46 protein-coding genes and 1 pseudogene (2 of these 47 running past the window's edge) are annotated in these 57,382 nt (G+C 73.1%); 25 read left to right on the top strand and 22 right to left on the bottom strand.

The features are described 5' to 3' along the window. A protein-coding gene (locus ACZ4MU_RS28665) for a phenylacetate--CoA ligase family protein (protein WP_467882029.1) crosses the window boundary here: on the bottom strand, nucleotides 1–1,047 show its 5' portion. It extends 225 nt beyond the left edge of the window; the window shows 1,047 of its 1,272 coding nt (coding positions 1–1,047); it begins with the start codon at nucleotides 1,045–1,047; the stop codon falls past the left edge of the window. A gap of 304 nt (nucleotides 1,048–1,351) precedes the next feature. Here ACZ4MU_RS28665 and ACZ4MU_RS28660 point away from each other — a divergent pair, with 304 nt between their 5' ends. Then, nucleotides 1,352–2,380 (top strand): GlxA family transcriptional regulator, encoded by a 1,029-nt coding sequence (locus tag ACZ4MU_RS28660; RefSeq protein WP_467882027.1) that lies wholly within the window; start codon nucleotides 1,352–1,354, stop codon nucleotides 2,378–2,380. Here the strand turns inward: ACZ4MU_RS28660 and ACZ4MU_RS28655 are convergent. From ACZ4MU_RS28655 to ACZ4MU_RS28645, 3 genes are all read right to left on the bottom strand, one after another. Then, entirely contained in the window at nucleotides 2,371–2,766 is a 396-nt protein-coding gene (locus tag ACZ4MU_RS28655) for a hypothetical protein (protein WP_467882025.1), read from the bottom strand. The genes ACZ4MU_RS28660 and ACZ4MU_RS28655 overlap by 10 nt on opposite strands. 217 nt (nucleotides 2,767–2,983) lie before the next feature. Next, nucleotides 2,984–6,793: an nSTAND1 domain-containing NTPase gene (locus tag ACZ4MU_RS28650; protein ID WP_467882023.1), complete on the bottom strand. Its 3,810-nt coding sequence runs from the start codon at nucleotides 6,791–6,793 to the stop codon at nucleotides 2,984–2,986. Nucleotides 6,794–6,901: 108 nt separating this feature from the next. Beyond that, on the bottom strand, nucleotides 6,902–7,738 hold the full coding sequence (locus tag ACZ4MU_RS28645; RefSeq protein ID WP_467882022.1) for a MurR/RpiR family transcriptional regulator: 837 nt from the start codon (nucleotides 7,736–7,738) through the stop codon (nucleotides 6,902–6,904). Nucleotides 7,739–7,822: 84 nt separating this feature from the next. Here ACZ4MU_RS28645 and thrC point away from each other — a divergent pair, with 84 nt between their 5' ends. From thrC to ACZ4MU_RS28630, 3 genes are all read left to right on the top strand, one after another. Beyond that, entirely contained in the window at nucleotides 7,823–8,917 is a 1,095-nt protein-coding gene (gene thrC / locus ACZ4MU_RS28640; protein ID WP_467882118.1) for a threonine synthase, read from the top strand. A gap of 91 nt (nucleotides 8,918–9,008) precedes the next feature. After that, complete coding sequence (locus ACZ4MU_RS28635) at nucleotides 9,009–9,908, top strand: arginase family protein (protein ID WP_467882020.1); 900 nt, start codon at nucleotides 9,009–9,011, stop codon at nucleotides 9,906–9,908. 129 nt (nucleotides 9,909–10,037) lie between these two features. Further along, the gene (locus ACZ4MU_RS28630) at nucleotides 10,038–10,658 is read left to right on the top strand and encodes an L-threonylcarbamoyladenylate synthase (protein WP_467882018.1); all 621 of its coding nucleotides are present in this window, start codon (nucleotides 10,038–10,040) and stop codon (nucleotides 10,656–10,658) included. 6 nt (nucleotides 10,659–10,664) lie between these two features. Here ACZ4MU_RS28630 and ACZ4MU_RS28625 read toward each other — a convergent pair whose 3' ends face one another. Genes ACZ4MU_RS28625 through ACZ4MU_RS28615 form a run of 3 tightly spaced genes read right to left on the bottom strand, consistent with a single transcriptional unit; the run spans nucleotide 10,665 to nucleotide 13,272 of the window. Further along, the gene (locus ACZ4MU_RS28625) at nucleotides 10,665–10,916 is read right to left on the bottom strand and encodes a DUF6225 family protein (RefSeq protein ID WP_467882016.1); all 252 of its coding nucleotides are present in this window, start codon (nucleotides 10,914–10,916) and stop codon (nucleotides 10,665–10,667) included. After that, nucleotides 10,909–11,568, bottom strand: a complete 660-nt coding sequence (locus ACZ4MU_RS28620; RefSeq protein ID WP_467882014.1) for a superoxide dismutase family protein — start codon at nucleotides 11,566–11,568, stop codon at nucleotides 10,909–10,911. The genes ACZ4MU_RS28625 and ACZ4MU_RS28620 overlap by 8 nt, the downstream gene beginning before the upstream one ends. Nucleotides 11,569–11,580: 12 nt before the next feature. Next, nucleotides 11,581–13,272, bottom strand: coding sequence for a reprolysin-like metallopeptidase (locus ACZ4MU_RS28615; RefSeq protein ID WP_467882012.1), 1,692 nt, complete (start codon nucleotides 13,270–13,272; stop codon nucleotides 11,581–11,583). A gap of 441 nt (nucleotides 13,273–13,713) precedes the next feature. Between ACZ4MU_RS28615 and ACZ4MU_RS28610 the strand changes: the two genes are divergently transcribed. The 6 genes from ACZ4MU_RS28610 (at nucleotide 13,714) to ACZ4MU_RS28585 (ending at nucleotide 21,613) form a co-directional block, all read left to right on the top strand. Continuing rightward, a complete protein-coding gene (locus ACZ4MU_RS28610) occupies nucleotides 13,714–15,705 on the top strand; it encodes an outer membrane protein assembly factor BamB family protein (protein ID WP_467882010.1) in 1,992 nt (663 codons plus the stop codon). Between the two features lie 124 nt (nucleotides 15,706–15,829). After that, entirely contained in the window at nucleotides 15,830–17,578 is a 1,749-nt protein-coding gene (locus tag ACZ4MU_RS28605; RefSeq protein ID WP_467882009.1) for a glycosyltransferase family 2 protein, read from the top strand. Then, entirely contained in the window at nucleotides 17,575–18,681 is a 1,107-nt protein-coding gene (locus tag ACZ4MU_RS28600; RefSeq protein ID WP_467882008.1) for a glycoside hydrolase family 26 protein, read from the top strand. The genes ACZ4MU_RS28605 and ACZ4MU_RS28600 overlap by 4 nt, the downstream gene beginning before the upstream one ends. 161 nt (nucleotides 18,682–18,842) lie before the next feature. After that, entirely contained in the window at nucleotides 18,843–19,766 is a 924-nt protein-coding gene (locus ACZ4MU_RS28595) for an NADP-dependent oxidoreductase (protein WP_467882006.1), read from the top strand. Between the two features lie 30 nt (nucleotides 19,767–19,796). Further along, on the top strand, nucleotides 19,797–20,735 hold the full coding sequence (locus tag ACZ4MU_RS28590) for an AraC family transcriptional regulator (RefSeq protein ID WP_467882004.1): 939 nt from the start codon (nucleotides 19,797–19,799) through the stop codon (nucleotides 20,733–20,735). A 167-nt stretch (nucleotides 20,736–20,902) separates the two neighbouring features. Beyond that, entirely contained in the window at nucleotides 20,903–21,613 is a 711-nt protein-coding gene (locus tag ACZ4MU_RS28585; protein ID WP_467882117.1) for a peptidylprolyl isomerase, read from the top strand. A gap of 69 nt (nucleotides 21,614–21,682) precedes the next feature. Here ACZ4MU_RS28585 and fusA read toward each other — a convergent pair. Further along, nucleotides 21,683–23,776, bottom strand: a pseudogene (gene fusA, locus ACZ4MU_RS28580) (elongation factor G); the annotation flags it as partial. A 385-nt stretch (nucleotides 23,777–24,161) separates the two neighbouring features. Then, entirely contained in the window at nucleotides 24,162–25,388 is a 1,227-nt protein-coding gene (locus ACZ4MU_RS28575) for an FUSC family protein (protein ID WP_467882002.1), read from the bottom strand. A 322-nt stretch (nucleotides 25,389–25,710) separates the two neighbouring features. Between ACZ4MU_RS28575 and ACZ4MU_RS28570 the strand changes: the two genes are divergently transcribed. Together ACZ4MU_RS28570 and ACZ4MU_RS28565 are read left to right on the top strand one after the other, a co-directional pair. After that, nucleotides 25,711–26,217 (top strand): GNAT family N-acetyltransferase, encoded by a 507-nt coding sequence (locus ACZ4MU_RS28570; protein WP_467882000.1) that lies wholly within the window; start codon nucleotides 25,711–25,713, stop codon nucleotides 26,215–26,217. Next, nucleotides 26,214–26,876: a histone deacetylase gene (locus ACZ4MU_RS28565; RefSeq protein ID WP_467881998.1), complete on the top strand. Its 663-nt coding sequence runs from the start codon at nucleotides 26,214–26,216 to the stop codon at nucleotides 26,874–26,876. Before ACZ4MU_RS28570 ends, ACZ4MU_RS28565 begins: the two co-directional genes overlap by 4 nt. 28 nt (nucleotides 26,877–26,904) lie before the next feature. On the opposite strand, the gene ACZ4MU_RS28560 is transcribed toward ACZ4MU_RS28565, so the two are convergent. After that, nucleotides 26,905–27,681 (bottom strand): LysR family transcriptional regulator substrate-binding protein, encoded by a 777-nt coding sequence (locus ACZ4MU_RS28560; RefSeq protein ID WP_467881996.1) that lies wholly within the window; start codon nucleotides 27,679–27,681, stop codon nucleotides 26,905–26,907. A gap of 58 nt (nucleotides 27,682–27,739) precedes the next feature. Between ACZ4MU_RS28560 and ACZ4MU_RS28555 the strand changes: the two genes are divergently transcribed. Further along, nucleotides 27,740–28,144, top strand: coding sequence for a DUF5997 family protein (locus tag ACZ4MU_RS28555; RefSeq protein WP_467881994.1), 405 nt, complete (start codon nucleotides 27,740–27,742; stop codon nucleotides 28,142–28,144). 156 nt (nucleotides 28,145–28,300) lie between these two features. On the opposite strand, the gene ACZ4MU_RS28550 is transcribed toward ACZ4MU_RS28555, so the two are convergent. After that, nucleotides 28,301–29,191, bottom strand: a complete 891-nt coding sequence (locus ACZ4MU_RS28550) for an arylamine N-acetyltransferase family protein (protein ID WP_467881992.1) — start codon at nucleotides 29,189–29,191, stop codon at nucleotides 28,301–28,303. A 240-nt stretch (nucleotides 29,192–29,431) separates the two neighbouring features. On the opposite strand from ACZ4MU_RS28550, the gene ACZ4MU_RS28545 reads away from it, so the two are divergent. Next, the gene (locus ACZ4MU_RS28545; RefSeq protein WP_467881991.1) at nucleotides 29,432–29,938 is read left to right on the top strand and encodes a mycothiol transferase; all 507 of its coding nucleotides are present in this window, start codon (nucleotides 29,432–29,434) and stop codon (nucleotides 29,936–29,938) included. A gap of 108 nt (nucleotides 29,939–30,046) precedes the next feature. Here ACZ4MU_RS28545 and ACZ4MU_RS28540 read toward each other — a convergent pair whose 3' ends face one another. Then, the gene (locus tag ACZ4MU_RS28540) at nucleotides 30,047–30,343 is read right to left on the bottom strand and encodes a DUF4031 domain-containing protein (RefSeq protein WP_467881989.1); all 297 of its coding nucleotides are present in this window, start codon (nucleotides 30,341–30,343) and stop codon (nucleotides 30,047–30,049) included. Nucleotides 30,344–30,578: 235 nt separating this feature from the next. Here ACZ4MU_RS28540 and ACZ4MU_RS28535 point away from each other — a divergent pair, with 235 nt between their 5' ends. Continuing rightward, nucleotides 30,579–31,940: an FAD-dependent oxidoreductase gene (locus ACZ4MU_RS28535; protein ID WP_467881987.1), complete on the top strand. Its 1,362-nt coding sequence runs from the start codon at nucleotides 30,579–30,581 to the stop codon at nucleotides 31,938–31,940. An 81-nt stretch (nucleotides 31,941–32,021) separates the two neighbouring features. Here ACZ4MU_RS28535 and ACZ4MU_RS28530 read toward each other — a convergent pair whose 3' ends face one another. Then, the gene (locus ACZ4MU_RS28530; RefSeq protein ID WP_467882115.1) at nucleotides 32,022–35,486 is read right to left on the bottom strand and encodes a M28 family peptidase; all 3,465 of its coding nucleotides are present in this window, start codon (nucleotides 35,484–35,486) and stop codon (nucleotides 32,022–32,024) included. 172 nt (nucleotides 35,487–35,658) lie between these two features. On the opposite strand from ACZ4MU_RS28530, the gene ACZ4MU_RS28525 reads away from it, so the two are divergent. Both ACZ4MU_RS28525 and ACZ4MU_RS28520 read left to right on the top strand, forming a co-directional pair. Beyond that, entirely contained in the window at nucleotides 35,659–36,645 is a 987-nt protein-coding gene (locus ACZ4MU_RS28525) for a LysR family transcriptional regulator (RefSeq protein WP_467881985.1), read from the top strand. A gap of 89 nt (nucleotides 36,646–36,734) precedes the next feature. Further along, nucleotides 36,735–38,147, top strand: a complete 1,413-nt coding sequence (locus tag ACZ4MU_RS28520; RefSeq protein ID WP_467881983.1) for a cytochrome P450 — start codon at nucleotides 36,735–36,737, stop codon at nucleotides 38,145–38,147. Here ACZ4MU_RS28520 and tgmB read toward each other — a convergent pair. Next, nucleotides 38,141–39,064: an ATP-grasp ribosomal peptide maturase gene (gene tgmB / locus ACZ4MU_RS28515; RefSeq protein WP_467881981.1), complete on the bottom strand. Its 924-nt coding sequence runs from the start codon at nucleotides 39,062–39,064 to the stop codon at nucleotides 38,141–38,143. The two genes, ACZ4MU_RS28520 and tgmB, sit on opposite strands and share 7 nt — an antisense overlap. A gap of 15 nt (nucleotides 39,065–39,079) precedes the next feature. After that, on the bottom strand, nucleotides 39,080–39,271 hold the full coding sequence (tgmA, locus tag ACZ4MU_RS28510) for a putative ATP-grasp-modified RiPP (RefSeq protein WP_467881979.1): 192 nt from the start codon (nucleotides 39,269–39,271) through the stop codon (nucleotides 39,080–39,082). Between the two features lie 200 nt (nucleotides 39,272–39,471). Between tgmA and ACZ4MU_RS28505 the strand changes: the two genes are divergently transcribed. Next, nucleotides 39,472–39,873 carry a hypothetical protein gene (locus ACZ4MU_RS28505; protein ID WP_467881978.1) on the top strand — a complete coding sequence of 134 codons (402 nt, stop codon included), beginning with the start codon at nucleotides 39,472–39,474 and terminating at the stop codon, nucleotides 39,871–39,873. A gap of 69 nt (nucleotides 39,874–39,942) precedes the next feature. On the opposite strand, the gene ACZ4MU_RS28500 is transcribed toward ACZ4MU_RS28505, so the two are convergent. Then, nucleotides 39,943–40,884, bottom strand: a complete 942-nt coding sequence (locus ACZ4MU_RS28500) for a DUF389 domain-containing protein (protein ID WP_467881976.1) — start codon at nucleotides 40,882–40,884, stop codon at nucleotides 39,943–39,945. 455 nt (nucleotides 40,885–41,339) lie between these two features. On the opposite strand from ACZ4MU_RS28500, the gene ACZ4MU_RS28495 reads away from it, so the two are divergent. The 3 genes from ACZ4MU_RS28495 (at nucleotide 41,340) to ACZ4MU_RS28485 (ending at nucleotide 45,324) form a co-directional block, all read left to right on the top strand. Beyond that, nucleotides 41,340–42,296: a hypothetical protein gene (locus ACZ4MU_RS28495; protein WP_467881974.1), complete on the top strand. Its 957-nt coding sequence runs from the start codon at nucleotides 41,340–41,342 to the stop codon at nucleotides 42,294–42,296. A gap of 165 nt (nucleotides 42,297–42,461) precedes the next feature. Then, nucleotides 42,462–43,913 (top strand): amino acid permease, encoded by a 1,452-nt coding sequence (locus ACZ4MU_RS28490; RefSeq protein WP_467882113.1) that lies wholly within the window; start codon nucleotides 42,462–42,464, stop codon nucleotides 43,911–43,913. Nucleotides 43,914–44,271: 358 nt separating this feature from the next. Next, nucleotides 44,272–45,324, top strand: coding sequence for an SIS domain-containing protein (locus tag ACZ4MU_RS28485; protein WP_467881972.1), 1,053 nt, complete (start codon nucleotides 44,272–44,274; stop codon nucleotides 45,322–45,324). 80 nt (nucleotides 45,325–45,404) lie between these two features. Here the strand turns inward: ACZ4MU_RS28485 and ACZ4MU_RS28480 are convergent, their stop codons facing one another. Beyond that, nucleotides 45,405–48,134, bottom strand: coding sequence for a GH92 family glycosyl hydrolase (locus tag ACZ4MU_RS28480; protein WP_467881971.1), 2,730 nt, complete (start codon nucleotides 48,132–48,134; stop codon nucleotides 45,405–45,407). A gap of 338 nt (nucleotides 48,135–48,472) precedes the next feature. Here ACZ4MU_RS28480 and ACZ4MU_RS28475 point away from each other — a divergent pair, with 338 nt between their 5' ends. Beyond that, complete coding sequence (locus ACZ4MU_RS28475; RefSeq protein ID WP_467881970.1) at nucleotides 48,473–49,474, top strand: LacI family DNA-binding transcriptional regulator; 1,002 nt, start codon at nucleotides 48,473–48,475, stop codon at nucleotides 49,472–49,474. A 24-nt stretch (nucleotides 49,475–49,498) separates the two neighbouring features. Here ACZ4MU_RS28475 and ACZ4MU_RS28470 read toward each other — a convergent pair whose 3' ends face one another. Next, nucleotides 49,499–49,765 carry a hypothetical protein gene (locus tag ACZ4MU_RS28470; RefSeq protein WP_467881968.1) on the bottom strand — a complete coding sequence of 89 codons (267 nt, stop codon included), beginning with the start codon at nucleotides 49,763–49,765 and terminating at the stop codon, nucleotides 49,499–49,501. Between the two features lie 176 nt (nucleotides 49,766–49,941). Between ACZ4MU_RS28470 and ACZ4MU_RS28465 the strand changes: the two genes are divergently transcribed. Together ACZ4MU_RS28465 and ACZ4MU_RS28460 are read left to right on the top strand one after the other, a co-directional pair. Continuing rightward, on the top strand, nucleotides 49,942–51,315 hold the full coding sequence (locus ACZ4MU_RS28465) for a M20/M25/M40 family metallo-hydrolase (RefSeq protein ID WP_467882111.1): 1,374 nt from the start codon (nucleotides 49,942–49,944) through the stop codon (nucleotides 51,313–51,315). Between the two features lie 194 nt (nucleotides 51,316–51,509). Beyond that, on the top strand, nucleotides 51,510–53,039 hold the full coding sequence (locus ACZ4MU_RS28460) for a YfcC family protein (RefSeq protein ID WP_467881966.1): 1,530 nt from the start codon (nucleotides 51,510–51,512) through the stop codon (nucleotides 53,037–53,039). 10 nt (nucleotides 53,040–53,049) lie between these two features. Here the strand turns inward: ACZ4MU_RS28460 and ACZ4MU_RS28455 are convergent, their stop codons facing one another. Further along, entirely contained in the window at nucleotides 53,050–53,439 is a 390-nt protein-coding gene (locus ACZ4MU_RS28455) for a hypothetical protein (RefSeq protein ID WP_358835243.1), read from the bottom strand. A gap of 335 nt (nucleotides 53,440–53,774) precedes the next feature. Further along, nucleotides 53,775–54,692 carry a MurR/RpiR family transcriptional regulator gene (locus tag ACZ4MU_RS28450; RefSeq protein WP_467881963.1) on the bottom strand — a complete coding sequence of 306 codons (918 nt, stop codon included), beginning with the start codon at nucleotides 54,690–54,692 and terminating at the stop codon, nucleotides 53,775–53,777. A 383-nt stretch (nucleotides 54,693–55,075) separates the two neighbouring features. On the opposite strand from ACZ4MU_RS28450, the gene ACZ4MU_RS28445 reads away from it, so the two are divergent. Beyond that, nucleotides 55,076–55,237, top strand: a complete 162-nt coding sequence (locus ACZ4MU_RS28445; RefSeq protein WP_467881962.1) for a hypothetical protein — start codon at nucleotides 55,076–55,078, stop codon at nucleotides 55,235–55,237. A 31-nt stretch (nucleotides 55,238–55,268) separates the two neighbouring features. Here ACZ4MU_RS28445 and ACZ4MU_RS28440 read toward each other — a convergent pair whose 3' ends face one another. Both ACZ4MU_RS28440 and ACZ4MU_RS28435 read right to left on the bottom strand, forming a co-directional pair. Beyond that, entirely contained in the window at nucleotides 55,269–57,263 is a 1,995-nt protein-coding gene (locus ACZ4MU_RS28440; protein ID WP_467881961.1) for a glycoside hydrolase, read from the bottom strand. Between the two features lie 112 nt (nucleotides 57,264–57,375). Beyond that, nucleotides 57,376–57,382, bottom strand: partial view of an endonuclease/exonuclease/phosphatase family protein gene (locus tag ACZ4MU_RS28435; protein WP_467881959.1) — the end only. 812 nt of this gene lie beyond the right edge of the window; only the last 7 of its 819 coding nucleotides appear in the window; its start codon lies beyond the right edge, outside the window; its stop codon occupies nucleotides 57,376–57,378.

The following is a 57,382-nucleotide window of genomic DNA, read 5'->3' as shown; positions in this document are numbered from 1 at the left end:
CACCAGTCCGTCGCGGCCCTCCCAGCGGCGTACGAGCAGTTGCATACCGGCGATGCGGCCCTCGGTGTCGGCCCGCGCGACGGCGTCCTGCGCGTCCTGCGCGTACAGCGACACCGGCCCCACCCGCACCCCTTCCTCGGCGCGGCCGAGGATGCGGAAGTGGCCGCGGTCGGTGTCGGTCCACTCGGCGCGGTCGCCCGCGGGGTAGCGGATGATCGGCATGAGGCGGCGGAAGAGGCTGGTCACCACGGTGCGGCCGGGGCGTCCCGGCTCGGTGATGGGCTCGCCGGTGGTGTCGTCGAGGATCTCGACGACGGAGTGCGGGGTGAAGGCGCGGTGCACCCTGGGATCGGGGCCCGGCACGGGGCGGCCGAGCAGTCCCGCGTCGACGCTCGCGTAACCCACCGAACCGATCGTGGCGTTGGGGAACGCGGCGGCCAGCAGCCGCCGCTGGTCGGCGAAGAGGGCCTCGCCGCCGAAGAGGACCAGCTCCACCGCGTCCAGGCGCACGTCCGCCGCGAGCACGTGCTCGGCGAGGCGGCACAGCGTGGTGGTGGTGCCGGTCAGGACCTGCGCCGCGAAGTCGCGCAGGGTCGCCACCGTCGAATCCAGCGGCGCGGCGCCGCCGATGGGCAGCCGTACGTTGTCTACGGGGGCGTGGGCGAGCGAGTCGAGGAGGAACAGGAAACTGGCGTAGAGCTCGCCCGCGTAGAAGAGGTCCGCGACACGGTGGCCGGGGCGCAGACCGGTGTCCACCAGGCCCTGGCCGAAGACCGTCACGAAGGTGCGCCACTCGTCGCGGGTGTAGACCGAGAACTTGGGGGCCCCGGTGGTGCCGCCGGTCTTGTAGACGGTCGCCTCGCTGAGCGGTCCGGTCAGGACGCGGTTGCCGTCGAGGGTGTTGGCCGCCCAGAACTCCTCCTGGTCCACGACCGGCAGGTCGGTGAGGCGGTCGGCGTCCGGTGGCAGGGACGCGTAGAGCTCTTGGTAGAAGGGTGAGTTGTGACGGGCGAACCGGATGAGGTCCGAAAGCTGCTGGGCGGACATGCGGCCTTTGCCTAGGTGAACGGAGTCGGGCGGGAATCACCGCGGCATGGCGAAACCAGGAGCTCGCCGCCTGCGGGATCGATCGACGTCCAGGGGATTTCCCCGTGCCCCTGACGCCTCGCAGCGCGTCGAGAACTGACGCGCGGTCATGATGATGGGACATCCGCGCGCGAATCGCAAAGTTGGCCGCACATCCACCGGTATTCCTGGCCGAAAACAATGATTCCTACGGCAAAAAGCGGTTGATCATGCAACGATCGAAGGCGTCAGACCGGGATACGAAGACTCTTCTAAGGTGGGGGCCATGCACACCGTCGCCGTCCTCGCCCTCGACGGGGTCATCCCCTTCGACCTGTCCACACCCGTCGAGGTCTTCCGGCGCGCCCTGCTGCCGGACGGCCGCTCCGCCTATCGCGTCCGGGTGTGCTCACCGGCCGAGGAGGTCGACGCCGGGGCGTTCACCCTGCGGGCCCCCTGCCGGCTCGACGCCCTCGCCGAGGCGGACACGGTCGTCGTGCCCGGGTGCGCCGACCCCCTGGCCCCCGTCCCGGACGAAGTCCTCGACGCCCTGCGGGAGGCGGCCGCCCGCGGCACCCGGATCGCCTCCATCTGCACGGGCGCCTTCGTGCTCGCCGCCGCCGGACTCCTCGACGGGCGGCGGGCCACCACACACTGGGCCGCCGCGGCGCTGCTCGCCGAGCGCCACCCGGCCGCCGATGTCGACCCGGCCGTGCTCTACGTCGACGAGGGGCAGGTGCTCACCTCCGCGGGTGCGGCTGCCGGGCTCGACCTGTGCCTGCACCTGGTCCGCCGCGATCTGGGCTCCGCGGCGGCGGCCGACGCGGCGCGGCTGTCGGTGATGCCGCTGGAACGCGAGGGCGGGCAGGCGCAGTTCATCGTCCCCGAGCATCCGCCCGCCCCGCGCGGCTCGACGATGGAGCCCCTGCTGGTCTGGATGGAGGAGAACGCGGGCGAGGAACTCACCCTCGACGACCTCGCCGCGCGCGCCGGGATGAGCCCGCGCACCCTCCACCGGCGCTTTCGCGAGCAGACCGGCACCTCGCCGCTGCGGTGGCTGCATCTGGCGCGCGTCCGCCGGGCCCAGCACCTGCTGGAGACCACCGCCCACCCGGTCGACCGGATCGCCCTCCAGGTCGGCTTCGGCTCCCCCACCGCCTTCCGGGAACGCTTCAAACGCCTCATCGGCACCAGTCCGCACGCCTACCGGCGCAGCTTCCAGCGGGTCCGGCCCGACGTAGACGCCCCGCGGCCGCCCGCCGGGGAGAGTCGGCGGACGGCCGCGGTGTCACCTGCGGCGAACGGTCAGCACTGACGCAGACCGTAGGCCGGGTCCTGGCCCGTGTTCACGTCCACGGCGGGCACGTTGCCCCAGGCGCCGTTGTCGAGCTGCGTCCAGTACCAGATGTCGTTCTGGCCCGCGTGCGGGTCGCCGTGGCCCCAGCACTGGAACCAGCTGAAGGTGCCGTTCAGCTGCCCGCGGGTGCCCGAGCGGTACGAGCGGTCCGCATAGCCCTTCGCCCCCGCCTTGTTGCCGCAGTACAGCCGCCCGTCCGAGCGCACCCCGCACTCGGCGGCCGGCTTGACGGTCTGCTTGGCGGTCTGGGCGGGGGCGGCGGCCGAGGCCGGTACGGCGGCGGTGAGGCCGGCCGCGAGGACGGTGGCGGACGCCATCAGGGCGAGCTTGTCGCGTACGTTCATGGTGTGCGTACTCCTTGTTCGCGTCGTGAGTGCTGCGCGTGTCCCGGGCCGCGTGGAGCGACTCTCGCGAGAGGTGGGGGTGGCGTCCGCCGCCGGCCGGGACGGGTCCGAGCCTGGTCGCCGCCGGGAGCCGCTGTCGAGGAGTCGGCCGTCGCCCGCGTGGACGTGAAACGGGAAACACCCGGGGAAACGGCGCCCGTTGCCGCCGGGTCCCCGGTCAGTCGTCCGGCGCGCAGACGCGTTCGTAGGGCAGCCCCGGCAGCAGCCGGGCCCAGTCGCGCGGACCCGTGTCGCCGAGGAGGCGGCAGACCTGGGCCTCGCGCGCCCGTACGTCCGTGCTCCACATCCGGACCGTGCCGTCGTTGCTGCTGCTCGCCAGGGTCCGTGGCCGGCCGGGCGCCCCGGGCGCGAAGACCACCCCCCACACCGCGCCCGTGTGACCGCTCAGGGTGGCGACGAGCCGCCCGGGGCCGGGCTGCCACAGGCGTACGGTCCGGTCGCCGCCGCTGCTCGCGAGGACGGTCCCGTCCGGGCTGAAGGCCACCGCGCGCACCGGACCGCTGTGCCCGGTGAGGGAGCGGAGCGCGCCGCCGCTCCGGGTGTCCCACAGGCGGACCGTGCCGTCGTTGCCGCCGCCCGCCAGGGTGCGGCCGTCGGGCGAGAACGCCACCCCGCGCACCGAGCCGGTGTGGCCGCGCAGGACCCGGCCCGCGGTGTGTCCCACCGGGTCCCACAGCCGGACCGTCAGGTCGTCGCTGCCCGTGGCCAGGGTGCGCCCGTCCGGGGAGAAGGCGACCGCGTTGACGAAGTCCGTATGCCCGCGCAGGACCGCCACGGGCGCGCCGTCGACGGCGCGCCACAGCCGTACCGTACGGTCGGCGCTCCCGGACGCCAGGGTGCGGCCGTCCGGCGAGAAGGCGACGGCGAACACCGAACCGGCGTGGCCGGTCAGCGTGGTGAGCAGGCGGCGGCGGCCCACGTCCCAGAGCCGGACCGTGCGGTCGGCGCCCGCGGAGGCGAGCAGCCGCCCGTCGGGCGAGAAGGCGACGGCGAACACCGAGCCGCCGTGCCCGGTGAGCGGCGCGAGCGGGCGGCGCCGGGCCACCTCCCACAGCCGGACCGTGTGATCGGCCGCCGCGGCGGCCAGCAGTTGTCCGTCCGGGGAGAAGGCGGACTGCCACGCCTCGGTGAACGGCCGGGCGGTCAGTGCCGGTCCGGCCGGGTTCCACAGCACCACCGACTGGTCGAAGCCGCCGCTCGCCAGACGCCCGTCGGGGCCCGCCGCGAGGGACAGCACATAGTCGGTGTGGCCCGGGAGGACCGCCGCCACCCGGCGGTTCACCGGGTCCCACAGCCGGACCGTGCCGTCTCCGCCCGCGCTGGCGAGGGTGTCCCCCGTGCGGCTGAAGACCACGGCGTTCACATCGTCGCTGTGCCCGGTCAGGACCGCGCGGGCCGTGCCGTCCACGGGGTCCCACAGCCGTACGGTGCGATCGGCGCTGCCGGACGCCAGGGTGCGGCCGTCCGGGGCGAAGGCGAGTCCCAGCACCTGGTCGGTGTGGCCGGTGAGGACGGCCCGCTCGCTCTCCCCGGCCGCGTCCCACAGCCGGACCGTGCGATCGGCGCCCGCCGAGGCGATCGTCCGCCCGTCGGGGGCGTAGGCGACCGCCATCACCGCGTCGCCGTGCCCGGTGAGCACCGCGCGGGCCGTGCCGTCGGCGGCGTCCCACAGCCGCGCGGTGCGGTCGGCGCCGCCGGAGACGAGGCCGCGCCCGTCCGGGGCGAAGGCGACCGAGCGCACGGCTCCGCGGTGGCCGGTCAGGATGGCGGTCATCCGGTGCGAGGGCATGTCCCACAGCCGTACCGAGCCGTCCGTGCCCGCCGTCGCCAGCCGGTGGCCGTCGGGCGCGAAGGCCACGGCGGTGACCGGGCCGTCGTACCCGGTGAGCGTGGCCGTCTCCCGATGCTGGGCGGTGTCCCAGATCCGTACGGTGCCGTCCGCCCCGCCCGAGGCGAGCAGCCGCCCGTCCGGGCTGAACGCGACCCCGTCGACCGCTCCTCGATGGCCCGTCAGCCGCCCGTCGAAGTACTGGGCCTGGGTGCTGAGCAGGGCGCCGCGCGACTCGGGGGTGGAGGCCGTCCGGTAGGCCGCGGCGGCCAGCAGCATGGACGCCTCCGGGCGTCCTTCGGCGAGCGCCTCGGACCGTACCGCCATGGCCTGCGACTGGGCGGTGCGCCGCTCGCGGTACGCGTCGGAGCGCTGGCCGAAGGCCACCGCTCCCGCCGCGACCGCCACCGCGAGCAGGGCGGCCAGCGCGCCGAGCAGAGTGCGGCGGACCCGGACGTGGCGGCGGGCGGCCCGCCTGCCGCGCTCCTCCTCGGCGAGGCAGGCCGCCACGAACGCGGCCTCCCGCTCCCCCAGCCGGTCGCCGCCCGGCCGCCGGCCCCAGTCGCGGACCGCGTCGAGCCGCGCGCCCCGGTACAGCAGCCCGGGGTCGTGCCCGGCGCGCGCCCATTCCACGGCGGTGTCCGCGAGTTGCTGGCGCAGTACGAGGGCGGCGCGGTCGCTCTCGATCCAGCCGCGCAGCCGGGGCCAGGCGTGCAGCAGCGCCTCATGGGTGATCTCGACTGTCTGGGCGCCCGCGGTGACCAGGCGCGCCCGGACGAAGGCGTCGAGGGCGCGCGCGGCCGCCTCCGGGTCCGCCGACTGGCCGGGGATCAGGGCGCGTTCCAGGGGACGGCGGGTCTGGGCGGCGGAGCCCTCGCCGACCTGCACCAGCCGGACGAGGAGCTGGTGTGCCATCCGCTGCTCCGCCGGGTCCAGGCGGCTGAAGACGGATTCGGCGGTGCGGGCCACCGCCCCGTGGATGCCGCCGGTCGTCTCGTACCCCGTGACCGTCAGCACCCGGCCCGAGCGCTGCTGCCAGGTCGCCAGCAGGGCGTGGCCGAGCAGCGGCAGCGAGCCCGGCGAGGCGGCCGGGCCGGAGCGCAGGTCCCGCAGCAGCAGCTCGGCCAGGCCCGCCTCCAGGGCGAGGCCGGCCCGTTCGGCGGGTCCGGTGACGGCGGCGCGCAGCTCGGCGTCGGACATGGGAGCGAGGGCGAACAGGCCGTGGGTGAACGCCTCGGCCAGTTCGGGGTGGTCCAGGCAGTGCCCGAAGAAGTCGGCGCGCACGCCCAGGACCACGGCCGTCTCCGCCGTGGGAGTCCGGGGCCCGGTGCCCGACGCCAGGGTGTGCAGGACGGTGACGAAGGCGCGGCGTTCGTCCTCGTCGGCGCAGAGGGTGAAGAGCTCCTCGAACTGGTCGACCACGAGCACGAGTCCGGGCCGGCCGCGGGCGTCGCGGGCCGCGTCCAGCAGGGCGTGCGGCCGTGCGGTCAGCGCCTCGGGGGTGAGGCCGTCGCCCGCGCGGCCCAGCCGGTCCGCGGTGCGGCGCACCAGTTCCTTGAGCGGGTGCGCGGTCGGGGCGCACACCACGGCGGGCCAGGCGGCGGACCCGGCGACCGGGAGCGCGCCGCGCCGCAGCGCGGGCAGCAGTCCGGCCTGGAGCAGGGAGGACTTCCCCGCGCCCGAGGGCGCGACCACGGCGAGCGGACCGCGGCCGACACGCTCGGCGAGCCGCCCCACCAGCTCGGCCGTGGCGGCGTCCCGGCCGAAGAACCACTCGGCGTCCCTCGGCCCGTAGGCGGCGAGCCCCGGGAAGGGGCAGGGCGCCCGCTCCGGGTCGGCCCCGGCCTCGCCCGGGCGGGCCGCGGGGACGTTGGGGGCGGCGGGGGCTCCGGCGGGGGTCTTCGCCACGGGCGGCGGGTCCGGGACGAGCCGGGTGAGGACCCCGCCCGCGTCCAGCACGGCGTCGCAGCGCCGGGCGACGTCGGGGGTGGGTGGCTTACCGCCGTTCTCGATCTTGCTGAGGTAGCCCTTGCTGTAGTGGACCGAGCGGGCGAGCGCGGTGAGGGACATCCCGCGCAGGCTCCTCAGCCGCCGCAGCTCGGCGGCGAACTCACCGGCCATGTCGTCGTTCGTCGGCACGAGCCGTTCCTTTCCGTGACCGACGGGACGTAAGCCTCGCGGGCGAAAGGAGTGCCGGAAGGGCTCCGGGGCCGCGCGGCGATGTCGGTCCGGCTCTCCCGGGCCCGTTCAGTCCTGGCCGAGCTCCGCCGTCAGCGCGTCGAGGTTCTCCAGGCGTCCGGCCGACTCGGTGAGCAGCGGGACGGTCGCGACCAGGATCAGCTCGGTCACCGCGATCTCGTGGGTGAGCGGGGCGATGGGGCCCGCCGCGTCGCGCGGCAGCCGCAGCAGCACCTCCGCCTGCGCGGCCAGGGGGGACTCCCAGGCGTCGGTGACCAGCACGAGCCGTGTCCCGCGCGCCCGCGCCGCTCGGACGAACCGGGCGGTGCTGTCGCTGTAGCGGCGGAAGTCGTACGCGACGACCAGATCGCCCGGCCCCAGGTCGAGCAGCACCCGGGCGCGCTCGGCCGCCCCGTCCGGGACCCGGCGTACGCCCGGGCGCAGACTGGCCAGCTGGCGGACCAGGTAGTCGGCGGCGAGCTCGCTGAGCGGGCCGCCCATCCCCCACACCCCGCGCGCCTGCGAGAGCAGGGCGGCGATCCGGGCGAGCAGGGGTTCACCGGCCGCGGCGACCGTGGCGTCGAGGCCCGCCCTCAGCTGTTCGGCCGCGCGGCGCGGGCCGTCCGGCGCGGTGGCCACGAACTCGCGCAGCCGGGAGCGGTCGTGGTCGCGGCCCTCGGCCCGCACCGCGGCCTGGAACTCGGCGAAGCCGGACCAGCCGAGCCGGGCGAAGAGCCTGGAGGCGGTCGGCGGGCTGACCCGCGCGCGGTCCGCGAGGGAGCGCAGCGAGCCCAGGGCGGCGAAGGGATAGTCGTCGAGCAGGACGCGCACGACGGCCTGCTCCCCGCGCGGCAGCTCCGGATAGACCGCCCCGAGCCGGGCCGTCACCTCGTCGTCGTTCGCCATACCACTCCCCCGCCGCCCTCGCCGATGAAGAAACGATTGTTACGTAACCACTGATTCTCTCGGGTTAGAGTAACGTTCGTGACTATAGACGAGCGTCCCTCCGCACACACCTCCGTACGGACCCGCCCCTGGCGCGGTCTCATCGACGGCTACCGCGCCTGGCTCCCCGTCACGGACGCCACGCCCGTGGTCTCCCTCCACGAGGGCAACACGCCACTCGTCCCGGCCGCCCATTTGTCGGCGCTGACCGGCTGCGACGTGTGGCTGAAGGTGGAGGGCGCCAACCCCACCGGTTCCTTCAAGGACCGGGGCATGACGGTCGCGGTCAGCAAGGCCGTGGAGGCCGGCGCGCGCACGGTGGTGTGCGCCTCGACCGGCAACACCAGCGCCTCGGCCGCCGCGTACGCGGCCCGCGCGGGTATCGGCGCCGCCGTCCTGGTCCCGCGCGGCCACATCGCGCTCGGCAAGCTCGCCCAGGCGGTCCGCTACGGCGCCGAGATCGTCGAGGTGACCGGTTCCTTCGACGACTGTCTGCGCATCGCCCGCGAACTGGCCGAGCACCACCCCGTCGCGCTGGTGAACTCCGTCAACGACCACCGTCTGGCGGGCCAGCAGACCGTCGCCTTCGAGGTCGTGGACGCGCTGGGCGACGCGCCGGACATCCACTGCCTGCCGGTGGGCAACGCGGGAAACATCACCGCCGTCTGGCGGGGGTACGGGGCGTACGCCACCGCCGGTCTCACGACCGGCCGGCCCCGGCTGTGGGGCTTCCAGGCGGCGGGCGCGGCGCCGCTGGTACACGGCGAGGTGGTGGCAGAGCCGGAGACGGTGGCCACCGCGATCCGTATCGGCAACCCCGCCTCGTGGACCGGCGCGATCGCGGCGCGCGACGGCTCCGGGGGCCTGATCGGTGCCGTCACCGACGAGCAGATCCTCGACGCGTACCGGCTCGTCGCCCGCCGCGAGGGCGTCTTCGTCGAGCCCGCCTCGGCGGCAGGCGTCGCGGGGCTGCTCGCCGAGCACCGCGCGGGCCGCCTCGACGCCGGACAGCGCGTGGTGGTCACCGTCACCGGCAACGGCCTCAAGGACCCCGACGCCTCGATGCGCGGCGGATACGAGTCCACCACGTCCTCGGCCCGCACGGCGGACGTGGCCCGGGCCCTGCACCTGGATTCCTGACCCTCGGCCCGTACCCGGGGCCTTCGCGGCACAAGGCCGGGGCGCCGTATCCCCGTTGATCACCGGGCCGTCCTCGGTGAGGATGGCGGGCATGCGACGTCTCGTGGTCATCGACGCCCCGTCCAACCTCGGCCTGCGTCCGCCCGCCCCGGGCACGGTCCCCGGCTGCTGCAAACTCGCCGGCGCCATGCGGGAGTTCGGCATCGTGCGGCGGCTCGGGGCGTACGAGGGCGGGGTGGTGGTCCCGCCGCGCTACGACCGCGGCGACTGGCAGGAGGGCGACGGCGTCTTCAACGCCGCCGCCATCGCCGCGTACACGCGCAAGCTCGCCGACCGCGTCGAACACCACGTCCGGGCCGGTGACTTCCCCGTGGTGCTCGGCGGGGACTGCTCCATCCAGCTGGGCGCCTCGCTGGCGCTGCGCCGCACCGGACGGTACGGGCTGGTGGTCATCGACGGCTCGGCGGACTTCCGCCACCCGGGCAACTCCGACCGGATCGGTGCGGCCGGCGGCGAGGAGCTGGCCCTGGGCACCGGGCGCGGCCAGAGCGACCTGACCGACCTGGAAGGGCTGCGCCCGTACGTACGCGACGAGGACGTCCGGATCCTGGGCATGCGGGACGGCGACGAGGACCTCGCGGAGTTCGCGGCCCTGAGGATCCCCACGGCCACGGTCGGGCAGATCCGGGAGTGGGGCCCGGCGGAGATCGGCGCCTCGGTCCGCCGGTCCCTGGAGACGGACGTGCTCGACGGGTTCTGGGTGCATCTGGACGCCGACGTCCTCGACCCGGCCGTGATGCCCGCCGTCGACAGCCCCGACCCGGGCGGGCTGATGCCCGACGAACTCGCCGCACTCCTGGACGCCCTGGTCCGGTCGGAGCGGTGCGCGGGCTTCAACCTCACCATCTACGACCCCGACCTCGACCCGGACGGCACGGCGGGCCGCCTCCTCGCGGACCTGGTGGTCGGGGCCCTCGGGCCCCGCCCCTGAGCACACACCCGCGATCGCACCCCGCGGCGGTACGCACAGGAGTGCTGCTCACACCGCGATCCGCACACCACCCCTACGCGTGAAGGGGCGCCCCGGGAACTCCCGGGGCGCGGCCCGTAGACTCGGCGGATGGCGAAGTACTTCGACGTGCACCCCGACAACCCGCAGCGGCGCACCATCAGCAGCGTGACCGACAGCATCCGCTCCGGCGCCCTCGTGGCGTACCCGACGGACTCCTGCTACGCCCTGGGGTGCCAGCTCGGCAACCGGGACGGCATCGACCGCATCCGGTCGATCCGCAGGCTCGACGACCGGCACCACTTCACCCTGGTGTGCGAGACGTTCGCGCAGCTCGGCCAGTTCGTGCAGATCGACAACGACGTGTTCCGGGCCATCAAGTCCGCGACACCGGGCAGTTACACCTTCATCCTGCCCGCGACCAGGGAGGTGCCGCGCCAGCTGCTGCACCCCAAGAAGAAGACCGTCGGAGTGCGCATCCCGGACCACACCGTCACCCAGGCCCTGCTCGCCGACCTGGGCGAGCCGCTGCTCTCCAGCACCCTGCTCCTGCCCGACGAGGACGAGCCGATGACACAGGGCTGGGAGATCAAGGAGCGCCTCGACCACGTGGTGGACGCCGTGATCGACTCGGGCGACTGCGGCACCGAGCCGACCACCGTCATCGACTTCTCCGGCGGTACGGCCGAGATCGTCCGCCGCGGGGCGGGCGACACCTCGCGCTTCGAGTAGCCCGGCTCAGTCCAGGTCGAAGTGGTACTGCCCGGCCTTGAAGTCCGCGAAGAGGGTGTACTCCACACCGGCGTGCGCGTCGTCGTCCTTCTCGACCGGCTCCAGGTCGACCAGCGCGTACTCGCTGTACCCGGCGAAGTCGCCCGGTCCGTCCGCGACACCGACGTGGATCGGGGTGTCGTCCGGCAGCCCCTTCAGTGCCTCGCGCAGGCGCGCCGCGGTCCACACCCGGGGGTTGTGCTCAAAGGTGTCAGTCATGGAGCGAGGCTAGCGGCGCCCACGGGCCCGGCCGCGTCACCGCGCCGAACAGGCCCGGACGCGTCAGCGCGCCCAGATCGGGCGCGAAGCGCACGTTGACACAGGCCAGCGGCGCACCGGCGGTCCCCGCCTGCCCGGGCTCGGTGGCCGTGACCTTCTCGTGGACGACCAGCGAGCTCGCCTCGCCCGGCCGGATGCGCCAGGCGACCTGCGCGGTGGACTTCCCGTCGCCCTTCGCGTCGGTGGTCAGGTCGAGCCACACCTCGTTGCGGGAGTTGGCGTACGCGGGGTCGGTGGAGGGCTGAACGGGGTCGGGCCGGTTCTGGTAGCGGGGCCCGGAGTCGTCGGGGTCGGCGCCGCACGGCATCCGGTGCACATGGGCGCCGTAGGTGTGGTTGGGCAGGACGCCCTTGAGGCTCAGCTCGAAGCGGCTGAGGGTGTCGTCGGCGGATTCGTTGACGGCGACCACGGCACCCGCGGGCACCCACGTCGGGACGTACGTCACCGCCCGGGACGCGGAGGAGCCGGTGGCCGCCGTGAAACCGGTGACCACCCCCACCGCCACGCTTTCGGCCGCCGCGGGCTGGGCGGCGGCGGTCAGGGTGAGGGCGGCGGCGGCCGAGGCGGCGCCGAGTGTCTGCCGAAGGCGCATGGGGGGGTCCGTTCAGTCGGTGGGGGTGGGGGCGGGGGACGCGCTCGGCGCGCCGGCGGCCGCGGTCCCGGTCGGAGGCGGCGCGGGCGGGGGCGTGGTCGTCGCCACCGGGACGAACCGGGCCGTCACATAGTGGTCGCCGTCCATCGTGACGGCGAGCTCGCCCGTCCGGGCGGGCTGGACCCGGCCGTCCACGGTCCAGTGGTCGAGGCGGTAGCCCGCCTTGGCGACGGCAGCCACGGTGACCTGGTCGCCCTTGTCGAACAAGCCGGTCGCGGCCACTGTCACGGCGCCGTGGGCGGGGTCGTCCGGAGCGGCGGTGAGCGCGTACCGGGCGGCCGGGGCCTTGGGCGCGGGCGGTGTGCGGTAGTTGGCGAGGACCGGGCCGGTGAGGTTCATGACCCGGACGCAGTCGGCGGGCCCGGGCTGCCCCAGCGGCACACCCCGGGGCGCGTTCGCGTACGTCTGGAGGGGGTTGGAGAACCACAGCTTCGTCTCGCACCTGGCCGCGTCCGCGCACGACAGGGTGTACCCCATGATGTCCGTCCAGGTGCGGTCGGCGGGCAGGTAGCCGTGGTTGTCGGGGTAGTACGGGTTGAGGTTGACGGGCCGGTAGCGGGGGTCGGCGCGGTCGACCGGGTCGGTGACGTAGTCGTGGTTGAGGCCGAAGTTGTGCCCGATCTCGTGGGCGAGGTGGTAGATCCCGAGGGTGTCGGCCTGCTGGGAGCCGAAGGCCTCGCCCGCGCTGCCCGCCGAGGCGCCCGGGGTGATCCGGGGCAGCGTGGGGGTGTTGGCCGTGCCGGCCGTGTAGACGGCGCCCGGGCGGGGAGTGAACTGGGTGAGCACGTGCAGCAGGTCGGCGCCCCTGGCGTCCCGCTGCCCCCGCGCGTCGACGGCGAACGCGCCCGCGTAGCGCGGGTTCTCGGGGTCCGACAGGGCGTAGGTGATGCCCTCGGGGTCGCTGTCGTCGCCCGGCCACTCCTTGGTGGTGAAGGTTCCCAGCAGATTGAGCCGGGCGGTGACGGTGCTCTCGGAGTAGGCGGCGTTGGTGCCCGCGACCGCGGCCTTCACCTTCAGATCGAGCGCCTCGGCCCCGCCCTCGGTGTTGCTGACGGTGTGCGGGGTGTAGCCGATGAGCAGATCGATGACGGGGGCGGTGACGGCGGCCCGCGGCTCGCGTCCGGGCTGCCGGGGCGGGGGGTGCACGGGCCGGGTTCCCCTCGGGGCCCGGACCCGTACGGCGTCGTCGTGCCGGGGTGCCGTCCGGGCGTAGGTCAGCTCGCGCACGGTGGAGGAGCCCACGCGGTCCGCGTCGATCACGTATCGCCTGCTGCCCAGATGCACCTCCCCGGCCACTCTGGGCGGGCCCTGGCCGCACGCCCCGTCGACGGCGAGGGTCACGGGCCGGTCGGGGCGGTCCGTGAGGTGGCCGGTCCACAGCACGGTCCCCTGCTGGTCGCGGGTGATGCGCGAGGCCACCGCCTCGACCCCGGCCTCCCCGAAGAACCGGAAGGTGCGGCGGTCGGGCGCGGCGCCTCGGCGGGCGCCGCAGACGGAACGGAAGGCCCCGTCGGCCCACTCCACCCGGCTCGTCCGGACCGCTCCGGGCACGGGGCCCTCGGCGGCGGCCGCCACGGCGGGCAGGGCCGGCGCGAGGACGGCGGCCGCGAGCGCGCCGGGGAGCAGACGTCGGGGAGAGGGCACGGGTTCTCCTGGAAGGGGGGCGGCGGGCTACAGCCCCAGGCTCGCGCCCGCCCGGCGCCGTGGCGCGCCGACAGCCGCTGGACGGGTGGCGGCCTGACCCGTGGAAGCGCCGGGGAGCGGCCGTCCGGGTGAGGGCCAGGCGGCCGGCCGAGGGGGCGTGACGACCGGCGCATGTGCTTCCGTACGCTGCCGCGCGCCCTCGGCAGGGGTGTCCGGAAACGGACCCCCGCGGCGAGAATTGCCCCGTCCGGTCCGCGAGGGCGTTCGGCGAACGGCTCGCGCCCGCCGTGGAGAAGGCCGGCGTCACCGGCCTGCCGGACACCCGACTGCTGCCGCTGCACCGCCGGTTCGTGGCTCCGGGGGTCGGCGTCGCCGCCTGAGCGGAGCTACGCTGTGCGACGAGCGACGTGGTGACGTCCAGGATGCGACCCGGGGGGCGCCTTGGAGCCGTTGGAGTCCGACGACCCGGCCGCCGTGGGGCCGTACCGGCTGGTCGCCCGGCTGGGCAGCGGCGGCATGGGCCGGGTCTACCTCGGATACTCCCCCGGAGGCCGGAAGGTCGCCGTCAAGGTCATCCGGCCGGAGTACGTCCAGGAACCGGCGTTCCGGCAGCGGTTCGCCCGCGAGGTCATCGCCTCCCGTGCCGTGAGCGGCTTCTTCACGGCCGGGGTGGTCGACGCCGACCCCGAGGGGCCCCGGCCGTGGCTGGCCACGGCCTACATCCCGGGCCCCTCGCTCCATCAGGCGGTGCACAAGAGCGGTCCGTTCCCCGAGCGTTCGGTCAGGGCACTCGGGGCGGCACTGGTGGAGGCGCTCACCGCCATCCACGGCGCCTCCCTCATCCACCGCGACCTCAAGCCCGCCAACGTGCTGCTCGCCCAGGACGGGCCGCGCGTGATCGACTTCGGGATCTCCCGGCTCTGCGAGCACAGCGGCCTCACCCTGACCGGGACCACGATCGGCTCGCCGGGCTACATGTCGCCCGAGCAGATCCAGGGGCTGCCGGTCGGGCCGTCCACCGACGTGTTCTCGCTGGGGTCGGTGCTGGCGTACGCGGCGACGGGGACCAGCCCGTTCGGGGAGGCGTCGGTGCCGGCGCTGCTGTACCGGGTGGTGAACGAGGAGCCCGATCTCCAGGCGGTGCCCGTGGGGCTGCGCGACCTGGTCGCCCGGTGCCTGGCGAAGCAGGCCGCCGACCGCCCGGAGCTGCCCGCGCTGATGCACGCCCTGACCGGCGGGCGCCCGCCGGGGGAGCTGCTCGCGCCGGGCTGGCTGCCCGAGCCCTGGCAGGGCGAGGACACGGCACCGGCTCTGCCGGACACCCCGACCCCGGTGTTCGGTCCGCCCGTCCCCGCGACCCCGCCCCCCGTACTCCCACCGGAGCGGCCGGTGGGCCGTCGGCGGGTGCTGTACTCGGCCGTCGGGGTCCTCGCGGCCGGTGGTGCGGCGGCGGCCGGGTGGGCGCTGTCGCACGGCGGGGGCGCGGCCGGGGCGGGATCGACGCGCTGGCGTTTCGCGACCACGGGCACGGTCCTGTCGTATCCGAGAGTGGCGGGCGACCTGGTCTACGCGGCGAGCAACGACGGCACGCTGTACGCGCTGAACGCGGCGGACGGGCGCCGTGGTTGGGCGTACACCACCGGCGGGGCCATCGGCTCCGCGCCCGCCGTGCTGGGCGGCGGCGTCTACCTGGGGGGCGACGACCGCGTCCTGTACGCCTTCGACGCACGCTCGGGGGCGATCCGCTGGCGGTACGCGACGCGGGGCATCGTCCACACCCCGGTGGTGACCGGCGGGGTCGTCTACGTCGGCAGCGCCGACCACCGCCTCCATGCCGTGGACGTGGCCTCCGGCGAGCGCCGGTGGGCCTTCAGCGCGGGCAACGACACCCACTCCCCGGCCGTGTCGGGCGAGTCGGTGTACGTGGGCAGCAGTGACACGCAGCTGTACGCGGTGGACGCCGCCACCGGCGAGAAGCGGTGGGCCTTCACCACCCGTGGCGCCGTCTCCGGCATCCCGGCCGTCGCGGGCGGCCTGGTCCACTTCGCCAGCACCGACGGCGGCCTGTACGCGGTCGACGCGGGCAGTGGTCGGCAGGTCTGGCGCTTCCAGGGCGCGTCCGTCGGCGCCGGGCCCGTGGTCGCGCGGGGGCTGGTGTACGCGGGGGGCGGCAAGCGGGTGTACGCACTGGAGGCGGCCACCGGAAGGACCCGCTGGTCCTTCCTGGCGGCGGGCGAGGTGCACGCCCCGGCGGTGGCGGGCGCCGCGGTGTACGCGGGCAGCGACGACAGCAGGCTCTACGCGCTGGACGCGGCCACGGGCCGGCAGCTCTGGAGCCATCTCGCCCCGGCCCCGGTGCACGCGCCCACCGTCACCGAGGACACGGTGTATTTCGGCTGCGACGACAGCGCGCTCTACGCCGTGCGCCTGTGACGCGCGCCCGAACAACCGAGCACGCCGAGGGGCGGGAACCGGACACCGGCCGACGGTTGTCCTCTTCACCATAAGTAGCGGCCTGTTCACACGATCGCAATCGTGTCGGTCAGCAGGGGGAGACATGTCCGGATATCCGTCCCGGCTGGATGCGCGCGCCGAGAAGCGGGCCCGGCGCAACGCGTCGGCCGTCACCGCCTACCGGCGTGCGGCCCGCGGCTGCGGTCCGCTGGCCAACCCGCGCCGGACGGTGGCGTACCTCTCCGTCCTGCGCACCGGTGACCGGATCTCGCTCACGGCTCTGGTCACCGCGACCGCGCTCGCCGATCTCGCCTTCATCGGCTGGCTCCTCCTGCCCGAGCATGTGCCGGGGCCCGGTGTGACAGGTCTGGGCGGCTGCGGGCTGTGTCTGGCCCGGATCGGGTTCTGCCTGGTCATCGTGGTCGAGGCGATCAAAGTCGTGCAGACGGCGGCGATCTGGGTGTTCGCCTTCCGGGCGCGCGATCCCATTCCCATGACCCCGCCCGCCAAGCTGCGGGTCGCCCTGCTGACGACGATCGTGCCCGCCAAGGAGCCCCTCGCCGTCGTCCAGCGCACCCTGCGCGCGATGCTGGAGGTGGAGCGCTGGGACTGCGCGGTGGACGTGTGGATCCTGGACGAGGGCGACGACCCGGCGGTCCGGCAGATGGCCGCGCGCCTGGGCGTCCACCACTTCAGCCGCAGGAACCGCCCCGAGTACAACCAGCCCTCCGGCCCGTTCCGCACCCGCACCAAGTCCGGGAACCACAACGCGTGGCGCGCCGAGCACGAGGACCGGTACGACGTGGTGGCGCAGATGGACCCGGACCACGTGCCGCTGCCGTGCTTCCTGGAACGGACCCTCGGCTACTTCCACGACCCCGACACCGCGTTCGTCGTCGCCCCCCAGGTCTACGGCAACGCGTACGACAACTGGGTCGCCCACGGCGCGTCCGTGCAGCAGTACCTCTTCAGCAGCATCGTCGAGCGGGGCGGCAACGGCCTGGACGCACCCCTGCTGATCGGCACCAACCACCTCTACCGGGTCGCCGCCTGGCGCCAGATCGGGGGGTACCAGGACTCGATCATCGAGGACCACCTGACGAGCATGCGCGTGCACGGCACCCGCAACCCCCTGACCGGAAACGGCTGGAGGGGCGTCTATACCCCGGACGTGGTGGCCGTGGGCGAGGGCCCCACGACATGGACCGACTACTTCAACCAGCAGAAGCGCTGGGCGTACGGCATCTGGGAGATCAAGCTCAACCCCCGCCTCCGGCACGGCATCCGGCTCAGGCCCCGCCAGCGGCTGCTGTACGACCTGGTGCAGTTCTACTACCCGAGCATCGCCGTGAACCTGGCGCTCGGCACCCTCGCCACCGCTCTGTACATGCTGCTGGGGGTGGAGTCGATTCAACTGCCGGGGCTGCCCTGGTTCCTGCTGTGGTCGGCCGGCATGGCCGGTTCGTTCGGACTGTGGCTGTGGCTGCGCCGGTTCCACCTCGCCGAGCACGAGCGGCGCGAGATCGGGACGGCGGGAATCCTGCTGACCCTGTTCGCCGGGCCGGTGTACATCGCGGCCGCGGTCAACGCCCTGCTGCGGCGGCCGCTCGCGTACGTCGTCACCGCCAAGGGCGAGCTGCGCAGCTCCGAGTCGCCGCGCACGTTCCGGCTGCATCTGCTGTGGGCGCTGGTTGCCGGGGGCCTGCTGATGGTCAGTTTCGTACACCACCACGACTACACCGGCATGCGGGTGTGGACGCTGCTGTGCCTGGCGGCGGGTTCGGCGCCACCGCTCCTCGCCCTGGCCGACAGCCTCTCCGCCCGGCTGCGCACGGCGAGGGCCGAGCGGTGAGGGTGACCGTGCCGAGGGTGCTCGTCCTGCTCTGTGCCGTCGTCCTGTGCTGGTACACCTTCCAGGTGGCCCCCGACGTCGCGGACCGGGGCCGGCGCGCGGCGGCGGCCCGCGCCGACGCCGTGCTGCCCCCGACCACCCGGCTGCCGAGCGCCGAGGCGGCCCGCCGCTCCGCGACGCCCTTCCCCGCCCCCGGAAAGGCGTTCCTGGGTGTCTTCACCTCCCAGGGCACTCATGACTTCACCGAGGCCGCCGACTTCGCCCGCCGGACCCGGCACCGGCCGCAGGTCTTCGAGTTCTCGGCGGACTGGGCGCACGACCGCTTCGACGCGTCGGCGCTGAACCGGGTGGCCGCGCGGGGCATGCTGCCGATGGTCGCCTGGGAGCCGTGGGACCACCGCGAGGAGGCCGAGGAGCCGAAGCTGCGCGGCGAGCAGCCCGCGTACCGTCTGTCGCGGATCGTGGACGGCGCCTTCGACGCGTACGTACGCTCCTGGGCGCGCGGGATCGCCTCGCTCGGCTACCCCGTGGCGATCCGCTTCGCCCACGAGATGAACGGCTACTGGTACCCGTGGTGCGAGCAGTCCAACGGCAACGGGCGCGGTGAGTACGTGGCGGCGTGGCGCCACATCCACCGCATCTTCGACGCGGCGGGCGCGCACAACGCGGTGTGGGTGTGGAGCCCCAACGTCAGCTACACCAACTCCACTCCGCTCAGGCGCCTCTACCCCGGGGACGCCTATGTGGACTGGGTGGGCCTTTCCGGGTACTACGGCACCGTGGGCAAGGAGAACTACCAGTCCTTCGAGGCCCTGTTCACCCCCTCGTTCAGGGAGCTGCGCCGCTTCACCCGCAAGCCGCTGGTCATCACCGAGGTGGGCGCCACCGACGCCGCCGGGCGCAAGGCCGAGTGGATCACCGGAATGTTCCGCGCGCTGCCCCGCCACCGCGATGTCATCGGTGTCATCTGGTACCAGGCGGTGAAGGAGATCGACTGGCGGGTGGGCACCTCCCCCGCGGCCTCGGCCGCCTTCGCCGCGGGCGCCTCGGCCGCCCGGTACCAGCAGCGCTGGGAGCCGGGCGACACACCCCGGACGCGCTGAGATTCCGTCGTCGAACCTCCTTGCGTGCACCGGGACGACCGGGCGGCGAGACGCTGGGACATGCGGGCGAGACGGAAGGCCATTCCGCGGCTCATTCGATCTCCCTAGGGTTGCGGACATCGAGCAGGAGAACACCCCCCGGGGAGAGTTGGAGAGTTACCGTGCGCGCAGTGATCCAGAAGTCCTTCGGCGGTCCCGAGGTCCTGAAGGTGGTGGAGACCGGGCGTCCCGAGCCGCTGGGCGGCGAGCTCCTTGTCAAGGTGCACGCCAGCGCCGTCAACCCGGTGGACCTGGCCGTCAGGTCCGGGGCCTACCCGCTGCTGGGCGAGCCGCCGTTCGGCGTCGGCTGGGACATATCCGGTGTGGTCGTGAAGGCCGGTCCCGGCGCCCGGTTCAAGGAGGGCGACGAGGTGTACGGGATGCCGTACTTCCCGCGCGCCGCCAACGGCTACGCCGAGTACGTCGTGGTCCCGTCCCGTCAGGTGGCCCGCAAGCCCGCCTCGGTGGACCATGTGCACGCGGCCGCCATCCCGCTGGCGGCACTCACGGCCTGGCAGGGCCTGGTGCGGGCGGCGGGCGTCAAGGGCGGTGACCGGGTGCTGATCCACCGGGCGGCCGGGGGTGTCGGCCACTTCGCCGTGCAGATCGCCAAGGCGCACGGCGCCCATGTGATCGCCCTGGCCAGTACGGCCCGGCACGACTTCGTACGCGGCCTCGGCGCCGACGAGGTCATCGACCACCGCACCACCGACTTCACCGAGGCCGTCAAGGACGCGGACATCGTCTTCGACTCCACGGCCCAGGGCGACCTCTCGCTGGGGGCGGTGCGCCCGGGCGGCACGCTCGTCTCCATCCTGGAACACGGCGACGCCGGACTGGCCGCGCGCGTCGAGGCGGCCGGGCGGCGCTTCGCGGGCATCTCGGTGGAGCCGGACCACGCGGCACTGGAGGCGATCGCCGAGCTGGTCGACGCGGGGTTGATCCGTCCGTACGTGGAGGAGACCTTCCCGCTGGAGGAGGCCGCCAAGGCGCACGAGCTGGTCGGCGCGGGACATGTACAGGGCAAGATTGTCCTGACGGTCTGACCGAGGGACCACCAGGGAGGGCGAGGCCGGATGGACATCCTGACCGAGGCGCTGGCCTCGATGCGCACGGGACATCCGACGTCCGTACGCACCCACGGCCGCGCCCCCTGGGGCCTGCGGCTGCCACCGGTCGCGGGCGCCGGGTTCCATGTGGTGCTGTACGGGACGTGCTGGCTGGTCCCGCTGGAGGACGCGCCAGCGCATCTCGAACCGATCCCGCTGAGCCCCGGCGACGTGGTCTTCCTGCGGGACGGGCGCGGCCACATCCTCGCCGACCACCCCGCGACGGTGGCGGAGGAGGCCAGGGCCGAGCAGTGCGCGCAGAGTTCACCGATCGGCTCGGTCACGGTCGGCGGAGGGGGCCCCGAGACACGTCTGCTCTGCGGCAACTACCACCTCGACCAGGGCCGTGCGCACCCCTTGGTGCGTCAACTGCCCGAGGTGATCCATCTGCGGACGCGGCACGGCCGCCACCCCGAACTGAGCGCCGCCGTCCAGCTCCTCGGCTCCGAGCTGGAGAACCCGCGCATCGGTTCCGACGGCATCGTGCCCACGCTCATCGACTCCCTGCTGCTCTACATTCTGCGTGCCTGGCTGGAGGAACAGTCCGCGGCCTCGGCCCGGGGCTGGGCGGCGGCCCTGAGCGACCCGGCGGTGGCCCCGGCCCTGTCGGCCCTCCACTCGGATCCCTCGGCGGCGTGGACGGTGGAGTCGCTGGCCGAGCGGGCCGGGCTGTCCCGGGCCGCGTTCGCCCGGCGGTTCGCCGCGCTGGTGGGCGAGCCCCCGATGGCGTATCTGACGCGCTGGCGCATGACGACGGCCGCCCGTCTGCTGCGCGAGAGCGACGCCCCGCTCACCTCCGTCGCGGCGCGCACCGGCTACAGCTCGGAGTTCGCCTTCGCCAAGGCGTTCAAGCGGGAGTACGGCTTGGCGCCCGGCGGCTACCGACGTCGGGCGAGGGCGGCCTGAACCGCCAACTGCCGCTGCGGCAGCGGACTTTGACGCCCGGCGGCCCCGGCGTCCGGACACCGCCGTACGGACGTGACCGCGAGCCGTCAGGTCCGGGGCCGTCGGGGCCGGACCCGCGCATGGGGCTAGCCACAGCGGGCAGGATGAGGCGGCCATGACACGCACCCATGGCCCCGGTACGCCCGTCCGGTGTCGATCCGAAAGGGACCCGTCTCGTGCTCCGTAAGCCGTACGCCCTGCTCGCCGCTGCCGCCCTGTTACCGCTCGGCGCCGCGACGCGGGCCGCAGCCGCCTCCCCCACGGCCCCCACGCCCACGGCGGCCTGCTCCTACACACCGGCCGTGCCCGCGGACAACTTCAAGGGGATACCGGTCTTCGACCCGGTGAAGGCCGCCAAGCCGTACAGCGCCACCCTGCGCACCGGCCAGGGCGCCATCACCTTCCGGGCGCTGACGGACAAGGCCCCGTGCACCACGTACTCCTTCAAGTTCCTCGCGCAGCGCGACTACTTCAGCCGCTCGCACTGCCACCGGCTGACCACCGCCCGGATCTACGTGCTCCAGTGCGGCGACCCGACCGGCACCGGGAGCGGCGGCCCCGGCTACTCCTTCCCCGACGAGAACCTCACCGGCGCCACCTATCCGGCCGGTACGGTCGCGATGGCCAACGCCGGGCCGAACACCAACGGCAGCCAGTTCTTCTTCGTCTGGAAGGACACCAAACTCTCCCCGGCCTACACGCCGTTCGGGAAGGTCACGGACGGACTCGACGTGTTGCAGAAGATCGCCGCGGGCGGCGAGGACGACCAGAACGGGCCCGGGGACGGGTTCCCGACGCTGCCGGTGAACATCAAGCGCGTCCAGATCAAGAACAAGTAACCCCGGATCGAGGCCGACCGGAAGGTACGGCCCCGCCCTCGGGCGGGGCCGTACCGTGCGGCGCTGGCGGGTCAGCAGGGCGTCCGCCACCCCGGCCGGGACGGGGGCGTACCCCACGGGCCGGGTGGTGAAGGCGCCCCGCCCCCGGGTGCGGCCGCGCAACCGGGACGCGTAGCCGAAGAGTTCGGCCAGCGGCACGGTCGCGGTGACCACCGCGGTGCCCGCCCGGACGACCGATCCGCCGACCCGGCCGCGCCGGGCCGCCAGATCGCCGAGGACCGCGCCGACCGCACTGTCCGGCACCGTGACCGTGACCTCGACGACCGGTTCCAGGAGCGCCATCGTGCTCGCCCGCAGAGCCTGGCGCAGCGCGAACCGGCCCGCCGTGCGGAACGCCATCTCCGAGGAGTCCTTGGAGTGGGTGGCGCCGTCGGCCAGCGTGACCCGCAGCCCGGTCACCGGATGACCGCCCAGGGGTCCCTCCACCAGCGCGTCACGGCACCCGGCCTCGACCGCGCGGACGTATTCCTGGGGCACCCGCCCACCCGTGACGGCCGAGCGGAACACGAAGCCCTCCGCGCCGCCACCGGTGGCTCCGGCGGCCGGGTCGAGCGGCTCGACGTCGAGGACGACATGGGCGAACTGACCTGCTCCCCCCTCCTGTTTGACGTGCCGGTACAGCATTCCGGTCACTCCACGGGCGACCGTCTCGCGGTAGGCGACCTGCGGCCGTCCGACGCCGAGCTCCAGGTTCTGGGCGCGCCGGATCTTCTCCACCGCGACCTCCAGATGCAGCTCGCCCATCCCGGACAGCACCGTCTGCCCGGTCTCCGGATCGGTCCGCACGGCCAGCGAGGGGTCCTCCTCGACCAGCTGGGCGAGCGCCGTGGCCAGTCTGCCGGTGTCCAGGCTCCCGCGGGCCTCGACCGCCACCGACACCACGGGCGCCGCGACGGAGGGCGGCTCGAAGACCACCGGCGCGTCCGGGGCGCACAGGGTGGCGCCCGGGCGGGCCGACCTGGGGCCGACCAGGGCGACGATGTCCCCGGCCACGGCCCGGTCCACCTCGGTGTTCCGGTCCGCCCGGACGCGCAGGACGCGCCCCACGCGCTCGGTGCGCCCGGCCGTGGCATCCAGCACGGTGTCTCCCTTCTCTACGGTTCCGGCGTACACCCGCACATAGGTGAGGCGGCCCGTGGGGGTCGCGGTCACCTTGAAGACCAGACCGGCGAAGGGCGCGGCCGGGTCGGCGGCCCGCTCCACCGGCGCCCCGTCGCGGGTGCCCCGTACGCCGGGCACGTCCAGCGGAGACGGCAGATAGGCCACCACGGCGTCGAGCAGCGGCTCGATCCCCCGGTCGCGGTACGCCGAGCCGCACAGCACCACGACGCCCTCACCCCCGTGCGTGAGGTCGCGCAGGGCCGTCGCCAGGGTGTCGTCCCGCAGCGCCGCAGCGGCGCAGAACTCCTCCAGGGCGACGGGGTGGAGCTCCGCCACGGTCTCTTCGAGCAACCGGCGGCGCCGCAGCGCCTCCGCGCGCAGCCCGTCGGGGACCGGCCCCTGCCGGTACGCCCCGCCGCCCGCGGGCCGGACGAGCGCGCGCATCCGCACCAGGTCGACCACGCCCGTGAAGCCGTCCTCCCTGCCGATGGGCAGCTGGACGACGAGCGGCACGGTGTGCAGCCGGTCCCGGATCGAGGCGACCGCCGTATCCAGGTCGGCGCCCGCGCGGTCCAGCTTGTTCACGAACGCGATGCGGGGCACCCGGTGGCGGTCGGCCTGCCGCCACACCGACTCGCTCTGCGGCTCGACGCCCGCGACCGCGTCGAAGACGGCGACGGCGCCGTCCAGCACGCGCAGCGAGCGCTCCACCTCGTCGGAGAAGTCGACATGGCCGGGTGTGTCGATGAGGTTGATCCGGTGGCCGTCCCAGTCGCAGGTCACGGCCGCGGCGAAGATGGTGATGCCGCGGTCGCGCTCCTGCGGGTCGAAGTCGGTGACGGTGGTGCCGTCGTGGACCTCACCGCGTTTGTGGGTGGTGCCGGTCGCGTACAGGACGCGTTCGGTGACGGTGGTCTTGCCGGCGTCGACGTGGGCGAGGATGCCCAGGTTGCGTACGGCGGTCAGCGGACGGACGGAGTGGGGTCGGAGGTTGGTGCGCACGGCCCGGGGCCTTTCGGTATGCGGTGTGTCTGGGCAGCGCGATTCCCGGACGGGATTCGGGGCCTGGAGCGGGCAGGGCGGATCCCCGTTGCGGCAGGAGCGGCAGAGCGGGGTCGGCACCGTGACCGCGCCGCCCGCACGGGGCACACCGTGCGGGCGGGGGCCGGGAGTTCGTCGCGGGCATCCGGTGACGGCCGCGCAGCGGTCACCGGAACGAGTCGGACACCAGGATCACGTCGTACCGCGACGCGGGGACGACGACGGCGGGGTACTCACCCATGCCGCGCTCCCCTCAACCGGTCGGTGTGCGGACCGTAGTGGCCGCCGCGGTGTGAGTGTAGGAGGCGGGCCCGGGGATGGGCACGGGATTATTTCCCGGCCGTCCCTACACTCCTCGGCCGGCGCGGCGCGAGTCGCGCAGGCGCAGACCGCGTTGGAGCCGGCCGAGGAGGCGATAGCGCTCGCGGCGTTCACGGGAGTGCCGGTCGAGCTCCTCCACCAGGCGCTGGGAACGTTTCTCCACGTCGAGTTCGTCCAGGATCCGGTCCACCTCCGCGAGCAGCGCGCCGTGCAGCTGCCACTGCCGGGGGTCGCGCCGGACCTGGTCGAGCAGCAGGACGGCGACCCGTTCGCGGCTGGCGCGGGCCGCGGCCAGCTCGTCGGCGAACCGGTTCTCGGCCTCCTCGGCGTTCGCCCTGACCTGAGTGGTGATCAGTACGGCGAAGCTCTCCACGGCCTGGGCCATGTGCTCGAAGACGTCCCGCAGGGCCATCCCCGTCTCCGGCTCGAAGAGGTGTTCCTCGGTGCGTTCCTTGGCGAGGTCGGTGACCGACCGGCACACCACCCGCAGCACCACCGCGGAGATCTCCAGGGCGTCCAGTCCGGTGCGCAGCACGATCCGCGACAGCAGCCCCTCCTTGACCCGGGGGTTGAACCGCAGGCTGTCCTCGGCCTGCCGCAGCGAGGCGTCGACCTGCACGATGTCGTGGTCGAGCCTGCGGGCCTCGTGCAGGCGGGCCGCCGCCCGCGCGACCGGCGTGTGTCCGCCCACCTCCTCCGCGAGGTCGATCAGGAGCCGCTTCATCCGGGCGGCCAGCTCCTCGATGGCCTCGCCCGCGGACTCCACCCACACCGGTGGCACCAACAGCACGTTGAACAGCATGCCGACGCCCGCGCCGATGAGGGTCTCCAGGACGCGGTCCCACGCGGTGGCCGACACCCGGGTCACCCCGAGCACGAGCATCGCGCTGATGGCGACCTCGGGGACGAACTCCCCGGCCTTGACGAAGCGCCCGATCACCAGCGCCGCCAGGATGATGAGCCCCAGGCTCCACCAGGTCAGCCCCACCAGGGCGCTGAACCCGATGGCGAGCAGGACGCCCGCGATCACGGAGTTCACCCGTCGTACTCCGGTGATCAGCGTGGTGTAGAGGGTGACCTGGACGACGAGCAGGGCCGTCAGCGGGGCGGTGAGGGGCGCCGGCTCACTGCTGAGCTGGAGCGCCACGACGTAGGAGATGACGGCGGCGGCCGTGGAGCGCAAGGCCTGGACCACCGCGGGTTCCCGGCGCCGACGGGCGAGATGGATGAGGGGATCAGTGAACTCAAGCACCTCCCGCACCTTCCCTCTCAGTGGTTTCCATTCCACTGATGTCCGGTGATTCGCCGCTTCCACGGCATGGTGATCCGAATCACCCGACCAGCCGGTCCGCCGCGACGGCCGGTTCCGGCGGCGCGGGGCACCCCCTGCGCACTTCCCACAGGGTGGCAAACCAGCCGTCGCTGCGCACGGCCGCCGCGCCAACCGGGCGGCGGCGAGGGCCGAGCGGCGATCCGGTGAGGGCCGCACAGCCGTCCGGCGGGGCCCGCACAACGCTCCGGCGGGGCCCGCAAAGCGATCGCCGCCCCGGCGCCGGATGCGTAGCATGCCCGCCATGCCACGACTCCAGCTCCTGCGTCCCGGCCATGCCGCGGCCCTGCTCGCTTTCGAGCGGGAGAACCGCGCCTACTTCGCCGCGTCGATACCGGACCGGGGCGACGACTACTTCACCCACTTCGCCGCACGCCACCAGGAGTTGCTCGACGAACAGGCAGCGGGGCTGCACCACTTCCACCTGCTGGTGGATCAGGACGGTGAGGTGCTGGGGCGGTTCAACCTGGTGGACGTGGCGGACGGCCGGGCCGAACTGGGCTACCGCGTCGCCCAGCGCGCCACCGGGCGCGGACTGGCCACGGCGGGTGTGCGCGAGGCCTGCGCGCTGGCCGCCACCGAGTACGGCCTGACCGGGCTGCGGGCCAGGACCACCCTCGACAACGGCGCCTCGCGGGCCGTCCTGGCCCGGACCGGTTTCACACCCCGCGGCGAGGTCGAGCTGAGCGGCCGGCCGGGGCTGTGCTTCGAGCGGAGCCTGGACGACGAGGGGGCCGGGCGGCTCCCATGACCTCCGCGCGCGCCATCGCCCCGGGCCCGCTCGGCGATCTGACGCCTCACCGGGTCTGGTACGCGTCGTACGGCTCGAACATGCTCCTGCACCGGCTCTCCTGCTACCTCGCCGGTGGACGGCCGCTCGGCGGGACCCGTGTCCATCCCGGGTGCCGCGACCGCAGCCCGCCGTCCGCTTCGGTGCCCGTGGAGCTGCCGGGCGCCCTGTACTTCGCCACCCGGTCGCCGGTCTGGGGCGGCGGCCGGGCGTTCTACGACCCCGACGCCGAGGGGCGTGTGCTCGCACGGGCCCACCTCCTGACGGCCCCCCAGTTCGCCGACATCGCCGCGCAGGAGATGTACCGGGAGCCGGGCACCGACCTCGACCTGACCGAGGTGCTGGCGCGGGGAAGGACGGCCCTCGGCGACGGCCGGTACGAGACCCTCGTGTGTGCGGGGCGGCTCGACGGGGTTCCCGTGCTCACCTTCACGGCTCCCTGGAGGCTGGGTGACGTCCGGACGACCGTGCCGTCCGCCGCCTACGTCCGCCATCTGGCCGCGGGCCTGGCGGAGGCGGGGGCGTGGGACGACGGCGCGGTGGCCGCGTATCTGGCGTCGCGCCCCGGCGCGCACCCGCACTGGTCCGAACAGGCCGTACGGGACCTGTCGGCGCGGTGACGGACGCCGGGGCGGCAACGGCCTCGGGCTAGGAGCGGCGGCGGGGCCTGCCGCGCTTGGCGCCTCCCTTGGAGCCGCCCGCACCGGCGCCGGTGCGGGCGTTCTTCCCGGCGGGCTTGCCCGCGGCGGGCTTGCGCCGGGCGGCGGAGGCGTCCGGGCGCTTGGCCTTCGGCTCGGCCTTGGCCGGGGTCTGGGCGCGGCCCCGGGAGCTGTTGACGGTCCGGCCGCGGACGATCCCGATGAAGTCCTCCACCAGGTCGGTGGTCCGCTCCTGCGGCCACGACAGGGCGACACGGGACTCCGGGGTGCCGGTCACCGGCCGGTAGGTGAGGTCCTTGCGGTGGTGCAGCCGGGCCAGCGACTGCGGGACGACGAGCAGGCCGATGCCCGCCGCCACCAGCTCGACCGCGTCGGCCGTCGTGGCGGGTCGCTCGAAGGCGGGCTGCCCCGGCGGGCGCTCCCAGTCGAGGGTGTCGTCGAGGGGGTGCAGCACGATCTCGTCGGCCAGGTCCTCGGCGGACACCTCGTCCACCGCCGCGACCACGTGGTCCTTCGGGACCACGACGACGGTCGTCTCCGCGTAGAGCGGGATGGCGCTGAGGTCGGTCCGGTCGACCGGCAGCCGTACGAAACCGGCGTCGGCACCGCCGCCGCGCAGCACGTCGAAGACCTCGTCGGCGGAGACCGCGACCAGGGTCAGCGGGATGTCGGGCAGGCGCTCGTTCCAGATCCGCACCCACTTGGTGGGGGTCACGCCCGGGACGTACGCGAGCCGGAACGAGGGGGATGCTTCCGAGCCTGTCACTCCGCCAGGTTACCGGTGATGGTCGGAGGCGGCGCACACGCTCGTTACCCTTGGCACCATGACGTCGCACCAGACCACCCAGACCATGAAGCCCGCGACCGCGGCGAAGAAGCTGGGTGTGTACCTCGAGGCCACCCCCGCAGAGTTCCAGGAGGGTGTCGTCTCGCGCACCGAGCTGAACGCGCTCCAGGCCGACCCGCCCGAGTGGCTCCAGGAGCTGCGCCGCACCGGCCCGCACCCCCGGCCGGTGGTCGCGGCGAAGCTGGGCGTCTCCATCGCGGGCCTGGCCCGCGGTGGTGTCACCGAGGCGCTCACCACCGAGCAGATCGAGGCGCTCAAGCAGGAGAACCCCGAGTGGCTCCAGAAGGAGCGCGCCACCCAGGCCGAGGTGCGCAAGGAGGCCGTGCGCATCAAGGAGAAGAACGCGCAGCGCGCCGAGGAGTCCGGGGACAAGCGTTCCTGAACCCTCCGGCGGGCGGCGGCGCCCGGGGCCCGGGCTCCGGATCCGGGAGCCCGGAGGTGAGCGGCCGCTGATTCGCCGGGACACGGAAGCCGGTGATCCTCGCCACGGCGAAGGTCACCGGCTTTCGCGTCCCCGCGGACGGGGGTCCCGAAGGCGTCAGACCGGGCCGGGGCCCTGCTCCCGCTCCGCCTGCCGGGCGGCGGCGATGCCCTGCTCCAGCCGCGCGAGCTCCCGCGCCTCCACAATGATCCCGAACGCCTCCGCGAGGACGCGCCCCAGCTCCGCCGGTTCGATCGTGCGCTCGGTGGCGGAGCCGTCGGGGCGGACGGTCTTCCAGGTGGCCGCGTCCAGCAGGTGCAGGCGGTCGGCGCCGAACTTCTGGGCGAACAGGCGCGCCGTGAAGGGCGAGCGGCTGTGCGTGCTCACGAAGTGGCTGCCCACGGCGTAGTCGATCGGGTACTGCGGGACGAGGGTGAAGGTGTGCCGGGGGGTCCAGCCGTCCTGGCCGTACTGGTCCAGCCACCACTCGTCGATGCCGAGCACGCCCGCCACCCGCCTCGTCCGGAACTTCCACCCCTCCAGATCCACCTCGGCCCCGTCGGCGATCTCGACGGGCGCGAGCGGCCCGCTGCCGAAGCCCACGTCACACAGCCAGAGCCGGTCGTCGTCGGCCGGGCGCACCGCGGTCAGGGCGTGGGTGGCCGGGAGGATCTTGTCGCTGCCGAGCATGACGCGCCCGATGAGGGCGGTGAACGCGAAACCCAGGCGCTCCAGCGCACTGGCGAAGAGGACGACGTGCTCGAAGCAGTAGCCGCCCCGGCCGCCCCGCACCAGTCTGTCCTGGACCGTCTCCAGGTCCAGTGCGACGGGCTCGCCCAGTACGGCGTTGACGTTCTCGAACGGGATCGAGGTGACATGCGCCCGCTGAAGCCCGCGCAGCACCTTCAGCGTGGGGGCGCGCTCCCCCTCGTACCCGATACGGGCCAGATAGGCATCCAGGTCCAACCGGTCCCCCGACCAGCCACGTCCGTTCGCCGGCTCTGTCATCGCTCGCCTCCTCCGGGCCCCCGGCACGGGTCCGTCCGTACACCGTCGGGTCCCACCTCGTCCGCTTCACGACGATCAACCGCGGCGGCATCGGTCCTATGCCCGCTTCCGGCAGGCGCCTCCTCGTGCGCGCTTTCCCGTGCCCACCCCCTCGTGCGCGCTTTCCCGTGCCCACCCCCTCGTGCGCGCTTCCCCGTGCGCGGAGCGGCGGCAGGCCCTAGGTTGGCGAGGGTGACCACGGTGACGAGTTCCGATCTCCTTCTCGACGCGTTCGGCAGGATCCGCGCGACCGTCGCGGACGCCGTCGAGGGCCTGAGCGCCGAGGAGTTGGCGTTCCGCGTCGACGGCTCGGCCAACTCCCCCGCCTGGCTGGTCTGGCATCTGACCAGGATCCAGGACGACCACATCGCGGATGCCGCCGGGCTCGGTCAGGTGTGGACCGGGCAGGGGTGGGCGGAGAGGTTCGGGCTGCCGCTGGACGAATCCGACACCGGCTACGGCCACACCTCCGCCCAGGTCGCCTCGGTCACCGCATCCGCCGAACTGCTGACCGGCTACCACGACGCCGTCCACGCGCAGACCGCCGCCTGTCTGGCGGGGCTCGACGGCAAGGCGCTCGCCAGGGTCGTCGACACCTCCTGGGATCCGCCGGTCACGCTGGCGGTGCGGCTGGTCAGCGTCGTCTCGGACAGCCTCCAGCACGCCGGCCAGGCCGCTTTCGTCCGGGGTGTGCTGTCCCGCCGCTGACCGCACGTGTCACGGGACCCGTGAGCCGGACAGGGTGGCCGGCCGTGTGCGGTCAGCGGGCCCGCGGCCGGACCGGGGGCAGGCTTGTCCCGTGGCCCGCGCCCGAGGTCAGACCCGGACGTCGTCGCTGCGGCTGATCATCAGGTTGCCCATGAACCGCCGGTCCACCTCCCGGGCGCCCAGCCGCACGGCCCGCGCGCGGGTGGGTGGGGTGATGTCGTAGTGCCAGCGGTGGTCGTCGGGGCCCTTGCGCTGGTACCAGGCCCGGCGCATCCCGAGGGCGGCCGCGAACGCGTGCAGCTCCTCCTCGGTGTCGGCGGTCATATGGCACCAGTGCGCGGACGGCAGACCTCGTCGTCGCGCGAGAGCGCCGTAGTCCTTCACGTCGTCCACGTAGACGGTCAAGGGGGCAACCTCCCACTCCTGCTGAGGCTTTGTATTCTCCCTTGCCCCGGACGGAGTCCCGGACACCCTGACGGAACGACCGTTTCGCGCCGTTCGACCCCGCCCATCACTCTCACTTTGGGTTGCCATAAGATCGACTTATGAGCTCATAAGGAGGGGGCGGGTACTCACTTAGGCTTGCCTAAGCTTAGGGTGTCTGACGAGCCATTTCGTTGCCGGTCGAAGGGAAACAGTCATGCCCCGCCCCCTGCGGACAGCCATCGTGGGCGCAGGTCCCGCCGGGATCTACGCCGCGGACGCGCTGCTGAAGTCCCCGGCCGCCACCGACCCGGGTGTCTCGATCGACCTCTTCGAGAAGATGCCCGCGCCCTTCGGGCTGATCCGCTACGGCGTCGCCCCCGACCACCCCCGCATCAAGGGCATCGTCACCGCCCTGCACCAGGTGCTCGACAAGCCGCAGATCCGGCTCTTCGGCAACGTGGACTACCCCGGCGACATCAGCCTCGACGAGCTCCACGCGTTCTACGACGCGGTGATCTTCTCGACGGGTGCCGACGCCGACCGCGCCCTCGACATCCCCGGCATCGAACTCGACGGCTCCTACGGCGCCGCCGACTTCGTGTCCTGGTACGACGGGCACCCGGACGTCCCGCGCACCTGGCCGCTGCACGCGGAGAAGGTCGCCGTGCTCGGCGTCGGCAACGTCGCCCTGGACGTCGCCCGCATCCTCGCCAAGACCGCCGACGAACTGCTGTCCACGGAGATCCCGCCCAACGTCCACGAGGGCCTGAAGGCCAACCGGGCGCGCGAGATCCACGTCTTCGGCCGCCGCGGCCCCGCCCAGGCGAAGTTCAGCCCGATGGAGCTGCGCGAGCTGGACCACTCCCCCACCATCGAGGTCATCGTCGACCCCGAGGACATCGACTACGACGAGGGCTCCATCGCCACCCGCCGCTCCAACAAGCAGGCGGACATGGTCGCCAAGACCTTGGAGAACTGGGCGATCCGCGACGTCGGCGACCGCCCGCACAAGCTCTTCCTGCACTTCTTCGAGTCGCCCACCGAGATCCTCGGCGAGGACGGCACCGTCGTGGGTCTGCGCACCGAGCGCACCCGCCTGGACGGGTCCGGCAACGTGGTGGGCACCGGCGAGTTCCACGACTGGGACGTCCAGGGCGTGTACCGGGCGGTGGGCTACCTCTCCGACGAGCTGCCCAAGCTCCCGTGGGACGTGGACTCGGGCACGGTCCCCAACGAGGGCGGCCGGGTCGTGGAGGCCGGACAGCACCTCGTCTCCACCTACGTCACCGGCTGGATCCGGCGCGGCCCGGTCGGGCTGATCGGCCACACCAAGGGCGACGCCAACGAGACCGTCGCCAACCTGCTGGACGACCACGCCCACGGCCGGCTGCGCACCCCCTCCGCGCCGGAGCCCGAGGCGGTCGACGCCTTCCTCGCCGAGGGCGGGGTGCGCTGGACGACCTGGGAGGGCTGGCACCGGCTCGACGCCGCCGAGAAGGCCCTGGGCGAGCCGCAGGGCCGCGAGCGCGTCAAGATCGTCGAGCGTGAGGACATGCTGAGGGCCAGCGGCGCCTGAGAACCGCCCCTCGCCCCGTGCGTCGGCCCCCGCCGGGAAAAGGCGGGGGCCGACGCCGTGCGCGAGGTGCTCAGGCGGCTGTCAGCTCACCTGGAGGGTGATGTCGTCCACGACGTAGGAGGTCTGCAGAGCCTGGTCCTCCACACCGTTGAACTTCAGGGTGACGGTCTGTCCGGCGAACGCCGAGAGGTCGTAGGACTTCTGGTCGTAGCCGGAGTTCGCGTCGAGATTGGAGAAGGTGGCCAGGGTCTGGCCGCCGACCGAGACGGTGAAGGTGTCGTACGCGACGCTCTCGTCCTCGTCCGTGTCGATGTGCTGGAAGAACGAGAGCCGGTAGCTGGAGCACCCGGAGGGGATGCTCAGCGACTGCGAGACGCTGTCCGTGCGGGCCGAGCCCCAGCCGTTCAGCCACGCCATGTAGGAGCCGCCGTGCGGCGTCTCACCGGCCTGGTTGGTGATGACGCCCGAGGTGGCCGTCCACGGGCTGGAGCCGTTCTCGAACCCGCCGTTGACGACGAGCTGGCGGGCCGTGCAGCCGCCACCGCCGCCGACGGTCAGCGTGTACGTGGTGCTGTGGCCGACCGTGCCGGAGCCGGTGACCGTGAGGGTGTACGTGCCGGGCGTGGTGCCCGCGCCGACCTGCACGGTCAGCGTCGAGGACTTGCCGGACTGCACGGAAGCCGGGTCGAGGGTCGCGGTCACACCGCTGGGCGCGCCCGAGACCGACAGGGCGACGGTCTGCGGGTCACCGCTGACGGTGGTGGTGTTCACGGTCGCGGTGGTGCTGCCGCCCGGGTTGGCGCTGCCGGAGGGCGGGGTGACGGCGAGGGAGAAGTCCTGCGCCGGGGTGGTCCCGCCGACCGCCTGCTTCCAGATCGCGTACGCCACACCGTCGGCGCTGCGGTCCAGGACCGTGGCGTTGATGTTGCTCGGGGTGTCGCAGGCGCTGTGGTAGCAGGAGTCGTAGGCGGCGTTGGCCGTGCCGCCCCACTTGGCCGCCTGCGCCGAGGTCTTGCGGGCACTGGCGCCTGCCGCGTAACCGGAGGTGGCGATCCCGGCCGCCTGGAAGGAGGCGTCGTCACTGCGGCCCTGGCCCTCGACGTTCTCCTCGGGGGCGAGGTTGAGCGAGGCCCAGTACGCCTTGAGCGGCGCCGCCTGGGTGGAGTTGACGTTGTTGATGAAGTAGCCGCCGTTGGGCGAGCCGACCATGTCGAAGTTGTAGTACGCCTTGATGGCAGCGCGGTCGGTGGCGCTGAGGCGGTTGACGTAGAACTCGGAGCCGTTGAGGCCCTGCTCCTCGTCGGTCCACCAGGCGAAGCGCACGTGCTTGGTCATGGTGGGGTTCTTCTGCGCCAGGACCAGCGCGTTCTCCAGGAGGGTCGCGGAGCCCGAGCCGTTGTCGTTGATGCCGGGACCGGCCGACACGCTGTCGAGGTGCGCCCCGAGCATGAGCACCTGGTCGGCCGGGCCGCCGGGCCAGTCGGCGATCAGGTTGTTCGACGGGTAGGTGCAGGTGGTGCAGTTCTGCTCGGCCACGGTGTATCCGGCGGCCTGGAGCTTGCCCTTGATGTAGGCGAGCGACTGGGTGTATCCGCCGCTGCCCGCGCGGCGGTTGCCGCCGTTCTGGGTGGCGATGGTGCCCAGCTGCGCCAGGTGCGCCTGGACCTTGGCCACGTCGATGTCGGGCGGGTCGGTGCCGGGCGTGGTGCCGCCGACGTTGAGGGCGTAGTCGACGGTGTGGGAGAGCGTGGTGCCCTGGCCCTTGACGGTGACGGTGTACGGGCCGGGAGCCGCGTTGGCGGAGGCGGAGAGCGTGAGCACCGAGGACTGGCCGGATTGCACGGTGGCCGGGTTGAAGGACGCGGTCACACCCGCGGGCAGGCCGGAGGCGGTGAGCGTCACCGACTGGGCCGAGCCCGTGGTGATGCTGGTGGTCACGGTGGTGGTGACCGAGCCGCCCTGCTGGACGGTGCCGGAGGCCGGGTTCAGGGCGAGGGAGAAGTCGCTCTGGCCGCTGGGCTGACAGGTCGGGTCACCGCTCTGCGCGGGCACGCTGATGGCGTCCCAGGCCGCCTTGGTCCGGTTGAAGAGGTTGCAGGTCGCGTCCAGCGACTTGGCCGAACTCAGCGTCGCCGTACGGTACTTCTTGTACGACATGCTGCTGGTCTTCAGGAGCATGCCACCGTAGAAGATCTTGCCCGCGTTCTGGACGCCGACCCCGGTCACGGTGCTCTGGTTGCAGGTGGGACTGTTGGGCTTGCCGCCGCCGGGGCTGCTGCCCTCGGCCAGCAGGTAGAACCAGTGGTTGAGCGGGCCCGCGGCGGCGTGCACCTCGGTGCCGGGTATCGAGGAGCTGTAGCAGGCCGGGTCGTTGTTGACGGCCGGCGGGTTGTACATGTTCCGGATCGGGCCCCGGCCCTGGAGGTTGATCATCTCGCCGACGGTGTAGTCGGGGGTGTCGTACGGGGAGGGCTCGTTGACGTACGCCTCGGTCAGCGCGCCGAAGATGTCACCGGTGCCCTCGCCGAGCCCGGCCTCCTGACCGCTGGTGCCGCCGGGGGTGTTGCTGTCGATGGCGTGCCCGTACTCGTGGGCCACCACGTCGATCCCGGCGATCCACTCGTTGGCGCTGTTGTGGCCGATGGTGACCGAACTGCCGTCCCAGTACGCGTTGAGGTCACCGAGGCCGACCTTGCCGGGGAAGCTGCGGCCGTTGCCGCTGACGCCGTTGCGGCCGAGCCACTGGCCCAGCATGTCCCACTGCTTCTGCGCGGCGAACATCAGGTCCGCGCAACCGGTCTCCTTGCTGGTGGGGTTGCCGGTGCCCCAGGAGTCGGAGGACTTGGTGAACACGGCGCCCGAGCTGTAGTCGGCGCAGCTCAGTCCCGCCCGGTTGGGGTCGCGCAGCGAGTAGCTGCCGCCCGAGTTGGTGGTGTCGATGGTGACCGGGCTGGGGCCGTTCCACTTGCTGTTGGCGGTGCCCGCCTCGACGTCGTCGTGGGTGCCGAGCACCTTGCCGGTGCGCGCGTCCACGAAGACGTGCAGCCTGCTGGGCGCGGACTTGGTGCGTCCGGCGAGCACGGTCTCCCAGGCGAGCGCGGGCCTGCCGTCCGCGAGTCGCACGACGAGCCGGCTCCGCACCACCTTGTCGACCTTGGCGAGCCGGGCGCGCGAGGTGGTCTCGGCGGCCTTCGCGGTGACCGAGGCGGTGGTCGCCACGTCGATGCGTACGGAGGAGGCGGACTGCACGGCCCGGATGTCGCCGTCGCCGTCCGCGAGCACCACCGCGTCGCCGCCGACGACCGGCAGCCCCCGGTAGCTGCGCTCGTAGGCGACCGAGTAGAGGTCCTTCACCCAGGGGGTGACCATGCGCCGCTCGTACTGCTCCTGCGGGGAGTTGACCAAGGTGTCGAGTCCGCTGCGGACCGCCTGGTCGGCGGCGGCGACGGCACGCGAGAGGGGGCTGGGCCGCTGGGCGGTCCCTGACTGTGCATGAGGTGCGGCCGATGCCGTACCGGCCAAAGCGCCGGTCAGGCCCGTGGTCAGGCTCAGTGCTGCCACGGCGGCCGTCAATCTGAAGGGGCGCAACGTCCACTCCGATCGTGGGGGGCCTGTTCTCCGCGCAGTATGGGCGTGGACATGGCAAACGTGGTACATACCAGTCGGGCATACGACGCGGGTTATGGTGCGCCGCCTGGCCGCTGCGTACGCTCGGAAGATGCAGCTGGAGTTGAGGCACTTGCAGGCCGTCTGCCAGATCGCGGAAGCGGGCAGCCTGGGCCGCGCCGCGCGCCGGCTCGGGGTCTCCCAGCCCTCGCTCTCCGCCCAACTGCGGCGCATCGAGCGGGCCACCGGGGGCGATCTCTTCGTCCGCAGCCGCCACGGCACGGAGCCCACCCCGCTGGGGCGGTTCGTGCTGGCCAGGGCGCGCCGGGTGCTCAGCGAGATGGACGCGCTCGGCACCGGCGCCCGCGCGGTCGCCACCGGCGCCCCGCTGCGGCTCGGCTGCATCCTGCTGGTCCTGCTCGACGGCCTCCTGGACCAGACCGACCTCTCGCTCTCCGGCCAGGAGATCACCGTGGACCTGGAGCACTCGGTGACCGCCCTGACCCGGATGCTCGGCGCCGGACGCTACGACGCCATCGTGTACGGGGAGGTGAACGGCCACGAAGTCCCGCTCCCCGAAGGGGTCCTGGCCAGGACGCTGATCCCGGAGGAGCCGTTCTCCATCCGACTCTCGGCCCGCCACCGGCTGGCCGACCGGGAGCACATCGAACTGGCCGAGCTGGCCGACGAGTCGTGGATGACCCTGGTGGAGGATGACGACGGCGGGCCGGAGGCGTTCGCCGAGGCGTGCGCGCGGGCCGGGTTCGCACCCCGGCTGCGCTACCGGATCGCGGACCGCCAGATGCAGTACGCCCTGATCGCCGGGGGCCGTGCCGTCGCCCTGAGCCAGCCGACCGCGCCCGGGGCGGACGGCACCGTGATGCGCCCCCTGGCCGGTGCGCCGCTCACCGGGCGCATCCGGCTGGCCTGGAACCGCTCGGCCGTCCCGGCCCGGCAGGCCGAGCTGCTCTACCGCGCGGCCCTGAGCGCGTATCTGGCCAACGTCGACAACAACGCCTTCCACCGCCTGTGGTGGGACAGCCATCCCGAGCTGCATCCGCCGTACGAGAGACCCGAGCTCCAGGCCACCGACGTCTGAGCCTTCGGCGTCCGGGCCTCCGGCGAGCGACACGGTGAGCGCTTGCTCCACCGGCTTGCCGTATCGGGCACATGGGTAGAAACCTCACCATGTCGAGCTCTCACCGGCCCACTCCGGGATTCCCCGTGCCCCTGACCGCACCCCCGCTCCGTCCCGTCCGCGGCCCCCGGGGCCTGCCCCGGCCCTTCGGTCACCTGTTCGCCTTCGGCAAGGACCCCCTGGCCTTCCTGACCGGGTTGCGCGACAGCTTCGGAGACGCCGTGGCCTGGTCCCTGGGCCCCCGGCGCAGTCTCTTCATCTCGCACCCCCAGCACATCGTGGAGTTCCTGGCGGCCCGCGAGCGCACCTATGAACTCCTCGACATCGGCTGGGCGTTCAAACAGGTCACCGGGCCCAGCGTTGTGCTCAGCAAGGGCGCCGACTGGCGCCGCAAGCGCTCACTGGTGCAGCCGACCGTCCGGCCGCGCCAGGTCCGCGCGTACGCGGCGACGATGGTGGAGTGCGCGGGCACGGCGGCCGACGCCTGGCGCGAGGGCGAGCGGATCGACGTACGCGAGCAGATGGCGCTCATCACCCAGCGGGTCGTGCTGCGCACCCTGTTCGGCAACGACCTCGGGGCGCAGACCGCGGCGCTCGGCGAGGCCATGGAGGTGGCGGAGCGCGCGATCGGTGAGGAGCTGCGCGGCATCGGCCTGTTCCTGCCCGCCTGGGTGCGCACCCCCTCCCGCCGGTCCCTGCTGAGCGCCGTGGCCACCATCGACGCCGAGGTGCACCGGCTCATCGCGGCCCGGCTGAGCGCCCCCGACGAAACCGGCAGGCGCGACGACCTGCTCAGCCGGCTGCTGGAGGCCAGCGACGAGGAGCTCCGGCCGCTGTCGCCCAGGGAGGTGCGCAACGAGGCCGTCACGCTCTGGGCCGCCGGACACGAGACCACCTCCACGGCACTCACCTGGACGGTGTACCTGCTCGGCCGCTCCCCGCGGGTGCGCGCCCGGCTCGAAGCCGAGCTGGACGGCGTGCTGGGGGGTCGCCCACCCACCATCGACGACTACGACCGGCTGGTGTGGACCCGGCAGATCGTCAAGGAGGCGCTGCGGATGTACCCGCCGGTCTGGATCATCCCGGCGGTGGCCCGCCCGGGCGCCACCCTCGGTGGCGCACGCGTGCCGCCCGGGACGGTCGTCTGGTGCAGTCCGTGGACCACGCACCGCGACCCGCGCTGGTTCCCGCGCCCCGACGCCTTCCGCCCCGAGCGCTGGGACGCCGACGCCCCGGACCCGGTGCCGGACCACGCCTGGTTCCCGTTCGGCGGCGGCCCGAGGACCTGCCTGGGCGCCCGGTTCGCGCAAGTCGAGGCCGCCCTCGTGCTGGCCACCCTCGCCCAGCGTCATCACCTCGATCTGCCGGACGCCGAGGTGGCACCGCGCACCGCCCTGCTGCTCCAGCCCGCCGAGCGGCTGATGGCGACGGTGCGACGCCGCACACCGGCCGCGGTTCACTGAGAGCCTGCCAGCCAGGTGGCGACCTCCGCCGCTATCGGCTGGCCGGTGTCGAGTTCGACGAAGCCGAACTGCCCTCCCTGGTTGCACTCCAGGAACCACCAGACCCCGTCGGTGTCCTCGGCGAAGTCGAACGCCGCGTAGGCGAGGGCGGTGCGCTGGATGTACGCGTGCACCGATTCCGCGATGCGGCCGGGCACGCCGACGGGCTCCCAGCCGCGGCCGTCGTCGTAACGGCCGTCCACCAGCGCGGGATCGCAGGCCTTCCGGGCGGCGAACAACGCCGCCCCCACACAGGTCAGCCGGATGTCCGCCTTCTTGGGGACGAAGCGCTGGAGCAGCACCGGCCCCGCCCGGACGCCGGAGAAGTCCGCGTCGGGCCCGATCAGCGTCGTCGGCAACGCCATCAGGGGCTCGCCCGGCGGCGGCCCGGCGGCGCTCTTGACCACCACGTCCCGGTACTGCTGCGCGAACTGCCGGGCCACCCGGGGCACGGTCGTCACGACGGTCGGCGGCACCGCGAACCCGCTGGTGTGGGCGACCCGCAGCTGCCAGGGCTTGTGCCGGGCCGCCTCGGCGTCGCGCGGGTGATTCATCCAGCGCGCCGGGGCCGAGTACAGCATGCCGAACAGCGCCTGCCGCGTCTCGGCGGTCAGCCACGGGGAGGGCTCAGGCGCGTGGGCGGCCGGCCGCCCCGGCCGGCGCACCCACACCGAGCGCAGCCCCGACATGCTCACCAGGAACCCGTCGACCGAGAGGTGCCCGGTGAAGTCACCGTGAGCGTACTCGGCCGAGAGCACCGCTCTGCCGGGTACGTCGGCGGGGTCGAGGCGCACCAGCGGGACGCCGCGCTCGTGCAACTGGGTCACCACCATGTCGGCGGTGACGTCCTGTTCGCACGTGAGGATGAGAACCGTCATCCGGCTGCCGGGCCGTCAGTCGTCGAAGTGCGTCTGGGAACCGGCGGTGGACGCGGTGGTGCCGCTCGCTCTGAGCACCTCGCGGTCACTGACGGCGGGGCGCCCGTCGGGCAGCACGTTCAGCTGCCGCGAGGCGTCGAAGCGGTAGGCGACGGGCCGCTCCCTCGGCTTCTGCGGCACCGTGTAGCGCAAGGTGAACGGCGTCATGGGGGACCTCCTGCTGCGACGTCACACCGATCCTGTTCCCACCTGTACGGAGTGTCCCTGTAAGGAATTCATCACGTACCGCCACATCGGCGTGAAGGAGATCACACACCCGGCAGTCGGGTGAAGGCAGGTTTCGCCACCTTCCGTAACGGTGATCGCTCAGGACGTCACGTTCTGCCTCCGACCCCACAGGAGCACACATGCGTTTGCGTACCACCCTCACCGCGGGCGTCCTCGCCGTCGGCGTCGTCCTCGGCGGCGCGACGACCGCGCTGGCCCACGGCGACGACGACCACGGCCGCCACCACGGCAACGGCTACGGCTACGGCCGTGACGACGACCGCCGCCACGACTACGGCCATGGCTACGGCCGCGACGACGACCGCCGCCACGACTACGGCCATGGCTACGGCCGCGACGACAACCGTCACCACGGCTACGCCCGTGACGACGACCGCGACCACGGCCGCGACCATGGCCTTGAGGGCGGCAGGAAGGGCGCCTGCCACATGGAGGGCGACACGAACGCCAGCAAGGGCACCCACTACCAGTCCGACTGCGGCTGGGCGAGCTGGCACAGCGCCAGCCACACGGGTTACTGACCGGACCGGTCGCGTGTGGCGCGGGTGCGTGGGGTCCTCCCCCGCCCCGCGCCACGCGGCGTCCAGCCCTCAGCGCGCGGACTCCCGACCCCTGCGCGGGCTCCGCAGGAGCGCCTTCTGCGTGAGCAGGGTGAGGGTGCCCGCGAGGACGATCCCGCCCAGGTTGGCGAGGAGCTGTTCGGTGGAGCCCCACGTCTGGGCGTACTCCCGGTAGCTGAACGCCATGGCGGCGTTGGCCGCCGCGGGGACCGTGGTCACCGAGATGGCCACGCCGATGAGCGCCCCGGACTTGGCCGAGGTGAGCGAGAGCGTTCCGGCGACGCCCGCCAGGAAGGCGACGACGAAGGACATCCAGTCGGGCTTCCAGATGAAGGCGGTGTTCGGACGGGCCGCCTCCAGCATGTCCTTGCCGAAGAGCCCCACCTGGTCCAGGAGCCAGCCGAATCCGGCCGTCAGCAGCATGGCCGCCGCGAAACCGGCCACCAGCGCGGTCAGTGACCGCCAGACAAGGCCCGGCGCGCGCTGGACCAGTGCCGTGGAGATACCGGCCAGGGGACCGAACTCGGGACCGACCGCCATCGCGCCCACGATGAGAATCGCGTTGTCCAGCATCACGCCGCAGGCCGCGAGCATCGTGGCGATCGCCAGGAACGCCACATAGGTGACCGTGAGCGTCGACTCCTCGTGCGTCGCGTCGGTGAGCTGTTCCCACAGCACCGCGTCCACGCCCTCGCCCGGGGCCTCCGCCTCGGCCTTCTCGGCGCGCTTGGACAGCGAGAAGTCGATGTTCTCGACGGCGATCGCGCCGGACCGGTCGAGGCCGAGCTCGCGCAGCCGGGCGATGAGTTCGTCCCCGGCCTCGCGGGCGACGTCGCACAGCACCAGGTCGCCCACGGGGTTGCGCGAGGCACCCGGGACGACGGCCAGATGGGCGGTGCCCACCGTCGCCTCCAGGGTCCGCACCACCTCGTCGGTGAGGTCGGCGGGCACGTTCAGACGCAGATGCAGCAACAGCCCTACTCCAGCTCGGTTCCTCGCAGCCGGCCAACCCGGCTTCCAGCCCCGTGACCAGGGCCTGTGTCGACGGCAAGGGTGGCATGCCCCGCGCCGCCGCGTCACGCGCGCCACCTTCCGGGGCGAAACGTCCCCCTATCGAAATCCGGCCACGGCCGAAAAGACGTCACCGCCCGGGGAATAACCCGTACCCGCATAGGCCGTACCCACACCCCCCACCGGTGTCACGCCAAAAGCCCGGCAGCGGGTGCCCGGCTACCCAACCGCATTTGCCGCGCCCATAAATGACTAGGAACCAGATATTCCGGGCGACGAGTTTCGATACGACTTCATGATGAGTAAGGTGTGGCTCGCTGTCAGTGAGCCTGCGTAGGGGATACGTTCCCTGGCCGAATTCGCCATGGCCGGAATGCGCATGCGGGTGGCGTCGTCTTCGGGATGGAGAGGGGATCGTGACTGCGGGCTCGTTCGAGGGGCAGTACGTGTGGCATCCGGCCGCCGACGACCGTGAGCTGGCCCAGGCCTGCACGGACGTGCGGGCCGGCCGGTACCTGAGCGCGCACAACGTCCTCAAGGACGCGCGCACCGACTTCGAGGTGCGCGCGCACCGCTCGCTGGTCCTCGCGTCCGAGGCCGCCGACTCCGACCTCGCCGAGCGGTGGCTCGCGGAGGAACCGGGCCCCGAGGCCGCGCTGCTGGCGGCGCGGGTCGCGATGGTCCGGGCGTTACGCATGGCCGACGCCCGGGACGGCCGGGCCGGCGCGCTGGTGCGCATCGCGACGGCCGCCTGCCGGCGTGCCGCGCGGCTGCTGCCCCAGGACCCCACCCCCTGGGTCGCCCAGCTCGCCCTCGCCCGCTTCGAGCGCTCCCAGGACCCGGCCCCCAAGGGCCTGTTGACCGCGCCGCCCGGACCCTGGCAGCTCTTCTCGCACATCCTGCGGCTCGACCCGTGGAACCGCGAGGCCCACCACCGCTTCCTGGCCTTCTTCTTCACCCGCCACGGCGGCTCCGCGAGCGCCCGCTGGGACGTCGCCTCCTTCCTCAGCCACCGCGCCCCGCTCACCTCGCCGCTGCGACTGCTGCCCCTGGTCGCGCTCGTCGAGGACTACGACCCGTCCGCCCTGCTCGCGGACAGCACCTGGCTCCAGCCCCAGTGGACGGCGACGGCACTGGGCATCTACCAGAACTGGTTCCCCCGGACGGCGGCCTACCGCTTCACCCCGGTCCTGGACCTGGCCTATCTGGCACACGCGCTGTACATGGCCAAGCGCGAGTTCGAGGCCCGGGAGGTGCTCACGGCCATGGGGCCCTACGCCTCCCGGATGCCCTGGAGCGCCTTCGGCGACCCCGAGGAACGGCTGACCAGGGCCCGGCGGGCCTGCGGACTGCCGACCCCCGGCCCGGCCTGACCCGCCCGCACCACCGCACGGCCCAGCGGCACCCGTACGACACGCGTCCTGTCCACCCCCCAGGAAAGGCTGCCCCCAGTGTCCGAGCGCATGTCCCCGCTCCGCACGAAAGCTCCTCGCCGCGAACCGCCCGTCGCCCTCGACGACGACGCGACACTGCACGCGATGGGCTACCCGCGGAAACTGACCCGAAGATTCCACGCGTTCGACAATTTCGCGATATCTTTTACGATCATCAACATCATTTCCGGCATATTCTCCGCCTTCGGATTCGGAATGGGCGCCGGCGGGCCGCGCATCCTCATCTTCGGCTGGATCGGTGTGTCTCTGATGGTGCTGTTCGTCGGCGCGGCGATGGGCGAGATCGCCTCCGCCTACCCGACCAGCGGCGCCCTGTACTTCTCCGCGGGCAAGCTCGCCAAGCGGCACCGCGGCGCCTGGTCCTGGTACACGGGATGGCTGAACTTCGTCGGGCAGGTGGGCGGCACGGCCGCCACCAACTACGCCGCCGCCACCTTCATCCAGGCCTTCGTCTCCATGCAGTGGTCCTCCTACCACCCCACGCCCCAGCAGACCGTCGGCATCGCCGCGGTGATACTGGTGGTGCAGGCGCTCGCCAACACGTACACGGTGCAGCTGGTGGCCGTGGTGAACCGGATCTCCGTGTGGTGGCTGCTCATCGGGATGGTGGTGATCGTGGCGGCCCTCACCCTGAAGCCCTCCCACCACCAGTCGGCCTCGTTCGCCAACCACTTCGTCAACACCACCGGCTTCAGCAGCGGCCTGTACGCCGCGATGCTCGGCCTGCTGGTGACCAGTTGGACGTTCACCGGCTTCGACGGCAGCTTCCACATGTCCGAGGAGACGGTGAAGGCCACGGTCAACACCCCCAGGGGCATCATGCGCGCCATCATCTACTCGGCGCTCGCCGGGCTGGTCCTGATGCTGGCCTTGGTGTACGCGATCCGCGACTACGCGGCCGAGGCGAGCTCCGCCGCCCCGCCGGTGCAGATCCTCATCGACGCCCTCGGCATGGGCACCGCCAAGCTCCTCCTGCTGATCGTGATCGGCGCCATGCTCTTCTGCGGCCTCGCCAACATGACCAGCAACACCCGCCAGATCTTCGCCTTCTCGCGGGACGGGGCGATGCCCGGTTCACGGTGGTGGCATTCGGTGTCGCTGCGCACCCGCACCCCGGTCAAGGCGGTGTGGCTGGCCGCGGCGTGCTCGCTGGTGCTCATCATTCCCGGCTGGTGGTCGCACACCGCCTTCACCGCCATCGTCAGCGTCAACGTCGTCGGGCTCTACCTCGCGTACGGGGTGCCCATCTTCCTGCGGCTGCGCCTGGACGACTTCCAGCCCGGCCCGTGGAACCTGGGCCGCTGGGGCAAGCCCGTGGCGGCGGTCGCGGTGGCCTGGATCGTGCTGAGCAGCGTGCTGTTCATGCTGCCGCAGACCTCACCGATCACCACCGACTCGTTCAACTACGCCCCGATCGCCCTGGGGGCGGTGCTGTTCATCGCCACCCTGTGGTGGTTCGCCACCGCCCGCCACCGCTTCCAGGGCCCGGTCAGCTACGGCAGCCCCGACGAGGTCGCCGCGATGGACCTCATCTGACACCCGCCTCCCGCGCCTGATCACCCGGGCCGTCCCCCGCCTCTTCGGAGCGGGGGACGGCCCGCGTATGTGCGCGGGCACCCCGGAGCCCCGCCGCCGCGGCCGGTCGGCGTGCGGCCCGACCGGTGGACACACGGCGCCGAGCGCCGTGGGCCCCGGCGCGCCCGCGGTGCGGATGAGACTCCTGCGGTCACGGCGGACACGTCCGCCACCGTGCGCTCCCCGGGCGCCATTCCCCCGGTCGGCACTTCGCAGGATGATCCTGCCTTCACCGTCCTACCTGCCCGGTTCGTCCGCCTTCTGTCCCCCGCACCGCGCCTTCGCCCACTCACGCCGCAGGCGCACGAAAGGACTCCTCATGCCCGGAACGCGAATCACCTTCCTCGACGGCCAGGCCGGACAGCCGCAGGCGCTGGAGCGCGTGACCGCCCAGGTGCGACGGCAGTTGGCCGGGCCGGCCGGCGACCGGCTGCGCGACGCCGGGCGCCCGCTCCTCGCCGGGATCGGCGCCTCGTACGCGGCACTCGCCCTGCCGGTCGAGGTGCTGCGCGGCCACGGCGTACCCGCCCAGCGGGTGCTCGCCAGCGAGATCGAGTCGGGGCTCGGCGGGTTCGACACCGATCTGCTGATCGGCGTCTCCCAGAGCGGCCGCAGTTCCGAGACGACCGCCGCCTTCCGGGCCGCACACGGCGTGCCCGCCCTGGCGGTCCTCAACGTCACCCCCTCCCCCCTGGGCGCCCTCGCCGCGCTCACCGTCGACCTCGGCAACGAACCCGACTCCTGCGCCTCGACCGTCGGCTTCACCGGTACGCTCATCGCCCTCGACCTGATCGCGGGGGTGATCGCGGGCCGCGCGGGCGACTCCTGGGACGCCGTCCCCGAGCAGGCCGAGGCCGTACGGACACGGGCCGCGCACACCATCGCCCCGCTGCTGGCCCGTGCCGCGCGGTGCGCCGCCGTCGACTGCGTGGGCCAGGGCGCCTCCCGGGCCGCCGCGGAGGAGGCGGCGCTGCTGCTGCGCGAGGTGCCCCGGATGCCCGCCGCGGCCTCGGTCACCCGCAACTACCTGCACGGCGAGATGGAGTCGGCGGGCAACACCCTGCACCTCGTCTTCGGCAGCGGTCGCGAGATCGCCCTCGCCCGCTCGCTCTCGGCCGCGGGGCATCTGACTCTGCTGGTGACCACCGCCCGGGTCGAGGGGGCCGCGAACCTCGCCGTCGTCCGGCTGCCCGACACCGCGCCCGGCGCCCGGGTCGTCCTGGAGACGGTCGTGGCGCAGGAGTTGGCGGCGGCGCTCAGCGACGAGCGGAACGTGCCGATGGAGTCGATCGTCTTCATCAACGACGACACCAAGGAGGGCGGAGTCGTCGTGGCGGACTTCGCGCATATCTCCCCCGTCGCCGCGCTCTGACGGGATGCCGGACGGCCGCCGCGCGCCGGCCTCGTCTGCCCGGCGGCGCGCGGCGACGGCCCGTCGACGGGGCCGGGGCGTCAGGTGCCGTGGACCTCCAGTTCGTAGATCCGGGCGGCGCTGCTCGATGTGTTGGCCGGGCTGGTGACCAGCAGTCGGACGTAGCGGGCGGTGCGGGGTTGGACGGGGTGGTAGGTCCGGCTGGAGCGGGAGCCCGTGACGGTGGCCGCCGTGGTCCAGGAAGAGCCGTCGGCGGACGTCCGGATCTGGAACCCGCCGGTGTTCCAGCCGGTGTTCTCACCGCCGAGACCGGCGTGCTCGACGACGAACGACGACACGGTCCGGGCGGAGCCGAGGTCCACCTGGAGCGAGGGGCCGCTCGCGGAGGAGCACCACTTGCTGTTGTTCCGCAACGAGCCGTCCACCGCCCTGTCGGCCGACTCGGCTGCGGCGCAGACGGCCGACCCGGTGGCCGTGGCGTCCCGGGCGAGGTTCGGCCCGAGCTCGGGAGCGGCGGGGACCGGAGTGGCGCCGTCCTGGAAGGAGGGCGGCACGTCGGCCGCCCCGGTGCCCCAGGTGGCGCCGGGGGCCGCCCCCATGGTGTACGTGAGGGTGGCTCCGGAGGCGAGGTCCGGGTAGCGCAGATAGCTGTGGCTGGTGGGGATGGCGTTGACGGCGAGGCCCTGCACATAGGCGCCGGAGCCGGAGGTGTTGATGGTGATGTTCCCGGCCGCGCGCCGGATGAGGACGGAGGGGAACTGCGGCCCGTGCAGCGCGAGCGTGTCCGCGCCGGGCGTCGCCGGATACATCCCGAGCGCGGCCCACACGTACCAGGCGGAGGTCGCGCCCAGGTCGTCGTTGCCGGGCAGACCGCCCGCGCCGGTGGTGAAGGACTCGGCCATCACCTTGCGCACCGCGTCCGAGGCACCGAAGGGGCGGCGGGCGTAGTTGTAGGCCCACGGCACCCCGTGCTCGGGCTCGTTGCCGATGTAGTAGTAGGGCCTGCTCTGACCGGCGTTGACCTCGGTGAAGTGGTGGTCCAGACGCTGGACGGCGGTCTGCCGGCCGCCCATGGAGCTGATCAGGTCGGCGAAGTCGTAGGGGACCATCCAGGTGTACTGGGAGGCGTTGCCCTCCGTGAAGGTGGACTGGCTCGCCGGGTCCAGCGGCCAGGTCCAGGAGCCGTCGCTCTTGTGCTGCTGGACGTAGGACGATTCGGAGTTGAAGGTGTTGCGCCACCACTGGGCGCGGCTCATGTGGGTGGTGTAGCTGCCGGTGTCGCCGAGCGCCTTGGCGAACTGGGCCACCGCGAAGTCGGACGCGGAGTATTCGAGCGAGTCGGAGGGGTCGTCGAGGTAGTGCCTGCTGGTGTACGCCGACTGGCGGCCCCGGATCGCGCTGCCCTGGGTGGTGCCACCGTTGGAAGCCTTCTCCATCAGGGCGAGCGCCGCGCCCGTGTCGAAGTCGCGGGCCCCGAACGCGTACAGGCTGCTCACGATGATCGGCCCCGGGTCGCCCGTCATCACGAAGTCCTCGTTGGTCTGCTGCGACCACTTGGGCAGCAGCCCGCCCTGCTGTCCGTCCAGGACCATCGACTTGGCGATGTCACTGGCCTCGGTGGGCGCGATCAGCCCTATCAGGGCAGCCCAGGAGCGGTAGATGTCCCAGCCGGAGTAGTTCTGGTAGACCGGGTGGGCCGAGCGGTGCACGGCGTTGTCGAAGCCCCGGTAGTCGCCGTTGACGTCGCTGGAGATGTTGGGGCTCTGCAGGACGTGGTAGAGCGAGGTGTAGAACTTCTGGCGTTCGGCGGTGCTGCCGCCGCCGACCTGGATCCGGTTGAGGATCCGGTTCCAGGAGTCGTCGGCCTGGTCGCGCACCGCGCCGAAGTCCCAGCCGCCGTTCTCGGCCGCGAGGTTGGCCCGGGCGCCCGCGACGCCGACGTACGACAGGCCCACCTTGAACTGGACCGTGCGGTCGGCCGTGGTGTCGAAGGTGACGTAGGCGCCGGTGTTGGTGCCGGACGCGTTCGCGGAGCCGTCGGTCACGGTGGCGCCCGACCAGGTGCCGAAGCCGGTGGGGGCACGGTCGAAGCGGATGTCGAAGTAGATCTGGTACGTCTTGGACGAGCCGCAGAAACCGCCCGCGGTCACACTGCCGGTCAGCTCGCCGCCGCTGATGTGCACGGTTCCGGCGCGGCTGCCGGTGGCGCTGCGGCCGGTGGCGACCAGCAGCCGGGCGGCGGTCGAGGAGGGGTAGGTCAGCCTGCCCATGCCGGTGCGGGTGGTGGCGGACAGCTCGACGTCGGTGGCATAGCGGTCCAGGCGCGTCTTGTAGTAGCCGGGCCGGGCGGTCTCGTTGGCCTTGGTGTGGCCGGACGCGTAACCGGTCCAGTTGGAGCCCGGTGAGGTGCCGAGCGCGCCGGTGACCGGGAGCAGCGGCAGGTCCTCGTTGTTGGGGCAGCCCGCGCCGTCGAAGTGGGTGAGGCTGAAGTCCTCGACGGAGGCGTCCTTGTAGCGGTAGCCGGAGGGTGAGGCGGTGGGGGTATCCGGGCTGAACTGCACCCCGCCGAAGGGCACGACGGCACCGGGGTAGGTGCTGCCCCCGGCGCCGCCCGGTACGGGGTTGGGGGCGTTGCTGTCGTCGGTTCCGATGAACGGATCGACGTACTGGGTCAGCGGCAGCACCGCCGCGTCGGCGGGGGCCGCCGTGGCGAGGCCGACGAGGCCGGAGGCGGCCAGGGCCAGGGCGCTCAACGCCCCCGCGTACCGGGAGCGCGGACGGGATCTGGAGAGGTGCACGGATCGGAGCACGAGGGGGGACCACCTTCTCGCGGAGGCCCGCTCGCCGTCCGGCGGGCTGCCTCGGGGACGGGGATGCTCGGAGTGCGGGTGCGTGATGGGTGTGTGAACGTTACCAATCAACTCCGGATTGTTGAGGTGTCCCTGACGACACGTCAAGGGCCCGGCACGTAACAAGCCGGGAACCGGACGTCGGGGATGGGAACGTTACCAAGTCCGGGCCCCGCGAGGGCTCAGGCCGCACCAGCGGCCCCAAGGTCGGCTCATCCGGCCTGACATGCGGCTCCGTCTGCAATCATCGACACATCACCGTCCGTCGTCCGGGGACGGACGCGCCGCCGAGGAGAGCCGTGAAGCGCCCGACGATGAAGGACGTGGCCCGCGCCGCCGGAGTCAGCCCCATGACCGTGTCGCGCGCGGTGTCGGGCGAGCCCGGAGTCTCCCCCGGAACGGCCGCCCGAGTCGAGCAGGCCGTACGGCAGTTGGGCTACCAGCGCAACGACAACGCCCGCAACCTGCGGCGCAAGAACCCCGGCACCTCCACGATCGGGCTCGTCGTGGACGATCTGGCCAACCCCTTCTACGCGCTGATGGCCCGCTCGGTGGAGGACGAGGCGCACCGCCGCGGCTGCCTCGTCCTCGTCGGCAGCACCAACGACGAGCCGCGCCGCGAACGCGAGGTCATAGCGGCCTTCACCGCCCGCCAGGTGGACGGCCTCCTCCTGGTCCCCACCCTCGGGGGCCACGGCTTCCTCAAACAGCCGATGGAGGGCGGCACCCGGGTCGTCTGCGTGGACCGGCCCGCCAAGGGGCTGGCCGTCGACACCGTCACGGTCGACAACCGGGCGGGGGCGGAGCGGGCCGTACGCCATCTGCTCGCCCGGGGCCACACCCGGATCGCCTACCTCGGCGACCGGTTCGGCATCTGGACCCAGCGCGAGCGCCACGCCGGCTACCTCGACGCGCTGGCCGCGCACGGCATACCCGAGGACCCCGCGCTCGTACGGCACGAACTGCGCAGCCGGCCGGACGCGGCGGCGGCCCTGGGCGCGCTGCGGTCGCTGGGCCGGCCGCCCACCGCCGTCTTCACCACCAACGACGTCATCACCATGGGGGTGATGGGCGCGCTCAAGGACACCGACCGCGTCGACGTCGTCGGCTTCGACGACTTCCCCCTCGCCGACCGCCTCAGCCCGCCCCTCAGCATCGTCAGCCAGGACCCGGTCGCGCTCGGCGCCACCGCCGCCCAGCTGCTGTTCTCCCGGATCGACGGCGACCGCTCGGCGCCCAGGTCCGTCGTCCTGCTCACCCGGCTGATCGTCCGGGGCGGCCCGGAACGGCACGGCCGCTGACGCCGCGCGGCGCGGCGGCCGCGGTCAGGGGGTGTCGCCCGCCCAGTCCCAGTGGTGCGGATCGCCCGGCCGCGGCCCGTACCGAGCACGGCCGCCCGGGCCGTGCGAGCCGATCTCGGTGGCGAGGGCCGCGCCTTCGCCCAGCTGCCGCTCGCTCCAGCCGGTGACGTCGAGCAGCAGCCCGTCCAACGGCCCCGCCACCAGCTCGCGGTAGACACGCCCCGGCCTCGGTCCGGGGTCCGGATCCTCGTGGTCGGCCCCGTAGACCCGGCGCCGTATCAGCTCGTCCATACCCGCCAGCGTGCCACCCACCACTGACAACGCCGGTCCGGACGCGGTGACCCGGGTGCGCCGCCCGGGGTGCGGCCCCGCGTCCGGTCACCGATCGTGGTGTCCCGATGGCATTCGGCATCCGCCGGCCCGGTCGCCGGGCGCGGGCGGCGGAGCGGCAGTCAGGGCGGCGCGCGATGGAGCTGGAAACCCGAGTCGACGGTCTCATGGACGGGCTCCACGCCGACCTGGAACGGCTGGCGGCGATCCCCTCGATCGCCTTCCCGGGCTTTCCGCCCGGCCCCGTCGAGGAGGCGCACGACCTGGTGGCGGCGCTGCTCCGGGACGCCGGGGTGCCCCATGTCAAACGGCTCGACCTCCCCGGCACCGCCCCGGTGGTCTACGGGCGGATCCCCGCCCCCGCCCCGGACGCTCCCACCGTCCTGCTCTACGGCCACTACGACGTCCAGCCGCCCGGCGACCAGACCCTGTGGCTCTCCCCGCCGTTCGAGCCGACACCCGTCGAGGGCGGCCTGCGCGCCCGGGGCATCGCGGACGACAAGTCCAACGTCATCGCCCACGTCGGCATGCTGCGCGTGTACGGGGGACGGCCGCCCGTCGGCGTCACGATCGTGATCGAGGGGCAGGAGGAGTACGGCAGCGCCTTCGACACCTACCCGCCCACCGACCCCGGGCGGTTCGCCTGCGACGCGATGGTCGTCGCCGACCTCGGCAACCTCCGCCCCGGCACGCCGACCCTGACCACCGGGCTTCGCGGGGCCGCCGAGGTGACCGTCGAGGTGCGCACCCTGGACGAGCCGCGTCACAGCGGCGAGTTCGGCGGGGCGGCGCCCGACGCGCTGCTGGCCCTGCTCAAGGCCCTGGCCACGCTGCACGACGTACACGGCGACGTGGCCGTGGAGGGTCTGCGCCGGGACGCCTGGACCGGGACGACGTACACGGAGGAGGAGTTCCGTTCGCTGGCGGGTGTACGGGAGGGGCTTCCCCTGATCGGGTCGGGGTCGCTGGGAGAGCGGCTGTGGAGCGGGCCCGCGATCACGGTGATCGGTCTGGACGCGCCGGCCGTCGAGCACGCGGCCTCGGCGGTGGTCCCTTACGCCCGGGCCAAGCTGAACCTGCGCTTCCACCCCCTCCAGGACCCGCGTGAGGCACAGCGGAGACTCGTCGACCATCTGCGCGCGCTGCGCCCCTTCGGCATCCCGCTGACCGTCACCCCGGGCGACACCGGGCCCGGTTACGAGGCCGCCACCGGCGGTCCCGCCCACCGGGCCGCGCTCACCGCGCTCAAGGAGGCGTGGGGCGAGGAGGCCTCGTACGTCGCCACCGGCGGTTCCATCCCGCTGGTCAACGGCCTGGCCAAGGCGGCGCCCGGCGCGGAGGTGCTGCTGTTCGGGGCCCAGGACAGCATGTGCAACCTGCACGCCCCCAACGAACGGGTCCTCTTCTCCGAACTGCGCAACACCGTCATCGCCCTCTCCGCGTTCGTCCGCGAGTACGCGAAGGACTTCGCGGAGCGCGGCGCGGGCGGCCCCGGCCTGGTCGGGATGTGAGCGGGGTGGGTGGCGTGGACGGACCTCGTGGGACGGCTGGGGCCGGGGGGACGAGTGGGGCCGGCGGGACGGCGGGGCCCGGGCCTTCGGGGCCGCCCGGGCCGGGAGGACCGGACGCGGCCGGTGGGCCGGTGGGTCCCGGTGAGCCGGGCGGGCCGCTGGAGCCGGTGGGGCCCGGTGAGCCGGGTGGGCCCGTGGGGCCGGGTGGGACCGCCTCGTCCGAGCCGCCCGGCCCTCCGCCGAAGCGGAGACTCGCGTTTCCGAGTGCGCTCACCGTCCTCGCGATCGTGACGGTCGCCGTGTGGCTGCTCGCCTTCCTCATCCCCTCGGGCCAGTACGACCGCGACGACAAGGGCGCGCCGGTCCAGGGCACCTATCACCGGGTCTCCTCCGGCCAGAGCTTCGTCGACCGGCTCAACGACCTCTTCCTGGCCCCGGTCAACGGTCTGTACGGCATCCGGGCCTCCACCTCGGGCGCGGTCGGCCCCGATCTGACCGGTGATCTGTACGGCAGCGCGGGGGTGTTCCTCTTCGTCCTGGCGATCGGCGCGTTCATCACCGTCGTCTTCGCCACCGGCGCCCTCGACCGGGGCATCGAGCGCCTCGCCCACCGGCTGCGCGAGCGCGGCGCCCTGCTGATCGCGGGGGTGATGCTGGTCTTCTCGGTGCTGGGCACGGTGGAGGGCTTCGCCGAGGAGACGCTCGGCTTCTACGGGCTGCTCGTGCCGATGATGCTCGCGCTCGGCTACGACCGGATGGTGGCGGTCGGCACGGCGATCCTGGGTGCAGGGGTGGGCGTACTCTGCTCGACCGTCAACCCCTTCGCCACGGGCGTCGCCTCCTCCGCCGCGGACATCTCGCTGGGCGACGGCATCGCGCTGCGCTTCGTGATGTGGCTGGTGCTGACGGCGGTGACCATCGCGTACGTCGTGCGCTACGCCCGGCGCGTCCAGAAGGTGCCCGGGCGCTCGCTGAGCGGTTTCCTGCCCGGCGACCGCGAGCGGACGGCGACGGACGCGGGCGAGGCCCCGCGGCTCACCGGCACGCACAAGGCCGTGCTGGTGGTGCTCGGCCTCGTCTTCGCCTTCATGATCTTCTCGGTCGTGCCGTGGTCGAGCGCGCTGACGGGCAAGGCCGACGCCACACCGTACGCCTTCGAACTCGGCTGGTCCTTCCCGCAGTTGGCGGCGCTCTTCCTGTGCGCGGCCGTGCTCGTCGGGGTGGTGGCCCGGCTCGGGGAGCAGAAGACCAGCTCGACGATCGTCCGGGGCGCGGGAGACTTCGTCTCCCCCGCACTCGTCATCATGCTGGCCCGCGGGGTCACCGTGATCATGAACAATTCGCGGATCACGGACACGGTCCTGCACTCCATCGAGGGCGTGGTGAAGGGCACCTCGTCGGGCGTGTTCACCATCATCGTCTTCGTGGTGAACCTGCCCCTGGCCTTCCTGATCCCCTCGACCTCCGGCCATGCCACCCTCGCCATGCCGATCCTCGCCCCGCTGGCCGACTTCGCGGGCGTCTCGCGCGCGGTGGTCGTCACCGCCTGGCAGGCGGCGAGCGGCTGGATGAACCTGTGGGTGCCGACGACGGCGGTGACAATCGGCGGCGTCGCCCTCGCCAAGGTCGGCTACGACAAGTACCTGCGCTTCGTCTGGCCCCTGCTGGTCATCCTTGCCGTCCTGATCTGCGGATTCGTGGCACTGGGCGCGGCCGTGACCTGAGTGTCGGGGCCTACACCCTGCGGTGGGCCGGGTGGTCGCCCATCAGGGCGTCCGTCACCAGCCGCACGCCGCGGGCGAGCCGGCCCAGCTGGTCCAGCTCCGTCGCGTACATGCGGATGGTGTTCTCGATGACCGCCTCCGCGACGCCGAGCGTGGGCAGTTCGGCGCGGCTGGTCTGGAGGGCGACCCGGACCGCGCGCATCTCGTGCTGGAGCTGGAGCTGCGCGTGCCGGGCGAGGATGACGTGGTGGCGGGTCAGCGGCGAGTAGCCGGCGTAGCGGGCCGGCAGCAGGTCGCGCAGCCAGCGGGTCGCGGTGCGTTCCCAGTCCCGCGTCCCGGGCTCCTTGACCTGACAGGGCCAGTCGGGGCTGAGCGCGATGGTGGGGGCCGTGTGGGGCATTCTCGTCGCTTCCGAAGTTGTCGAACTCTGATCGAGAGGTGGGGAGGGGGCGGCCCCGGCCTAGGGGTTGGCCGAGGCCGCCCGTGGGCGTCCGCCCGGATCCGAAAGCCTGGATCGGACCTCCGGCTGACGCGAGGAGGGGGGCGTCACGTCGGCTGTCCGCTCTGGGAGGGCGTGGGGAAGCGCCTTCCTTGGCATCTTGGGGATCGGGGGATCGCCTCCGCCTCAGTAAACATATATACCGTTGAGTAAACAAGGGTATGAAAAAATTCATGCGCCCGTAAGGTGTGAAGATCTTGCGGACCCCGACGGGAGAATCGGACCCCAATCGGGTCCTACAGGAAGAAACCGTGCTGGTCGGCGGCCTGCTCGTACTCCTCGAGCCGCGCCTGTGTCCGCTCCGGATCGGCGTCCGCCATCGCCTGGAGAAGAGCGGCCGCGAGAACGCCGGGGGCCGCGTACGAGTCGAACACCAGCCGCGACCCGGTGCCCGCGGTGAAGGCCACGTCGGCCTCGTCGACCAGCGGCCCCAGGGTGGTGTCCGTGATCAGCGCGACACGCAGCCCCGCGCTGCGGGCGGCCCGGAGCGCCGCCAGGGTCTCCTTGGCGTGCCGGGGCATGGCGAAGGCCAGCACCCACGTGCCGCCCGCCGAGCGGGACTGGAGCAGCGCGTCGTAGGCGACGCTGCCGCCGCGCGTCACCAGCCGCACATCGGGGTGGATGCGCCGGGCCGCGTACGCGAAGTACTCCGCCAGGGACACCGAGATCCGCAGCCCGAGGACGGTGAGCGGGACCGAACCGGCCAGCTCTCGGCCGGTCTCCAGGACCTGGTGGGTGTTGGCCACCAGCCTGCGCACGTTCTCCAGGTTCTCGATCTCGGCGTCGACCGCCGCCTGGAGCTCGTTGTGGCGGATCTCCTCGCGGGTCTCGGGCGAGCCCGCGACCGCGCTCAGCGCGATCGGCTGGAGCACGTCCCGCAGGGCCGGATAGCCGCTGTAGCCGAGCGAGACGGCGAAGCGGGTCACGGACGGCTGGCTCACCCCGGCCCGCTCGGCGAGCTCGGTGATGGAGAGGAACACGGCCTCGGTGAGGTGGTCGATCAGGTACTGGGCGATACGCCGCTGCCCCGGCGAGAGGCGGTGGCCGTCGAAGAGGGCCCGGACCCGGTCCGCCGCGGGGCGCTCGTGGTGCGACGCCAGCCCGCTCGGCGTGATCGCGGCCGCCTGGGCGCGCGCCTTCTGCCCCGATGACACCGGCGGGCCTCCTTCTCATGCCATGTGTGCTCAAAACATAGCTCACCGCCGCCACGGGCAGGCTCCCGTTCCACCCGCTGGTCACCCGCGTACGCGCGGGGCGGCGGCTGCCACGCCCGCGCCCTCGTGGCGGGCGCCGCCCTCCCGCCGCGCGCACCTGCGCCGGCCGGAGGCGCCTCGCCCGCGCCGCCGCCCACCGCGTCACCACCGGGGGGCCCGCCGTCTCCGGGCGGGCCGAACGCGGCCGCGCGCGGGGCCCGTTGGGCGCCGCGGCGAAGGCGGTCGCGGCCGTGGCAGGACCCGCCGTGCCCGACCGCCCTCCCGCACCGCCTAAAATCGTGCCGCCGGCGGGACGCGCCGGCGGCCAGGAGGGACAGCGCGCGGTGAACAGCGACAGTGACGTACCGATCTACGCCCAGCTCATACGGGAACGGGGTGACGTCCCTGGCGACGTGCGCCGGGAGGCCGAGCAGATCCAGCGGCACCTGGAGCAGGTGATCACGCCGTTCCGCCCGGGTCTGCCGACGCCGGGCTTCTTCCGCTGACCACCCGCCCCACCGTATCGGCGCGAGCCGGTCAGGACCCCGCCTTCGGGCACAGCAGCCTCGGCCCGCCCTCGCCCTTCAGCCTGGCGCTGACGCATCCGGCGGGGACGCCGTGGGACGCGGTGGCCCCGAAGTTGGCGGTCACCGTCAGCACACCGGCGCCGAAGACGGTGCGCTGCACGGCGCGGTCGGCGGTCAGCCGGCGGAAGGACGTCAGCCGCTCGGTGGCCGCCTTCTGGTGCAGCGGGGCGAAGTACCGTTGCAGCGCGGCCAGTTCGGGCCCGTCCTTCTTCAGGGCCGGGCCGTCGAGGACGTAGTTCAGCGGGATGTTGTAGAGCATCGCCAGCAGCGCCCGGTCCTTCTTCTGCCGCGGCAGCTTGCCGTAGGACAGCTCCCAGCGCTCCACGTTGACCAGCGAGCCGTGCAGAGCGGTCTCGTACAGCGGGACGCGGTACTTGGGGTCGTACATCTCCCGGGCGAGGTCGGCGGGGAGGCCGACCGGCTTGAAGAACGTCCTGGGTGCCTTCTCCGGGGCGTAACCACCCCACACCTCCTTGTCGCGCTGGAGCGCCCACAGGCCGTTGCCGACGGGGGTGGCCGACCCGTGGTCGAAGGCGAGGACCTGGTTGGCCCAGGCCCCGGCGGACTCGGAGCCGAGGACGAGTGGGCGGTCGGTGAGGCGCTTCATCCGGGCGAGGCGGTTGGCCCGGTCCTGGGCCTTGGTCATGGGATGGGCGGCGCTGTGGTCCCGGAAGAGGTCCCCTGCCGCGTCGACGTCGAGGAAGTAGCTGTCGGCGCCGTTGGCCACCATGTGGCGGGTGCGGTCGGCGAGGAGGTGCCTGCCCGGCTCGGCCTGCTCGAACGCCTGCGAGCTGAGGTAGCAGCCCCGGTTGCCGAACCCGGTCTCCGGCTTGCCGCGCGCGTCGGTCACGCAGTGGTCGGGGTAGACCCGGCCCGGCCACGCCGAGCTCGGGGAGTCGGCGGTGGCGGGGTCCTGCCCGTTGGCGAAGGAGTCGTACGGGCCGACGAGGTAGCCGTTCTTCTCGGCGGTGCTCACGGCCTCGGCGCTCATCGGGTCGTTGCCGGCGTCGTAGCCGAGCCACATCCGGCTCACCCCCAGCCGGTGCAGCTCCCGCACGCCCTTCGGGGTGCGCGCGTCGCCCCACAGATAGGCGTGGAAGGCGCCGAGGAGCCTGCCGTCGGCCGGGTTTGACCTGATCTTGTCGCGGAGGCTGCCGAGCCTGCCGTGTTCCAGGAGCCAGTCGCGGTAGTCGACGGCCGGTGCCACCGGGTTCCCGTCGGTGAGGGCGAAGGTGACGGTGTACGCGCGGGTGTCCTCCCCTCGGTCGAAGGTGTGGGTGGCCGTGCCGCGCAGCCGGCCCCGCTCGGAGGCGAACCGCAGCGAGGTGCCGATGTCGGTGGGAACGAGGTAGCTCGCGCCGCGCCCGCCGTACGTATAGCCCCACATCGGCAGGGTGAGGGCGCCGGAGCCCAGGTCGATCGGGTCCCCGGTGAGCCCGCGCTCGGGCGCGCTCCAGAAGGCGTCGTCCACGGGGATGCTCAGGCCCTCGCCACGCGGCAGCTGGAGGTCGGAGGCGGACGCGTCGGTGCCGGTGACCGGCCAGCGCACCTCCCCGTCGCGCCCGGCGGCGAGATCGACGCGGAGCCGCCCCCGCTCGGCGACGGCCGTGACGGTCAGGCCCTTGGCGGGGTACGTCCAGCGGGCTCCCCCGCGGATCTCGGTGACCGGGCCGGGCCGGCCGAGGCCGGTGGCGGCCGGGGCGGACAGCTCCACCTCTGCCCCGGACGCGGGGTGTGCCCGTACGGCCAGTGAGGCGGTGTCGATGACGGCGGTGCCGCCCCGGACGGGGACGGTCACCTTGCCGTCCCCGGCGTGGGCGGCGGAGACTTCGGCGCCGTTCGCCGTGGTGCATCCGGCGAGCGCGGCGAGGGCGAGGAGGGCGGCGAGGCCACGGGCGGCGGCACGGCCCGGTGTGCGGGTCCGGGCCGGAAACGTTGATCTCATGGGTCGTGGATAGTCGTGCGCCGTAAGAGGGTTCTAAGAGGGCCGGTTTCCCCGCCCCCGGTCGAGCCGTCCGCGCCACCGCCCGGATGCTCCCCGGTCGGCCCACACGCCGCTAGGGA

The sequence above is a fragment of the Streptomyces sp. NPDC026377 genome (assembly GCF_055567715.1).
Note: the sequence above shows the minus strand (reverse complement) of the source record. Positions and strands in the feature narration are given on the sequence as shown.

Coding starts and splice junctions, on each gene's coding strand:
- ACZ4MU_RS28660 (WP_467882027.1), top strand. CDS start 1,352: ATGCACACCGTCGCCGTCCTCGCCCTCGACGGGGTCATCCCCTTCGAC.
- ACZ4MU_RS28655 (WP_467882025.1), bottom strand. CDS start 2,766: ATGAACGTACGCGACAAGCTCGCCCTGATGGCGTCCGCCACCGTCCTC.
- ACZ4MU_RS28645 (WP_467882022.1), bottom strand. CDS start 7,738: ATGGCGAACGACGACGAGGTGACGGCCCGGCTCGGGGCGGTCTATCCG.
- ACZ4MU_RS28635 (WP_467882020.1), top strand. CDS start 9,009: ATGCGACGTCTCGTGGTCATCGACGCCCCGTCCAACCTCGGCCTGCGT.
- ACZ4MU_RS28630 (WP_467882018.1), top strand. CDS start 10,038: ATGGCGAAGTACTTCGACGTGCACCCCGACAACCCGCAGCGGCGCACC.
- ACZ4MU_RS28625 (WP_467882016.1), bottom strand. CDS start 10,916: ATGACTGACACCTTTGAGCACAACCCCCGGGTGTGGACCGCGGCGCGC.
- ACZ4MU_RS28620 (WP_467882014.1), bottom strand. CDS start 11,568: ATGCGCCTTCGGCAGACACTCGGCGCCGCCTCGGCCGCCGCCGCCCTC.
- ACZ4MU_RS28605 (WP_467882009.1), top strand. CDS start 15,830: ATGTCCGGATATCCGTCCCGGCTGGATGCGCGCGCCGAGAAGCGGGCC.
- ACZ4MU_RS28590 (WP_467882004.1), top strand. CDS start 19,797: ATGGACATCCTGACCGAGGCGCTGGCCTCGATGCGCACGGGACATCCG.
- ACZ4MU_RS28585 (WP_467882117.1), top strand. CDS start 20,903: ATGGCCCCGGTACGCCCGTCCGGTGTCGATCCGAAAGGGACCCGTCTC.
- ACZ4MU_RS28570 (WP_467882000.1), top strand. CDS start 25,711: ATGCCACGACTCCAGCTCCTGCGTCCCGGCCATGCCGCGGCCCTGCTC.
- ACZ4MU_RS28565 (WP_467881998.1), top strand. CDS start 26,214: ATGACCTCCGCGCGCGCCATCGCCCCGGGCCCGCTCGGCGATCTGACG.
- ACZ4MU_RS28555 (WP_467881994.1), top strand. CDS start 27,740: ATGACGTCGCACCAGACCACCCAGACCATGAAGCCCGCGACCGCGGCG.
- ACZ4MU_RS28550 (WP_467881992.1), bottom strand. CDS start 29,191: ATGACAGAGCCGGCGAACGGACGTGGCTGGTCGGGGGACCGGTTGGAC.
- ACZ4MU_RS28535 (WP_467881987.1), top strand. CDS start 30,579: ATGCCCCGCCCCCTGCGGACAGCCATCGTGGGCGCAGGTCCCGCCGGG.
- ACZ4MU_RS28525 (WP_467881985.1), top strand. CDS start 35,659: ATGCAGCTGGAGTTGAGGCACTTGCAGGCCGTCTGCCAGATCGCGGAA.
- ACZ4MU_RS28520 (WP_467881983.1), top strand. CDS start 36,735: ATGTCGAGCTCTCACCGGCCCACTCCGGGATTCCCCGTGCCCCTGACC.
- tgmB (WP_467881981.1), bottom strand. CDS start 39,064: ATGACGGTTCTCATCCTCACGTGCGAACAGGACGTCACCGCCGACATG.
- tgmA (WP_467881979.1), bottom strand. CDS start 39,271: ATGACGCCGTTCACCTTGCGCTACACGGTGCCGCAGAAGCCGAGGGAG.
- ACZ4MU_RS28505 (WP_467881978.1), top strand. CDS start 39,472: ATGCGTTTGCGTACCACCCTCACCGCGGGCGTCCTCGCCGTCGGCGTC.
- ACZ4MU_RS28490 (WP_467882113.1), top strand. CDS start 42,462: ATGGGCTACCCGCGGAAACTGACCCGAAGATTCCACGCGTTCGACAAT.
- ACZ4MU_RS28485 (WP_467881972.1), top strand. CDS start 44,272: ATGCCCGGAACGCGAATCACCTTCCTCGACGGCCAGGCCGGACAGCCG.
- ACZ4MU_RS28470 (WP_467881968.1), bottom strand. CDS start 49,765: ATGGACGAGCTGATACGGCGCCGGGTCTACGGGGCCGACCACGAGGAT.
- ACZ4MU_RS28465 (WP_467882111.1), top strand. CDS start 49,942: ATGGAGCTGGAAACCCGAGTCGACGGTCTCATGGACGGGCTCCACGCC.
- ACZ4MU_RS28455 (WP_358835243.1), bottom strand. CDS start 53,439: ATGCCCCACACGGCCCCCACCATCGCGCTCAGCCCCGACTGGCCCTGT.
- ACZ4MU_RS28440 (WP_467881961.1), bottom strand. CDS start 57,263: ATGAGATCAACGTTTCCGGCCCGGACCCGCACACCGGGCCGTGCCGCC.